A 57,671-nucleotide genomic window follows, 5' to 3' on the forward strand; every position below is an offset into this window, starting at 1 on the left:
CGGCGCAATCGCAGCACGTAGTTCTTCACTGTGTTCCGCGCACCGGATGGCGGCCGCTCATCCCACAAGCAGGCGATCAGCCGTTCGACGGTGACCGGCGCGCCCGCCGTCAGCGCCAGAGCCGCTATCAGGACTCGCTGCTTCGCCGCCGGGATCGGCACCGGCACGCCGTCACGGCGGACCTCCATCGACCCGACCAGGCGGATTTCCCATCCAGCCACCACAACAGATTTCCCCCGCCACTGGATCGGAACGGACCATTCGACCCTGCCACATCGCGCGCGTGACCGTCCAGTGCCCGAGGAGCGACCGGACGTTCGAACTCCGGCTATCCTGTGGTCGGAATGGACGTGGAGCGCGTCCGATTCTCCTGGCTGTGCCGGCAACGGCGAACCGTTCGCCGAGGTCGGCGCCGGGTTCGACGTCTCCGCCACAATCTGCTGTCGCTACCTCAACGAGACCGTGGAATTCCGGGCCGCACGCGCCCCGGAACTACGCGCGGCACTACGCAGGGCGAAACCCGACCGCCTACGTGATCATCGACGGCAACCTGATCCCGATCGACCGGGTCGCTGCCGACCGGCCGTGCGGTTCTGGCAAGCACAAAATGCATGGCATGAACCCGGCAGATCGTCGCCAGATTCCCGCTGATCTGCGTGACGCCGGGCTCACGCACGGCTGCGCGGTCCCGGCGAACGCGCCAACGCCCGGCTCGTCAAAGTCATCCACGTCCTGCAGAACTACGAGATCACCGCAGGATGAAAAGGTTTGCTGCCGCAATCATGCGTACCTTTGTGCCCACCGGCCATCACGTGACACAGTCCGGTGTGGACAGCGTTTCGTGGAGTAGTCAGCGTGACGCAACCGGGTGTTCGGCGTGCTCCGACGGTGTCGGTGATGGTTGCTGCCGTTCGTCGGTCGTCGGTGGGTGGTGCTGTCCGGAAGCCGTACGGTCGGCGCGGCAAAGTCGGCTTCCGCTCGAACGATCGACGCCCGCCGGGCATCCGTAAGCAACTGTGACCGCGACAAACGATCCGGCACGGTCACCCGGTGCGAACAGGCCCGCGTACGCCCGTTCGCACCTGACATGCGTCGGGCGATTCAACCAAGAAGATCTTAGGAAATCGGGCATCGATGCGAAGACCTTCGAGCAGAGATGCGCAGACTGGGTTGATCTTCCGCCCGGCCTGGATGGAAGGTGTGCTGGTAACGAATGTCGATGGTGACGAAACCAAAGGGGTTCTTCATGAAGAAACTTGTGACAGTTGGGCTTCTGGGGTTCGGGGTGCTGGTGGTCCCCGCGTTGGCCGCCGAGGCCCCGAGCCAGTGGTACAACGGTGAGGTCCTGTCTGCCGCGGTCTCGAATTCAGCCGCCAGTACTCCAGATCAGTGGTACGACAGCGAGTAGCTGTCATTTTGACCTTGATCGTCAGAGTGCTGTCTGCGCAAGCAGGTCGGTTGCCAGAGCCGCCATCCCGAACAGGCAGGTCCAGAGCCTGTCCGCCGGCTTGACGAGCCGCCGGTGATTTCGGCTGACCGGCACAGGTACCCCGGTGAGCGGCGTGCCGCGCAGGATCCGATCCGACCGGCTGCTGACGACGGCATCGTCCTGCCGTTGCCGATGGTGCACCTACCGGAGACCGCAGGCCGGCGATCGACTCGAAGACGTTTTCGCGCGCGATGACGAAGCGGGGCCTGGCTGGATCGGCCTGGAGAGTCCTTTGGGCAAGGTTGATCGTCCTTGTGACGGATCGTTTTTGGCAGGGGGTACTCGACGCTAGGCTTTTCGGGGTCGACGCGAATCGCGTCTCTGCCGGGTGGCCAGGAGGATCTGTGCTTCAAAGCGTCAGACGCGGGTTTCGGACCGCTGCCGCCTTGGCTTGGTGCGCGACATGACGACCGACTTGCCGGTGACTCCATGCGTTCCCGTGATTCGCACCGACTTTTCCGACCCGGAAGCCTGGGAGCGGTTGAAGGCCGCGATCGCCTGGGTGACGCCGGACGAGTTCGAAGCCAACGTGTCCTTCGTCGACGACGAGGCCTTCACCGGCCTGACGGCGCCTGATCTGCTGGAGCGGCTGCCGGACCGGGATCAGCACGCGCTGCTGTTGATCGTCGACGAGACGACGATGCGTTCTCCGGAACGCCCGATCCTGATCGTGGAACTCGACGCGGATCCCGACCTGGACAGCGACCGGCCGGACGAGCGCACCACGCGGTCGTTCCGGGCGGTCCCGCACACCGTCCAGAACATCGAGAACAACCTCTCGATCGCCAATATGGATTGGGAGGACTTCGCGGATGACGTCGACGACGACGGAGTGCTCCGGGTGCACACACTGTACGGCCGGGCCGAGGATCTGGCTTGACCGGCGTCATGCGAAAGACTGGTCTTGTCGCACTGGTGTGTCTCCTCGCGGCGTTCGGGGCCGGGGCCTGTCTGCCGATCGACGACCGGGACGGGGCGGATGCCGTTCGTGTCCACTTGCGACACCCTGACCAGTGATGACCACAGGGCGGGCAGCGCCTTGCCGGAGACGGATACCTGAACCGGTAGCTCACTGCTTGCCCCGGATCTGCCGCAGGGGCCCGCTACTGCGCCGCAGCGATCTCTGGCAAGTGGCCGGCGAAATCGCCACGGCCGATCCGCGGAAGCAGCACAACGACTGGATGACAGGAAAGCTGAGAACTGGCGAGAGCGGATCGCCACCTCGGCTTCGGCCCCCCCAATGGCTTGCGGCTCGCGGTGACCCGGACCGATGATCTCTGGAAAGGCACGTGATGACCACACCCGGATTCCCGGCCGGCACCCTGGACGAGGAGGGAATGCCCCGTTGGCTCGCAGAGATCCAGAACGACAATCTAGTCCACACGATGTGGGTCGTCCGGGGTCTCGAACCGGCCGCGGCGTTGCCCCTCCTCGACACCGACCCCGAGGAGATCCGTCCGTGCGTGCTGCCCGCCACGAAAAACCCTGACGACGAGCGTTCCCTGGCCGCTATCGCGCTCGGTCTGGACCTGCGACAGACGGTCATCGTCGCCGGCCGGGTCGGTGACTGGACTTTCGTCTTCGAAGACTCCGGCTACGGCGTCTACGTCAACGAGCTTCCCGCCGTGGTCGAGTTGTCCCGGGACGGACAGGAAGCCGCCAGCACCACGTTCACCATCAACGGCGACGTGAACCTGGAATACGCCGCCGACGGCCAGCACCTCTTTCTGGAGTCGACGAGCGCCCTCGATCCGGAACGCGCCCCGGACCGGCTCTTGCCGGCCTTTGCCGGGGCCGGCGTCGGATGTAGTCCCTGGAGCGGCGAGGACGACCTCGACGACTACCTCTGCTTGCGCGTTCTCTGCGCGCTCGCGGGTTTGGCGCTCACTCCCGGCGAGCTGCGGCAGCTCCCGCTGCTGGCCGCACCTTACGATCCCGAGCGGTACTGAGCAGGGCCCTGCGTGCCCCCTGGCCGCCCTGCGCCCTGGCGGCCGACAGCTTTCGGTGAGCTGCCCGGTACCAGCCTCCGACGGCCCATCCGGCAACACCATCCGGGGGACAGAGCGGTATCGGCTACTCCGCCACGAGCATGGCCGGGAATGACCGCGGTATCTCGCAGTCCGGCGGGTGAGCGATGGCGAGACGGCGTACGATCCTCACATTCCGGGGGGAGACAGGACGGACCTGGATGGGTTGCCGTTGGAGGAGATCGTGCGGTTCTTGCTCGTGACCGCGAAGACGATGGCGCATTTCGGCCATGGCTGAGGGCGAGTTCGCGGATCCTGGGGACCACGCCGTTCAGCGGTTGGTCGGCCAGCGTTACCGGCTGGGGCGGATGCTCGGACGCGGTTCGATGGGCACGGTGTGGGCCGCGTATGACGAACTGCTGTGCCGGGAGGTGGCGGTCAAGGAGGTTCTGCTGCCGCCCGGGATGCCCGAGGGTGCGGCCGCGGAGCAGCGGGAACGGGCGATGCGGGAGGCCCGCGCGATCGCCCGGCTTTCGCATCCGAACGTGGTGACGGTGCACGATGTGGTCCGGCAGGGCGGCGAACCGTTCGTGGTGATGGAGCTGGTCGCCTCGATCAGCCTCGCGAACCTGATCGTCGACTGCGGAGCCTTGGATGAGCCGCTCGTCGCCGCGGTCGCGGACGGGGTGGCTGCCGCTTTACAGGCCGCCCACCGGCGCGGGATCACCCATCGCGACGTGAAACCGGGCAATGTGCTGCTCGGCGAGGACGGCCTGGTCAAGCTCACCGACTTCGGCCTGGCCCGCAGCGTTTCCGAACTCACCCTGACCCGCGCTGGGTTGATGCTGGGCACGCCGGCCTACATCGCACCGGAACTGGCCCGGGGCCTTCCCACCACTTCGGCGGCTGACCTGTGGGAGCTGGGCGCGACCCTGTACGCCGCTGTGCGGGGCCGGCCGCCCTACGACGTCAACAACGACCCGTTGGACACCGTCCATGAAGTCGTGCACGGCGAGGTGCCGGATCCGGAGGGCACCGGGCCGTTGCACACGGTGATCGCCGGGCTGATGGTGAAGGACCCGGCAGCGCGGATGCCGCTGGCCGAGGTGCGCGCGCTGGTGCGCCCGATGCTGCCCGCGCCGGACCGGCAGCTGTGGTCCGCTACCGACGGGACTGCGTCGCGTCTCAGCGAGCCCGCGCACGGCGGGCCGACGAGCGGATCGGAGGCGCCGGTGTTCGATCTCGGGTCGCCGGAGCTGGCGTCGGACCCCGGACCGCTGCCCTTCGCCGCTTCGGCGGCGAAGTCTCGTCGCCGAAGCGGTCGCCGGACACTGTGGGCGGCGACCGCGGCGCTGGGGGCCGGCGCTCTGACCGTGGGCGGGGTCCTCGGGTTCCGGCCGTCCGGTGAAAAGCCCGCGAGCCTCCCCGCCGCCCCGGTGAGCAGCAGCCCGGTCGCGACGGCACCCCCGGTCAGCTTGGTCGACCACGCTGGCACGATGAAGATCACCGGGGTGACGGACGCGGCGTTCACGATCAAGGTGCCCGAGACCTGGACCGAGAACCGCGATCCGGACGCCGGCGCCGAAGGACCCGCACCCGTCGGGATCGTCAACTACGTGTCGCCGGACGCTCGGACCATGATCGAGGTCAGACGAATCTCGGGCTATTTCGATACCCAGTCCAGCACCGCGGACTACGTCCGCGGGCAGCTGCTATTGCCGATCGTGGCCAAGGAAGGCTCCGAAGTGACCACGGTGGTGTCGACGTCGCCCGCGGTCGTGGACGCTTTCTATTTCGATCGCAATCTCAGCAGTGATCCCTATTACTGCACCAAGTTGCACGTGCTGCCGCACGGCCTGGATCTGTGGGTCGTGGCAGTCACCATAAGAGTCTCGCACCGGGCAGAACTAGCGGACTTGTTCGACCAGGTCGCTTACACCTTCGAACCGGGCGACTGAAAACCGCATGGAATTTTCATCCATTGTGGACTCCAGGTGAATTTTCCCTAGAACCACGAAGAAGTAGTATCCCAGCAGTGCGGGACGAAGGTCGGCGACCTGAGTCCGTGAAAACGACTCTGGCGTCCGTGTCCTCGAGATGCCCGGTGCGGAAGCGGTGCTCTTCGTGCGGTCCTTTGTGCCCGCAAGACTGGGCCTCAACCGCAGAGCTGCTTGGCGGTCGCGGCGGGAAGGTCCGCGCAGACGTCCGAGCCAGCGTTCTCCGCGACCCAGGAACTGTTCCGGTGGGTGAACAGGACGGCACCGCCGTCGATGCCGTTGGAGAATCTGGCGACGGCCCAGGGATTTTTGCACTTGATGTCCTGGAGGCCTTTTTCGTCGATCGTGACCGCGTCCGCGATCTGCTTGTTCGCTTTGACCGCCGTGCCCAGGGTGGCGGGAGTGGCCGAGGCGCATACATCTGACTCCCCACCCGTCCTCGCTTGCGCGGAGGCGGAAGCTGGGGTCGCCGGCTCGCCGCTCTGCTGACCACTGCAGGCCGACAGCAGCATCGTCGCCGCGGCCGCGGCGACGATCCAGGTGACCGGGCTAGGTGAAGGCATGGTCCGTCCCTTCGAAGATCTTTCAACAGCGCTTCTCCCGCCGTCTGCGATACCGGTCAAGACGCCTGGCAGTGCTTTTGGTTGCGCGGGAGAGAAAAGCCGGGCCGTCCCGTCATTCGCCCGGCTGGCAGAGAGTTCGAGCTGCTACTTAACGCGATCGGTCGCTTCTTCGATGAGCAGGGCAGCGCCCGTTGGTAATGCACTACGGCCTGCTGGTGCGCGCCGCTGTGGTGGGTGATGTGACCCAAGCTGTCCAGCGTCGCCGCTCGGTCCTGCCGGTCGGCTGAGTCCGGGCGGATCCCGAGGGCGGCCTCGTAGTGGACGCGGGCCAGATCGAGGCAGACGCGCCGTTCAAGAGCAGCCAGCCGATGCTCGACCAGCCCTGGCGCCACCTCGCGGCGCAGGACGCGCTCGACCCGTCGGCCAGTGGTTCTCCGCGCCACAGATCCAGCGTTCCGTCCAGCAACGACGCCGACTGTTCCGGTTCGGCGGACCGGGCAGAAGACACCAGGGCGCGGAACCGGTGTGCGCCCACTACCTCGGAGCGGTACCCGCCCGGTGAGTTGAGCAGCACCTCCGCGCCGGATTCAGCTCTGAGAACCAGACCCAGCCGGGGCATGCAGTTCTGAACCGCGTTCCGCGCCCCGGACAACTGTCGACCGCTCCATGGGCAGTCGATCAACTGCTCGGCGGTCAAGACCTCCCCGGGCGTGGGCGCCAGCACCGCGACCAGAACCCGCTGTTCGGCGCGGAGACGACCACCAAGACCTCGTCACGACGGAGATTCAGTGGCTCGAACACACAGGTTCCCAAGCCAAGAATACCAACGTGGAATGCCTAACCGACAAGGTGGAACGGACGCTTTGGGCTGTTCCGCACCGCTCGCGCGACTGTCCAGTGACCACGAAGTGACCAGCATGTCAGTGCAGAAGCGCAGACTGGCGGCTGCCTACCGTCGTGGTCGGCTTCCCTCGTCCAGGCCGGACCCGGCCGTGACGATGACGGCCCCAGATGTGATGGAGGATGCGATTGCACGACGGCCGGCCGGGACGGACACCGGGCCGTTGGTAGCCGTGGCCGGCCTTGTACCCCAGGGTGATGGCGGATTTGAAGGTCTGAGCGGGACTGGCTGCGGCTGTCCGGCGCATGCCCGGATGACGCAGGTCAGCGGTGGCCGGCCAGTCCGCTCGCGCGGCCGACCAGCCGGTTTCGACGTATGCGGCTCGGCTATGGAAAAAGGGGCAGCCTCTCTGCCCAAATCCGCTGTGGCTGCCGGCTTTCCGGAACGGCTGACGCCGTTCGACGTTTTTTCCGGCCGGGCTCTATAATCATTTGTACCATACTTTAGTTTTTACAAAGGAAGAACCGTGAACAATATTCGAGTCTCGGTGTGTTCTCTGGACTTTCTCGCTGTGGCTGGAGTCGCGCGTTTTCTCGACTCGTGTGCGGGAGTGAGCGCGGTCGAGGCGCACCCTCGTGGCGAAGCCGATGTCGTGGTGGCGGTGTTCGAGCAGCTCTCGGCCGACGCGGTCGCGCTGCTACGCGAGGTGTCCGCCGAGACGGACAAGCCGATCGTGCTGGTCGTCGACCGGTTAGCGGAGAACGAACTCCCGATCGTGGTGGAGTGCCACGTGGTAGCAGTGCTTCCGCGTGCCGCGGTGGGTGATGATCGGCTCTTCGACAGTGTTCGGGTCGCGGCGGCGGGAGAGGCAAACCTTCCCTCGGATCTATTGGGCTCGCTTGTGGCAGGGACCGAGCGGTTGTACCGCGAACTGCTGGTACCCGCACGGCTACCCGGAGGCGAGCTCTCGAAACGGGAGGTCGACGTACTGCGCCTGATGGCCGACGGTCTCGACACCCGTGAGATAGCGGCCAAACTGTCCTATTCGGATCGTACGGTGAAGAACATCATCTATGCCATCGTCACCCGGTTGCAGTTGCGGAACCGGTCACACGCGGTGGCCTATGCGATTCGGAACAGTCTCATCTGAAACCTGGAGGCTCCACTCAACCTCGTCGGTTCACGAGCGTCTTTCGAAGGGAGAGTGTTCGGGAACACCGATTCCTGCTGCAGGGATCCGAGGGGGAGGGATTGCTGGTGACACCGATCCGAGTCCTGATTCAGGCGCATGACCCGATCAAGGCGGTCGGCGTCGCCGCGATGCTGCGATCGACTGGGCAGATCGAGATCGTCACCAAGCGTGAGCAGGAGAGTGCGGACGTGCTTCTCGTCATCGACGAACATGCGCGGATCGCCCGGTTGGCCCAGGTCAGGCAGTGGCGGGAGAGCGGCGTGACTGGCTCCATGTCACGGTGCGTGCTCGTCACTGACCGGTTTGACAAGGAAGACCTCCTGTTTGCAGTGCAGTGCGGGGTCATGAGCATCCTGCCCGGCAAGAACTGCACGGGGGGGCGGCTTGCGTTGGCCGTCATCGGCACGGTTCGCGGGCATTCGTTGCTGCCGCGCGGTTTGCAGCTGGAACTGGTGCGGCAGATCGACATTCTTCGCCGCGACGTCCTTGAGCCGAACAGCCTGACCCTGTCCAGGCTCGATCTGCGAGAACTGAACATAATCCGCCTGCTGGCGGACGGATTTAGCTCCGCGGAGATCGCTTCGAAACTGTCCTGGTCAGAGGGACAGGTCAAGAAAGTATTGACGGAAGCGATGCGAAGACTGGGGCTCGCCACCCGCCCGCACGCGGTGGCCTACGCGTTGCGTTCTGGCGCTCTGGCCTGACCTGTCGCACCCGGCTCCGGTCTTAGTCGTTCGGGCAACCCCCTGTCAACGGAAGGCTCCCGCTGCCCTCCTTGCGGCCGGTTCCCCGCTTCGGGGATCTACGGTCGTCAGAGAACGGCCAGAACACGCGATCCGAAGGGAGGGCCTGATGCGCTTGCAGGAATGGCTGCGCTGGATCGCGCAGACCATGACGGACGGCGCGGCGAGTTTTCCTGGGGACGTCGTCGTGCTCCACGCGGGCGAAGCTGACAACGACGAGGCACGCTTGCTCGCCGACGCGCCGGATATCGATTCTGAGCACAAAGTGGCGGATGTGCTGCCTGGGTGCTCGTTCGAGGTGCGGGAGCCGTTCGTGGTCGCCTTGCCCGACGGGAAGCGGCCCATTCGCCTGGTGCCGGGACGGCAGAACGATGAGAGCGGTCCCGCTGCCTCGCCGTGGCTTTTGGGGCGGATCAGCCGTGCGGTACCAGTCCATCGGGGTGGGTGCGTCCGGCTGCGACGGAGGGGTTGTTCGTGGATTCCGCACCGCAGACCTGTTGAAGCTGGTTACGGCAGTAGTAGCGCGCGGCGAACAGGTTCCCGCTCCCACCTTGGAGACGCGCGCGTCGGTGGGTATCGTCACGGCGGGTACGAGCACGGTGACCGGATTCGTCGGCCGCCGAGATGCGGCCTCGTTCGCTGGGCGTTGGCGAAAGTATTGCCCGCGAGCGATTCTGGCTCGCCCTCGTCTGCCCTGTTAGTCGGCCACTCCGGCGATTGTGCCGAGCAGTCTTGCGGCGCCGGGGTTGGAGCGAGGTTGCGGCGGGTGTCCGAGGCTCTGCCGCCAAACCGCCGCTGGCGGCAGTGATCGGTGTGGAGCTTTGTGCTTCAACGAAGTTCCAGCCGGATTGGCACGGACGCCAGAGGCGGTCGCGCTGTTGCCGATCAGAGAACTCTGATCGTGGACCTTCGCCCGGGGCTTCGCGTAACGGCCATGGAAGCTCGGTCGTCGCGCAACGGCCGGGAACCTACCCGAGATAGCTCTGGGCGTCTACCGGTGACGGCTCGGCATCACCGACAGACGCGTCGGTAGAGCTGGGCCGCTCTTGTGTTCCGGTGTCACTCGGCCCTCGGGCGAATCGGTAGAGAAGACGATGCGGCTGCCGGTCGTGTCCGGGAGCCCGAAGCGTGCGGAATCGGAGGCCGCGTTGCCGGCCCTATCTCAGACGATTGCAAGAGCGCTCATGCCGACGGCTGGGATCCGACGGCCTGAGCTGCTCGATCAGCGCCACTGCTACCGCTATGATGCTGAGACGCGCCTCGCGGTTCTGGCCGATACTGCGGCAGCCCGGAAGCGAATGCGGCGACCTGCCGCCGCTCGCTGCGAAAGGGAAAACCGGACGGGCTCTTCGCGCAAAACCCTGGCGTAGGTCGCGGCCCTGCGTTTAGCTGGAATTATGTTCGAAACGCTGAAGGCGGGATCCGATGGATGACATCTCAGAAACCGGCAGCTTCCTCGACGTCGGCGACATCCTGGCCCGGATCGCTGCCGAGCAGGACGAGATTCTCGCCGCGGAAGAGCTTGCCGCTGCCCAACTCGACTGTGCGGAGAGGGCCTGACGGTGATTGTCAATCGTCTGTGACCTACCGGCGAAACCCGGACCCTTGTTCCGACCCGGACGACGAAACCGTGCACGACGACCACCGCCCACACCGGGATCCCCTGTTGGCTGCCGGAAAACTCCGAAAAAGCAACCGCGGCCCATCGGGCGGAAGAAACGTATCCGGGACCACCGGTCACGCGCGGAGAAAGGCCAACCCGAAATGCCGAACTCGGTCTTCCCCAGAGGAAACCGATCGGCGGTACCGGTGAGTCAGCCACTCTGCCGCGCCCTGACCGGCCTGCGTGCCGGGTTCGGGGATCGCCTTGGCCAGTAGTTCGGGCACTCCACCCGCGCGGAAAGTCCTCGGTCCGGGTTCAGCACGGGCTTCGCTGTCCCTGCCGCCGAATGATAGAGGTGTGGACGTCGTACTCACTGCTCTCGCCTCGGGGCGGCCGCTGGTGCCGATCACCGGTCCGGCCGGGATCGGACGCACCACGGCGCTGACCATGCTGGGCGAAGTGCTGGCGCGGCATGGGGCTTGGGTGACGGTGATCCGCTTCACCCGCACCGGCGACGTCGTCCCGGTCCGGCTGTCCCGCGCCCGTCCGGGTTTTCCGCCGATCGGCCCGGTCGCGGGGGCGCACCGGGATCCGGAGATCGCGCGGCGGGCGGCTGCAGCGGTGGCGGCCGTGATGCTGCGCGGGGAGCGTGAGGCCCTCTTGCTGGTCGACGATGCGCAGTGGATCGACGAAGACTCCCGTGCCGTGCTCGGCGCGCTGGTGCGGCGACTGGCTGGGACTGGTTCGGCCTGTGTCTGCGCGATCCGTACCCCGTTTCCGGCCCACCTTTTGGCCTGGCTGCGGGATCTGCGCGGAGCCGCGCTGGTGGCCCCGGCTCGGTTGCGGCCGATGACCGCGATCGAGGTGGCCCGGACCCTCGCAGCGGTGACCCGGGCCCGGCCGCACGACGAGCTGGTGGCCCGGGTCCGTGAGCTGTCCCGGGGGATTCCGGCCGCGGTCCACGACGCGATCGAGGCGCTGCGGCACAATGGGGCGGTGCGATCGGCTGGTGGCCGGGCCTACCTCGAAACGGTGGTTCGGCCGCTGGAGTTTTCACCGGGCAAACAGTCTCTGCGGTGCGTCCGCGGCCTGCGCCCCGAGGCCTCCAGGGCCGCAACGGCGGTGAGTGTGTTCGCGCCGCTGGGCGTGGTAGTCCCGCGTCTGGTCGCCGAAGTGCTGGAGACGAGTGAACCCGAGGCCGGAGCGCTACTGGCCGATCTGTGCCGCGAGGGTGTGTTGCACCGCGGCCGACATGGGCACTCGTGGCGGATACCCGTGCCGGCCCTGGCCGGCGCGCTCACCGCCGCGATGGGTCCCTTTGAACGCAAGCAACTGTCCGCCAGGGCGGTCACCGCGGTCTGGGCGGACGAGGCGTCCTGCGCGGATCCGGATCGCCTGGCCGATCTGGTGGCCGAAGCCGGAGGGCTGATCGATCCGGTACGCGCCTTCGACACCTTGCTGGAGCGGGCGACCGAAGTCGGCGTCCGGCAGTCATGGCGGGCTGCGCGGTGGCTCGCCACGGCGATCGACCTGGCGCAGACGCCGGCCCGGCGGGCGGCCTCCCTGCTCGCGTACACCGAGATCTGCCATGCGCGCGGGTTCCACGATCGCAGTCTCCGCGGTGCTCAGCTCTTGCTGACCGGCTTCGCCGACCAGCTGACACCGGACGTGGCTCAGGAACTCCAGGTGATCGCGGTGCGGTCGCTCAGGAACACCGGAGATGAGGAGTTCCTGCGTAAGATCGCGGAATCCTGCCGCGGCTGGCAGGAGGACCCCAGACAGCGACCGGTGACCAGAGCGCTCGCGCTGGGCATGCTGGACCGATGGGGTGAGGTGCGGGCCGTGCTCGGCGGAAGTGGGCCGCGCTGGCGCGCCGGAAGCGCCACGACCGTGTTGCACGGATCGCTGCTGGAGGCCCAGGCTGCCCTGTGGACCGGTCATAGTGCCCTTTTCGAGGGGTTGCCCGAACGAGACTTCTCCGCTCCGGCGAACGTTCTGTCACGAGTCGTGTGCCGGCGCGGCGCGGAGCTGGCGATCTCGCGGGCGGCGGCCCTGCTCGTCCTCGGCGACGCCGCCGCAGCGGCGGAACTGCTGGCCGTCGAGGATCCCGGCGAGGTGCCGTTGGGCCACCGCGCGGCTCTCGCGGCGTTGCGGGGTGAGGCGGGCCTGGCCGTCGAGTTGGCCGGCCGGGCTGCGACGAGCGGAGCTCGCGGTGGAGACGACATCGGGTACTCCGCGATGCAGCAGGCGATTATCTCGATGATGGTGGCACAAGGCAAACTGACCGCAGCGCGAGAAGCCCTGACGTCCGCGAGACAGGCGCGTCCCCGGCTGGGCTATCTGCTCGACCTCGCTGAGGCACGGATCTGCCACGCCCTGGGCGAAGGAGCGGCGGCACGGGTGAAACTCGCCGAGTGTGCACAGACCGCGGCCGAGCGTGGCCTGGCCGTCGGCACGGACCTGTGCCTGGCCGAAATCACCGACCTGGCTTTGCAGGCTGGTGATTTCGACGAGGCGAAACGGTGTCTCATCGCGATCGAAGGCCTCGCCCGCACAATGCCGACCAGTCGCGTCCGGTTGCACGCCGCGCTGATCAGGTCTCTTGTGAACGCCGATCGCCCAGGTGCGGCGAAATGTCTCGAGCTGGCCCGGGAGCGCGGGCAGCCTTTCGAAATCGCCATGACGACCGAAAAGCTGGTGCGGCACGGGGTCGCCAAGCCGATGCTGCTGATCGCGGCTTACGAGCACCTCGGCGAGTTCGACGCTCGGCTCTACCGTTCGTGGCTGCGCAATCTCATGCGGGAGCACTCCGTCGTCGTGCCCGGACGCGCACGCACCGCTGTCGAAAGTGAGCACCTGCTGGCCGTGCTCGTCGCCGACGGACTGACCAACAAGCAACTTGCGATGGCGCTGCGCGTCAGTGAGAAGAGCGTGGAAAACCGGCTCAGCCGATTGTTCGCGCGCACCGGCTACCGTTCCCGGATCGAGTTGTCGGCCGCGATGCAGGACGGTGCCGCGTTGGCCGGGTATGGAGCAGTGAAGAAATGAAGGGGGCACCGGTGCCCGCGGCGCACGAGGCAACCAGACGACAGCGACCTCGCGGCAGGAGAACGGGAAGTCGGGGAGGGACAGCAGGATGGGGCGAGGACACCCAGGACTCGTAGGCAGACGCGCCGAGCTAGCGGCACTTCGCGCAGCGGCGAAGAGCCGAAGCCTGACTGTGCTGCACGGAGCGCCAGGCAGCGGCAAGGGCGCCGTGCTCGGGCGGGTGGGAGCCGAGCTGACCGAGCGCGGGATTCTTGTCCTCGAAATCTCGGGGGCGGCGCCGCGCCCGGAGTGGGATCGGTTCGGTGTCCGGATCTTCCTCGACGCGATCCGGGCACGGTTCGAAGATCTGGGTGGCCGGGCGCGACTGACCGAAGCGATCGACACGGTAGGCCGGCTGTGTGTTCCCGCCAGTTACGCATCAGCCTGGGAGCGTTCGCGGCTGGTCACCGCGTTGGTCGCGGTGTTCCGCATGCTTGCGCCGGTCGCCGTGATCGTGGACGACGCCGACGGGGTTGCCGAGCCCGCCATCGGTCTCGGCGCGGCCCACCTCGCCGGCTGCCTGGTGTTCGCCGCCTGCGCCGACGAGGCCAGTCTTGGCGTGGTGGCCGAGACAACGATCGAACTCGCCGCCCTCCCTGTCGAGGACGCCGACGGCGTGCTCGGGCAAGCCGTCGGGATGCCGGTTGACGACGCTCTCCGGCGCGCTGTGCGTGAAGAACTCGGCGAGCTGTACGGAAATCCCGGCACCGTCGTGTCGACGGTGGCCGAACTGCGCCGACGCGACCGGCTACAGGTAGTGCACGGACAGGTATGCCTGCGCGAGCCGGAAAAGCCGGTGGCTCTCTCGCCGGGGCATCCGCTGCTCCTCGCGCTGGATGCCTGCGGGGATCTCGGCCGCGATCTGGTGCGGCTGGCCGGGAGTACCGCGTTCGGAGTGGACGAGATTCCAGTGCTGGCCGAGGCCACCCATCGGTCGGCGGCGGAGTACGGACGGGCTGCCGACCGGCTGGTGCGGGCGGGGGTGCTCGGTGCCGATGTCGACGGGCGGCTGAGCATCCGCTGTCCCGCCTTGGGCACTGCCGTGGGGAAACACGGCGCGGCGGCGCTGCACGGTGCCATCGCCACGTATCTTCTCGACGAAGAGGGTGCGCGTCCACAGGTGCTGGTCCGGCATCTCGCGGCAGCAGGCCCAGCGGTGCCGCGCCGGCCCGCGGCGGTCCGGGAACTCCGCGACGAAGCGCCGGACCCGGCCAGCTGGTATGCGGTCTGGTGGCACACCGAGGACGGTGGGGAACGCTCCCGGGCGGCCGTCGAGTTGGTGCGCCGGTTCGTCCGCGGTGCGGACTATTCGCGACTGGCGCGGTTCGTCGAGGAGGTGCCCGCCGGGGAACTGGACCCCGCCGGCCTCGCCGCTGCGGCCGCGCTGGCAGCGCTGCATTCGGGGCGCCCAGTCTCCGCGCCGGTCCGCGCCGCTGTGACCCGCGACGATCGGGTGCCCGCCGCGATCGGATTCTGCGACCGGTGGTTCGCCGGTGCCGATGATGGCTCCCTGGAAGAGGTGGAAACGGCCTTCGCGCCGTTACGCAGTTCGCCGGTCCTTCCGACGATCGCATGCCGGACTCCGGGCCTGGAGAACGCCTTGGCCATGCGCGATCTGGTTCCGGTGCTCGGGTCGGTGCTGGGCGCGGACTTCGGCACCCCGGTCGATGGTCCGCTCGCTGCCTATCACCGGGTGCTCGCCGGATACGCCGGCGGGGACTGGTCAGCGGCGCTCAGTGCGGCACGGGAGTTGGAACTCGATCCGCACGCGGATCCTTTCGCCCGGCACAGCGCCCGCCTGCACGCCGCCGAGATGTGCTCATGGCGTGGCGAGAACCAGCACGCGGTGGCCTGGCTGGACTCCGTGCCCGCGGACTGCGCGTTTCCCGCGCTTCGGACGTGGGCGATCGCCGGGCACCTTTACCAGACCAGTGACAGTGCGGGCGCGCTGCGCGCGGGTGCGGAGGGCGGCAGCGGTCCCGGCACCGCTCGCTTGCTGCGGCGGATGGCGGTGATCGCGATGGAATCGGGCGAATTCACCCGGGCGCAGTGGGTGCTGGCCGAGACCGAGCGGACCTACGCCCGCGAGAGGACCCTCGAAGCTCGTAAAACGGTGTTTTTCGTGCGAGGCCTGGTCGCCGGTGATCGTGGCGCGGCGCGGACTGCCGAGCGTCTTGTCCGCCGCGGCGGAGACCGGTTCGAGGTTTCGCTGGCCTGCCAGCTGGTCGCCACCACCGCCGCGGAACCGGGGCCGTGGCTGGCGGAGGCCTTCGAGATCGCGCAGTCGATCGGCGCGACCCGGCTGACCGCGCGGATCAAGCGATCCCTTCGCGGCAGCGGCGTCGGCCAGGCACAGCGCGAGCGCGACGGGGACCTATCGGAGACCGAAGTGCGGATCATCGAGCTGATCCGCCTCGGCCGGACAAACCGGCAGATCGCGCATGCGGTGCGGATGAGCGAGAAGACCGTGGCGAAACACCTGACGAGGCTGTTCGCCAAGGCCGGGTGCCGGACGCGGCACGGGCTGGCCACCTCCGGTCTCGGTGGGCGGTCGCAATCCCTCGGTGCGTGAGGATCGGGACTATGGAGGAGCTGTGATCAATAACATCATCGCGGTCGCGCAGACCCCCGGACCGGGGTACCGCACGATCGGCGAGGCGCTCGAGCGGGCGCACGACGGGGCGGTGATCGTGGTCGGGCCGGGGCGCTACCCCGAAAACCTCGCGCTGACCAAGCCGGTCACCATCACCGCGGAGGACGGGCCGGGTACGGTGTGGCTCATCGCCGCCACCGGGGTGACCGTGACTCTGCAGACGGACTCGGCGGCGCTGTCCGGGCTCACCCTGGTCGCCACCGACTCGGACAGTCCAGCGGTTCTGGTGCCGGGCGGGCAGCTCAGCGTCACCGAGTGCGTGGTCGAGGCGGCCAGCTGGGCCTCGGTCTTCGTCCGCGACCAGGGCACCCTGCTCATGCGGTCCAGCGAAGTGCGAAACGGCGCCGGCGCCGGGGTCGTGGTCACCTCGCCCGACGGGGGTGTGCTCGACGACTGCACGCTGGCCGGTCTGGGCACCTCCGCGGTCGTGGTGGCCGGACATGGTGGCCTGCTCGTGCGCGCCAGCACGGTGGGACCCGCCGCGGCCAACGGGATCTGCCTCAACGGCCAGGGCCGGCTCACCGTCGAAGACACCGTGGTGACCGGTGCGGGCAAGCCCGCGATCGCGGTGGAGCAGCGGGCCGCGCTGAACGCCGCCCGGATCCGCGTGCTCGACACCGCCGCGATCGGTTTCTACCTCGCCAGCTCGGAGCAGGTGGCGCTGGAGGGGTGTGCGGTCGAGGGCGCGGGTGCGGAAGGGGTGTTCGTCGCCGAGGGGTGCGCGCCGGTGCTGCGTGGTTGCCGGGTGCGCGGGACCAGGGGCCGCGGCCTGCACTTCGCCGGCCGGGCGGCCGGCACCGTGACCGACTGTGAAGTGTCCGATGTGGATGGTATCGGGATCGGTGTGACCGAGCGGAGCCTGCCCGAGTTCGACCAGGTCTCCGTGGCCGGGTGCACCGCGGCCGGGGTCCGGATCGACGACAGCGCCGATCCGTTCTTCCGCAGGCTGCGGGTGCGCGGCTGCGACGGTGCGGCGATCGAGGCTGACCGCGGCGCGCGCGGGAGACTGGAGAACGTCGAGATCGAGGGCGGGGGCGGGGCAGGGCTTTCCGTCGCGGGCTCGGCGCGGCCTTCGGTGAGTGGCCTGAACGCCCGGGATCTCCCCGATGCCGGGGTTCGGGTGGTCGGTGCCGCGCTTTCGCTGTCAGACAGCCAGCTGCTTCGTTCCGGCGCCGAGGGTGTGTACGCGGGTGCTGGCGCCGACCTGTCGATGACACGCTGCCGCGTGCAGGAAAGCAGGCTCGCGGGCTGCACCTTCGCCGCAGGTGCCTCCGGCAGCGTGCTCGACTCCGAGTTCTCCGGCGGCTCCGCCGACGGGATCCTGCTGGAGACCGGCGAATCAGTTTCGGTGAAGGGATGCGCGGTCCGGGACAACCACGGCAGTGGGGTCCGGCAGCTCCGGCCGAGCAGGACGATCGAGGTCCTGGAGCTGATCAGTGGCGGCAACCTCGCGAACGACGCGTACGGCGCCGCGGTCGCCACCGGCGCCACCCCGCCCGCCGAAACCCGGCAACTGCCGCGCCCGGCACTCGGTTCCGATCCCCTCGAAGAACTCCAGGGGCTGGTCGGACTGGCCGGGGTGAAGAGCGAAGTGACGTCACTGGTCAACCTGAACAAGATGGCGAAACGGAGGACCGACGCGGGTCTCTCCGCCCCGCCGATGGCGCGCCACCTCGTCTTCGCCGGCGCGCCCGGGACCGGCAAGACCACCATCGCCCGGCTCTACGGCCAGATCCTCGCGCAGCTCGGGGTGCTGCGCGAGGGCCATCTGATCGAGGTGGCGCGAGCCGATCTGGTCGCCCAGATCATCGGCGGCACCGCGATCAAGACCACCGAGGCGTTCACCACCGCACTCGGCGGGGTGTTCTTCATCGACGAGGCGTACGCGCTCAGTTCCGGCGGGGGCGGAAGCGGTCCCGACTTCGGCAGGGAGGCGATCGACACACTGGTTAAGCTGATGGAGGACCACCGCGACGACGTCGTTGTGATCGCGGCGGGCTACTCCCGGGAGATGACCGATTTCCTCTCTGCCAACCCCGGGATGGAATCCCGGTTCAGCCGCACGATCGAGTTCGCCAACTACACCTCCGATGAGCTGGTGACGATTGTGCGGGCGCAGTGCGGCAAGCACGACTACCGGCTCACCGAGGCCGCCGGTGCGGCGCTGCTGAAGTACTTCGAGGAGATGCCGAAGGACAGCACGTTCGGCAACGGGCGTACCGCGCGGCGGGTGTTCGAGTGGATGACCGACCGGCAGGCCTCCCGGCTGGCCGCGACCACTACCGCCGACGCCGCGGACCTCACCCTGCTGACCGAGGACGACCTGCTGTCTATGCGGTGAGCCGTGCCGACTGGAGAGACGATGCATCAGCACCACCCCGGCCTGTTGGTCGCCGAAGCGCACGAGCGGTACGTGCTCGTCCGGCATCGCGGCGAGGCGCGCCTCGAACCGCCGCGCGGGAGCGTCGCACGGTTGCCCGAGGGCGAACTACTCGTGCTGGCCACCTCGGGCGCGTGCCGGGTGCCTTCGCTGGTGGCCGAGCTGCCCGCGCTGCTGCGCGAGCACCTGGCCGGTATCGACCTGCTGTGGCTTGGGGTGGCCGGCCTCGCCTCCCGCACCGGGACGGCGCAGCGCCTCGCCGGGGAACTCGGCATCGAGATCGCCGCGCCCGACGGCGGGCTCAGTACCGGGCCTGGTGCCGCGCTCTACGCGGGTCACGGTGCGGGAGGGATGGGCTGGCACCGGTTCCGGCCGGACTGGCTGGTGAGCTTTCACGGGGCCCGGTACCCGTTGCCGGAGTGGGAGGAGTGGGTTCCGACGAGCCCGGTCGCCCTCGGCGGCGCGGAGGCCGTGCCGGTGCCGTGCGGTTTGCTGATCCGGTCCGGCTCGGCCGCGCAGGCCCCGGGGGTCGCGCAGGCCTCGGAAATCCCGGTCAACCAGCGCTTCCCGAAGATCGTCGTCACGACCCCCGCGGCGGTCGCGGTCGCCGAGCTGCTCGCCGGGCTCCCGCCGAACCCCGTGATGGTGATCCCTGCGATCCCGGGGGCCGCGGTGCACACCTGGCCGAGCGAACTGGCGCTACGCCTGTCCCGGGACATCGTGTTCAGCGCCGGCCCACAGTCCGGCGGATCGACCGTGGCTCCGGGCGGCCGATTCCGGCCCTTCCCCACCGTGCTTCGGCAGCGCACCGGCGGTGGGGGCCAGCAAATCCTTGCCGTCGCGCCACCGCCGGCCGGGTGGGAGCGGGCGGATCAGCGGTCCTACCGGTACCTCGGCGCCGACGGTGTGCCGGTGGTCGCCGACGTCGTGCCGGCCGGGCTGGTGCTGCGCGCGGAGGACGGTGATCTCGATCCGGCCGCCGCGGCCGCGCCGTTCGACCCGGCCCAGTGGACTCTGACCCTGGGTGCCGCCGGGGTGGCGTTGAGCCTGTCCGTACTCACCGCGGCGGAGCGACTGCTCGCGGAGCTTCCGGACGATGAGCGGACAGCGGTGCGAGTCCGGATGGCGGGTGTGCCCGACGACGACGCCGCGCACGCGCTCGGTCATCATTCGGCCCAGCAGCAAGTCGCGCCGTCGTTCGGCTCGCACGTCCCGCCCCATACTGCCCGGGTGCCGTCCGAATCGGACGGGAGGTCGTCCTCGCCGCCATCCTCACCCGAACCGGTGGATTCCGTGCCCATCCGGACCGGAAAGCGGCGGAAGACGGCTCGTCCGGACATGGTGAACTCCGGGCCCGCCATTGGTCCCGCACCCGCGCCGCCGCCCGCCCCGCCCGGAACCGGCTGGACGAGCCCGGTCGCGCGGCCGTTCCAGTCGTCGCCCAGGAGCGTGCTGACGCCGCTGGCTACCCTCGTTCCGGCCGAACCGCCCGGCCCCGGCGACGCGCGGGTTCCAGATCTTCCGCCGAGGCCGGTAGCCGCGGGGACTCCGGGCGCGCCTCGATTCCCGGCCGGTCCGCCGGCCCCTTCGGATCCGCCGGTGCCGCGGCCGGTGATTCCGGCTCTTACCGCTGATCCGGTTGCACCCGCCGAGACCGGCGACACCGCGCCCCCCGGCGCGGGTCAGCAGGCAGGCAGCCCTCCGGCCTCACTGTCTGGGAAGGACGGTGCGAGGCCGTGGCCGGCTCGTCCGGCGACACCGCCCGCCGCACCGGTCATGACCACTTCAGGCGCGCCGGTTTCGACCGTGACGAGCGGAATGCCGACGTCCACGGCGACCGGTTCACCGAAGTCCCCCCCGTGCGAAGAGGACCGGGCGACGCCGGAAGAGACGACGCAGCCGGTTCGCGCCGAGCCGGAGGTGACGGCCGACGTCGAGCAGACACCGCCCGCTGAGGCGCCGGATCCGGTGCCTTCCCGGCCGCACGAGGAGCGGGGCGTTACCCCGTCCCCGGAGATCCAGCCGGTCGCCGTGCCGGTGCGGGACAGCAGCGCCGGCGAGCAGAACCGGTTCGTCGCCGCCGCGGGGGAGGACTTCGGTATCGCGCTCGCCACGGTGAACGCGGCACTGGCCAACTGGCCGTCGATGCAGGCGGCGGACTTGCCCGCGGGCAAGGCCGACTACGTCGCGGTCTGCCTCTTCCTCGGCCAGGGCGCGGGAGCCGCGGACCTGGTCAACGGAGCGTTGCGCACCGGCGAGGGCGCGGTGCTGGACGGGCACGTCCCGTGCCTGATGTCGGGCTTGCGGCGGCTGCCCACGCACCGGCGGGCGGTGCTGCGGCAGGGCCGGGTGTCCGCGTCGCTCGAGCACCGGGGCGAACCCGGCGCGGTGCTCACCGAACCGGGTTTTCTCGCCGGCAGCATGGATCTCGACGTCCTCGTGCCCGGCGCCGACCTCGACGTGCTGATCTGGCCCGCCTCCGCGCGGCGTACCTCGGAGCTGATGCTGAACCGCCCGGTCGGCGAGGTGGTGTTCACCGCGGGCGCCCGGTTCAAGACGCTGGCCGTGCGATCCGCGCAGGAGCGGCCCGAGGACGATCCGGACGGGCCGAGCGTGCCGAAGCTCGCGGTGCTGTTTCGCGAACTCGCCCCCGGCGAGACGCCGGACTCGGCCGGCCTCGACGACCGCGATCGCGCGGCGCTGGCGAAACTCGACAGCGTGCTGGAGGGGCGGCGCCGGATCGCGCTGCGGCTGGTCGAGGACCCGGGCACGATCGCCCGGCTCACCACCTCGATGGTGCTGGAGCAGGGCGAAACGGCGGGCGCGGGCAAACCCGTCGCGGTGGCCTCGTGAGCGGCCCCGGGCGGGACCGGACCGGGGAGATCGCGAGGAGCGCCGTGCGGAAGATCGCCGGGAAGTCCGTCGTGCTGGTCGCCGTGGGCATGCTCGCCACGCGGCCGCCTGCCTACGCGGCACCGGAGCCGCCCCCGTCCACCGCCGAGTCGTCGCCGGGGCTGTCCGGCGCGCCGGCCCCGGGCGGGGACCAGGACAAGCAGGTGCGGTGCCTGCCACCGCCGAACACCGTCGAGCCCTCGGTGCCGTGGGCCCAGCGCCAGCTGGCGCCGGAGCGGGTCTGGCCGCTGACCACCGGCGCGGGCGTCACCGTGGCCGTCGTCGACACCGGTGTCGACGGTTCGGTGCCGCAGTTGCGGGGCAGGACCGTGCTGCGCGGGATCGACACCACTCAGCCGGGCCGGGGGCCGGCCGACACCGACTGCTACGGGCACGGCACCTTCGTGGCGGGTATCATCGCCGCGGCGCCCGCGAAGGACACCGGTTACGCCGGGGTGGCCCCCGGTGTGCAGATCCTGCCCATCCGCTGCGCGAACACCGACGACCCGAAGAAGGACGACGCGCTCACTCCAGAGAGCATGGCGACCGGGATCCGGGCCGCGGTCGACGGCGGAGCCCGGGTGATCAACATTTCCGCGAGTACCGCCGAGCAGAACCCGCAGCTGGCCGCAGCGATCGACTACGCCGCGAGCCACGACGTCGTGGTCGTCGCCTCCGCCGCCAACAGCGCGAAGAAGGGCGATCCGGTGACCTATCCGGCGGCATACCCGTCGGTGATCGCGGTCGGCGCGGTGGACGAGTCGGGACAGCACGCGGAGTTCTCCCAGACCGGACCGTTCGTGTCCCTGGTGGCGCCCGGGGTCGACGTGCTCGGGCTCGGACCGGGCGGTCCCGGCCAGTGGCAGGGGCAGGGCACGAGCTACTCCGCGCCGTTCGTCACTGGCACCGCCGCGCTCGTGCGCGCCTACCGGCCGGCGCTGAGCGCTGCCCAGGTCAAGCACCGGCTGCTCGCCACGGCCGCGCATCCGGCCGCTCGGCTGCCGGACCCGGCGCTGGGCTGGGGCATGGTGAACCCGTTGTCCGCGGTGACCGCCGTGCTCCCCGAGGAAGGCGGCAACGGCGAGCCCGCCGTCGTCCCGCCCGACGCCCGCGGCGCCGACCGGACGCCGCGGGACCAATGGGGTCCGGTGCTGGCCGTGGCGGGAGTGCTCGGCGCGGGCTGTGCCACGCTGGGTATGCTGGTGGCGACCCGGCTGTACCGGGCCGGGCGCCGCCGCGGCTGGCGGCCTGCCCGCGTACTGGAAGTCGTCGCGCCGGAGGAATGATTTTCCGCCGCGGGAAACGGCCTTCCCACCGGAACGCCCCCGGCGGTACCATCCATAATGGACGAGACCGCCGGGCCGGCGGCCTCAGTCCGGTTGTTCCGGTTTGACGAACCCTTCCACCAGTGGGGTCTGCACGAGGCGGACCGCGCGGCGGCGGTTGACGAACTGGCCCCGGCCGGGCGGCAGTACGCGCGGTTTGAGGCTGCCGAGGAACGAGCCCTCGGATTTCGGACAGGACAACAGGAACGCGGGCGTGCCCAGCTCCCACATCCGCCGGACCGCCTGGTTCGTCATCGACCTGCTCCCGCTGGAGGTGCTGCGGGCGATGATGATGTGCACCCCGATGTCCGCGGCCTGCGGCAGCACCGGGATCAGCGGATCCAGCGGACCGGCGCCCTCGGCCAGCTCGAAGTCGTCGATGATGATGTAGAGCCGTCCGCCGGTCCACCAGTCCCGCAGCGGCAGCCTGCCCGGTGGGATGCCCGGTCCCGGCAGCCGTTCCTTGAGCACCGAGGCCGCGCCCGCGATGGACTTCGCCAGCGCGTCCGCCCCGACCGCGTATTCGAGCTGGTACTCCGCGGGCACGCAGTCGTGCAGTTCGCGGCGGAAGTCGCCGAACATGATCCGGGCCTCGTCCGTGCCGTGGTGGGCGGCCACCGAGCGGGCGATGTGCCGCAGCAGGTTGGTTTTGCCGCTTTCGGCGTCGCCGTAGATCAGCAGGTGCGGGCTGCTGTCGAAGTCGTGCCACAGCGGAGCCAGCTCCACGTCGTCGACACCGAGCGGGACCCGCATCTCCGCGGCCGGCCCGGGCGACTTCGGCCCGGGCAGTTCCCGCACGGTGATCTGGTGCGGCAGCAACCGGACCTTCGGCGCGACCGGTGCGCCGGGCAGCGCCAGTGCCTCGGCGAGTTCAACGGTCGCCTCGGCGAGGTCGTCGGTGACGGGCGAACCGTCGATGCGGGGCAGCGCGGCCAGGAAGTGCTTCCGGTCCGGGGTGATGCCCCGCCCGGGGATCGAGGGTACGGTGGCGGCGAACCGGCTGTTGATCTCCGAGTCCACCGGATCGCCGAGCTTGAGCTCGAACCGGGTGCCGGTCACGTCCCGCAGCCAGGGGCGCATCTCCGACCACCGGTTGGCCGCGATCACCAGGTGGACGCCGAGACTGAGGCCACGCGCGGCGATCTCGGTGAAGTTGTCCTCGATGTCGTCGAAGTCCTGACGGATCGTGTACCAGCCGTCGACCACCAGGAACACGTCGCCGTAGGGATCGAGATCGGTGTAGCGGCCCGCTTGCCGGGCTCGCCGGTAGCTGGCCATCGAGTCGATGTTGTGCTCGGCGAAGAGCGTTTCGCGCCGGGCCATCAGGTTGGTCACCTCGAGCACCGTCCGGGTGACCCGGTCGCGGTCGAGCCGGTTGGCCACGCTGCCGACGTGCGGAAGCTTCGCCAGCGCGGTGAGCGTGCCGCCGAAGTCGAGGCAGTAGAACTGCACCTCGGCGGCAGTGTGGGTCACCGCCAGCGCCGCGATCAGAGTCCGGAGCAGGGTGCTCTTGCCGCTCTGCGGACCGCCGACGACGGCCACGTTCCCCTTGCTGCCGGACAGATCCGCGATCAGCAGCTCACGGCGCTGCTGTGCGGGCAGGTCGACCAGGCCGACCGGGACGGTCAGGCCCGCGGTCTGCAGGCCGCCGACCGGGCGGGGACCCAGGTCCGGATGGTCCACCAGCGGGGGCAGCAGCTGGTCCAGGGTGGCCGGCCGCTTGAGCGGCGGCAGCCACACCTGGTGCGCCCGCGGACCGATGCCCCGCAGCCGCGTGATCAGCACGTCGAGCACCGTGTCGATGCTGTCCTGACCTTCGGCGGGCGCCGGCTCGGGTTCCGGCTCCGGTTCCGGAGCCGTGGGCGGTTCCGCATATCCCAGGCCGAACGGTACGACGTGCTGGCCGGCTGAATCGGGGGTGGTGACGCGGCGCTTGGTCCGGTAAGGCGAGGAGGAGAACGCTCCCTTGAACCGGATCAGGGTTTGCGTGTCCGGGCGCAGGTAGCCGTTGCCCGGGCTGTTCGGCAGCTCGTAGGCGTCCGGAACACCGATGACGCTACGGCTTTCCATCGCGGAGAAAGTGCGCAGGCCGATCCGATACGACAAATGGGTCTCCACCTTGTGGATGCGGCCCTCGTCAAGCCGCTGCGAGGCCAGCAGCAGGTGCACGCCGAGGCTGCGGCCCAGCCGGCCGATCATGGCGAAGGTGTCGATGAACTCCGGCTTGCTGGAGAGCATCTCGGAAAACTCGTCGACCACGATGAACAGCGCGGGCATCGGCTCGAGCGGGATGCCCTGGGCCCGCGCGGCCTCGTAGTCCCGGCGGGAGGCGTAGTTGCCCGCGGCGCGGAGGTATTCCTGACGCCGGTTCAGCTCACCCTCGAGCGCGTCCTGCATGCGGTCGACCAGTTCCAGCTCCTCGGCGAGGTTGGTGATCACCGCCGAGGTGTGCGGAAGCTGATCGAAGCCGAGGAACGCCGCGCCGCCTTTGAAGTCGACCAGGACGAAGTTGAGGTCCTCCGAGGAATGCGTGGTGGCCAGCGCGAGCACCAGCGTGCGCAACAGCTCGCTCTTACCGGACCCGGTGGCGCCCACGCACAGCCCGTGCGGCCCCATCCCGTCCTCGGCGGCCTCCTTGATGTCCAGCTCCAGCGGGGCCCCGTTGGCGGCGATGCCGATCGGCACCCGCAGCCGGCGCTTGGCGGTCATCCGCTCGCGGCGGTAGCGCGTCGGCTCGAAGTGGGCGACGTCGCCGAGGCCGAGCAGGCCGGCGAGCTCGTAGTCGGCGGCGGTCGGCTCCTCGTCATCGGACACCTCGCCGATGCGATGCCTCGCCATCGTGCGGGCCAGCGCGGCGGCGCCGATCCCGCTCAGCGAATCAGGCCTGCACAACGGTTTACCGCGTGGCCGGCCGAGCCGGTCGAACGAGACCGTGCGCACCTCGTCTGCGTCGACGTCGAGAAACAGCACGCCTGGGCGCTGCTGCCAGGGCAGCGCACCGGACACGTCGAGCACCACTGCGTTGCGGTAACCCTCCTCGGCGGCCCGATGGTCGGCGGGGATCGCCGCACCGTCGAGGAGGAGCACGACGAAGGGCTCCGACGCGGTGATCGGGGTGTCCGCCTCGAACCGGGGCCGCCCGGTGAAGGACGGGCCACCGAGCAGGAGTTCGGCCTCGGCGATCGTCTCGGCCACCAGCCGCCGCGCGCCCGCCGCGTCCCGGCTTTCCGGATCCTGGTTGTGCGGCAGCCACTTCAGCCAGCTCCACCGTTCGACCCGGTCGGGGCCGGCGCACAGCGCGACGCGGACCTCGGCGGGACCGTGCGCGGTGGCCAGCTGGCCCAGCATCGCGCGGACCAGGCCGGTCACCGCGGCGTCGTCCCCGCTGAACTGGATCTGCCCGAACCCGCGCAGGTACACCGCGATCGGGGCATCCGGCAGGCTGGAGTAGGCGCGCAGGAACCGGCGCAGCGCGTGCGCGGCGAGCGGTTCGAGGTCCTCGATCGGTTTGGTGTCCGGCGGGAGCAGCCGGACCGCCGAACGCTGGGTGCCGACCCCGATCCGGATCTCGCCGAAGTCGTCCTGCGCGGCGCGGCGTTCCCACAGCCGGTAGCCCAGCGCCATCGACCACAGGGCGCGCGGGTCGGGGTGGATCCACCGCGCCGCGCGCTGCTGGGCGGCCAGCGCGGTGCGGACGCGTTCGCGCAGCTGAGTCAGGTAGCGGATGTAGTCCCGCCGGTGCCCGTGCAGCTTCTGCTTGTGCGTGACCGAGGACCGGACCAGCTGCACGACGAGCATGCCCACCACCGACAGCAGCATCACGCCGCCGCCGATGTAGGTCATCAGGCCGGAACCGGGGCGGACGAACATCATCACCATGGCCAGCGAGCCCAGCCCCATCGGCGCGTACATCAGCACCGAGCTGATCCCGCCGCCGGTGTCCTCCGGGACCGCGGGCGGCGGCTGGATCTCGATCTCGTCGGCGGGCACGGCCGGTTTCGGCCGCCGGGCCCGGCGTGCGAACAGTACCGTGCTCAAAGTCGCTCTCCCTCGTCAGTGGACTTTCCCTTTTCCGCGCCGTCCGGGCCGCGAACGGCGAAACGGCGGCCGCCCGGAGATAGGTTCCGGACTGGTTCACGGTCTGCGATCCCTGGCAGGAAGGGCCTGACACCAGATGGAAGAGCAAACACAGCATCGCACAACAACCTCGACGAGGCTACGGTTCGTTCTCGGGAAACAGGTCATCGAAGTGGCTCTGCCCGCCGAAGCGACGCTGACCGATTTGCTGCCCGCGGTGCTGCCTCAGTTCGGCGCCGAATGGATCGAACAGGGTGCCGACCACGAGGGCTGGGTGGTGCAGCGGGTCGGCGAACAGCCGCTGGACGAGGACCGGACGCTCGCCGAGTTGCACCTGTTCGACGGCGAAACGGTCTACCTGCGGCCCCGGGCCGATCAGCTGGCTCCGATCGACTTCGACGACCTGGTCGCCGGGGTCGGCGAGCAAGTACGCGGACATCAGGGCACCTGGGAACCGCGGCACAGCCGCTGGCTGTTCCGCATCGGCGCCGGCTGCGCGTTTCTGCTCGGGCTGGCGGTGCTGCCCGGCCCGGGCCCGGTGGGCGGGCAGGCCGCGGTCGCGCTGATGTTGGCGGTGCTGCTGCTGCCGGCCGCCGGATTGATCGCCCGCGGGGCCGCTGACACCTGCGCCGCGACCATCGTGGCCGGTGCCGCGGCCGGTTACGGCGGGCTCGGCGGCGGGTTGCTCGTGCACGGGCTGGCCCCGCTGGCCTCGGTCGCGGTCCAGGTGACCACCGGACTCTCCGTCGCGCTGGTGCTGCTCGGCGCCGGGGCGTTCCTCGTCGCCGATTCGGCGCTGCTGTTCGCCGGCGCGATCATGTTCGCGCTGGAGCTGGTCCTGACCGGGGCCATCGCCTCGGCGGCGGAGATCAGCCTGCCGCAAGCGGCGGGCATCGGCCTCGCGGCCGGGTTGATCATCGGAGTTTTCCTGCCGGCGACGGCGTTCCGGCTGTCCGGCCTGGCCCTGCCGATGCTGCCCGCCGACAAGGACGAGCTGAGCGAGGACATCGATCCGGTGCCCGCCAAGCTGATCGTGGAGCGGGGCGCGGTGACCGTGGGCTACTCGACGGCGCTGCACACCGGGCTTGGCACCGCGTTCACGCTGCTGCTGCCGCTGCTGCTTTCCGGTGGCAGCTACTGGGAAACGGTGCTGGCCCTGGTGATCGCGTTGCTGCTGTTCCTGCGCGTCCGGCATCCGGCGGGGGTGGCGCAGCGGTGGGCGACGCTCACCCCCGCCGTCGTCGCCGCGCTGACGACCGTGGTGCACTTGGCCGGCGAGCAGCCCGGCGCGACGCGGTTGCTCACGATCGCCGCACCGGTGTTCCTCGTCGGAGTGCTGCTGATGCTGGCGAGCAGGACGCTGCCGGGCAGGCGGTTGCGGCCGTACTGGGGTCGCGCGGTGGAGATCTTCGAGTCGGTCACCGCGATCGCCGTCGTGCCGGTTCTGCTGCAGGTCCTGGGCGGGTACGCCTGGATGCGCGGATTGGCGGGCTGAAATGCAGTCGCGGCGGGATCAGGTACAGGCCTACTTCTTCGTGGTGGGCAGACTCGTGTCCGCGGTCGTGCACGGCCGGCCCGACGTGCTGCAGCCGCCGAACAAACGGCTCAACACCGGAATCTTCTTCGGGATCGTGGTCGGCGCGATCGTGCTGGGCATCTTCGGGATCTACGGGGTGTTCGTCCCCGGCGGCAACACTTCCTGGCGCCAGCCGGGCACGATCGTGATGAACGAGACGACCGGTGCGCGTTATGTCTACCTCGACGATCAGCTGCGGCCGGTGCTCAACTACTCCTCGGCCCGGCTGGCGGCCGGGAAGGCGGGCAACGGCCAGGTCGTCCCGGTGGCCCAGAAGTCCCTGGCCGGCACCCCGGTCGGGCAGCCGATCGGCATCGCCGGAGCACCGGACGCGCTGCCCACCACGCTCGACGGCGGGCCGTGGACGGTGTGCGCGCAGCCGCCCGGGCCCGGCGCGCAGGAACAGGCCCCGACCGTCACCCTCGTGTTCGGGCACCCGCTGGAGGAAACCCTCGACGATCGGCAGGGATTGCTGGCGCGGAGTCCGGACGGGACCACTTCCCTGATCTGGCGGGGAGAACGACACCGGATCCCGAGCCGGACCGAGGCCGAGGCGCTGGGCTACGGCGGGATCGCACCGGTCGCGGTCACCCCGGCGTGGGTGAACGCCCTGCCCGCCGGGCCGGACCTCACGGCCGCGGTGCCCGAGCAGACCGGATCGCCGGGGCCGGCGATCGACGGGCACCCCAGCGTGGTCGGGCAGGTCTACCAGGTGCGCAACCCGGCGATCGGCAGCACGCAGCTCTACCTCGTGCGCGCGGACGGAGTCGCGGCGCTCACCCCGACCGGTGCGGCGCTGCTGCTGGCCTCGCCCTCGATCCGGGCCGCTTACCCGGACTCACCGGTCGCGCCGATCCCGGCCGGACCGGGGGCGCTGTCCGGGGTCCCCGTTTCCGCGGGCGGGTCCGATCCGGCCGGCGGACTGCCCCCGGAGCCGCCGCGGATCGTGTCCCCGCCCCCGGACGCCATGGCCTGCGCGAGCCTTTCCTCGCTGGGTGCGGGCGGCCAGCAGATCAGCACCGGCCTGCTGTCCGCCTCGGTCAGTGCGGCGAAGGGAATTCCGCTGGGCGCGCACGCGGCAGGCGCGACGGCGGACCGGGTGGTGATCCCGGCCGGCGGCGGGCTGCTGGTCGCCGGGCAGCAGACCCCGGACTCGCCGCCCGGCGCGGTCTACCTCGTCACCGAGACGGGCACGAAGTACCCACTGGCCAACGCCGACGTCGCTGCCGCGCTCGGCTATTCGGCGCAGGCCGCGGTGCGAATGCCGGCGGAACTGTTGTCCCTGCTGCCTTCGGGGCCGTTGCTCAGCGTGGAAGCGGCGCTGCGCGTGCAGTCCTGACTGGATGGTTCACGGGGGGAGTTGCGCCCGTTCGCCGTTCCTGGCCTGAAAGCGCCTTGCCCGGTGCCGGCGAGACCTAACGTGGGAAGGGCCGACGTGTACCGCGAATCCCAAGGAGGACAGATGCCCAAGGGCACCCAGATCGATCCGGCTCAGGTCAACCAGCAGGCGAGCATGCACGAGCAGAAGCGGGACGACATCGTCTCCCAGCTCAAGAACGTCCGCGTGACCGTGGACGACGTCATGCAGCACAGCAAAAGCGGCATGACGCAGGCGCTCGCGGAGCAGGGCGAGAAGTGGATCGACGCCGTGGAGAAGTCCGTGCTCGCGCACATGTCCGCGATGGCGGACAACATCCGGGCCGCCGCGAGCGACCAGGGCGAGGCCAATATGGAAAACGTCAAGCAGATCAACAACATCCCGGTCGCCACCAAGAGCTTCCTCGGCATGTGAGCCGGCCCGGCTCAGTTCACCGACCGGTCATTGAAAGGAAGATTTTATGTCCGACGGCACAATCAAGTATGACTACGAGAAGCTTGACGCGGCCTTCCAGGAACTGACGAAGATTTCCAACTTCATCGAAACGACGCTCGACGAGCAGCGGTCGAACGTACAGAAGATCATGGCCGACTGGCACGGTAGCACCGCCGAGGCCTACAACTCGCTCTGTTCGGATCTGGACGGTGACATGAAGAGCAACCTGGAAACGCTGGGCATGCTGAAGAACGCCGCTCACGAAGGTTCGCAGCGTATGCAGGAAGCCGACGCCAAGGGCGGAAAACAGGTCCCCCGGTGATTCCGGTGTGGTGTGCGGGATCCGCGGCTCCGGCGCACCACACCTCTGCGGTTTCGTCTTGCCAGTGATTGTGGAGTGAAGACATGAGCAGCACGAAGCTCGACACCGACACCGTCAGGTCGGCGGCCGCCGCCCTCGGCCGGATCATGGACGACCTGTCCGCGTTCGACGCGTTGCGCGCGGACTGGCCGAAACTGGGGAACTTCGACCTCGCCGCCCAGCTCGACGCGATCGTCGACGACCGGCGCAGCGGCGTGCTGGCGCACGCGGACCAGCTGAAGACCGCGCTGGAGGAGATGGGCAGAGCGCTGATGGAGATCGCGACCGAAGTCCAGTCCATCGACGACGGGGCGGCCGCGAAGGTCACCGCGGTGGTCGCGGACCTGCGCACGCGGGTGCACGACGACCTGGCCGCGCTGAACCAGGCGTGAAGGGGACCTCATGGGTGACACGGAATTCGACAAAGGACTGCGGGACAAGGCCAAGGAGTTCGACGCCCTGCTCGACGGGCGGATGACGACCTTCGACAAGCTGATCCACCAGTGGCCGAACGCGGGCGCCTTCAACCTGGCGGCGTGGGTCGAGCGCATTGTCGACGATCGCCGCAACGCCATCGTCGCACACGTCGCACATCTGAAGACCACGTTCGGGGAGATGTCGGACGTGCTCTACAAGATCGCCGAGAACTTCGAGCAGGTCGACGACAAGAACGCCAAGGACGTCAAGAAGATGTTCGACGACCAGAAGGAGGACTCCGAGAAGAAGATCAAGGACTGGAACACGGATCGGGAGAAGGCCGAGGGCAACCACGAAGGCGGCGTGCGCAACGCCGGCGACGGTTACGCCCAAAGCGTGAACAACGCCTTCGACCCGTCCGGCGCCGACGAAAGAGAACTGGGCGGCAGCGGCGACGGGAAGGGCGACGACAAGAGCGATGGCGAGGATCCGCCGACGGCAGACCACCAGGATGATCACCAGGGTGGCGACCAGCAGGACGGCGACCAAGGGAAGACTAAAGAAAAACCACCACCGGCCAAGCCTGCCGGAGCGGGGACGAAAGATAATTAGTGATCGTTCGTACTGCTGATGGATAGAGGTAATCCATAATTCCGGCAAGGATAGAGAAAAATGTCTGATGCTCAAGGATGGTCCATTGGCCAGTACGATGAACCGCCGCCGAAATTCGACTACCAGAAGTACACAACGCTCGACGAGCTGCTCGCGTTCACCGCGGGGCTGCTCGACAGCAAGACCCACGACATGGCGTGGTTCGACTTCGAGGCCGACGTCCGGGCTGCTATGAAGACGCTCGACGACCTGAACAACGACTTCGCCAAGAAGAAAGACGACATCGCCGGGCGGATGAAGGGTGAGGCTGCGACCGCCTTCACCGGTTGGGCGAACGATCTGCTCGCGAAGAGCCGTGAGCTGCACGACCGGGTGAACGCGAAAAGCTTCTACGACGCCTTCGCGAACATCGGGCACACTATGGCGTGGTTCTACAACAACTGGTGGGATACGGTCGGCAAAGAAGAGGAAAAATTCGTCGCAGGGTCGAAAAAGGTCAAGGAAGCCGCCCAGGCTGCGGCGCAACTCGCGGCGGACGGCAAAGACCTGGACGAGATCATCGACAAGACGAAAAACGCTCTCGAAGAACTCAAAGACGATCAAAAAAAGCAGCTGGTCGACGCTTTGCAATACTGTTTCGCCAACCTCAGCGAGCAGTACATACAGAGCGGCCGAGCGCTGTCCACCTTGTCCCCCGCCGGAGGTTACGACTACGAAAAATCCGATGGCGAGGGCGGCAAGGGAGATGGCAAAGGCGACGACAAAGGTAAGGGGGACGGCGAAGGAAAAGGCAAGGGAGGCAAAAGCGACGACGACCACGACTACAAGGGTGACAACAAATACGAGGACTCCAGTGGAGGGGCAGCCGATCAGCAAGAAAAGGACGGAGTACACGATTCGGGCCAGCAGGTCAAGAACGCGGCGGCCATTCCTGGTGCCGAGGGTGGTTCGGCTGGCGGGGGCCAAGCGCTGAAGGACCAGATGAAAAAGGCCGCGGGCGACGCGATCGACGGCGTGAAGAGTCCGGGCGACAGTCCGGAAACGAGTGCCGCGCTGGACAAGGCGAAGCAAGCCGCGCAGGATGCGATCGACGGCGCGGGCGGCGGTGCCGGCGATGGCAGTGGGAGCGCGACGGGCGGCGGAACGGGCGGTGCCGGCGATGGCAGTGGGAGCGCGACAGGCAGCGGGACCGGCGGTGCCGCGGGCGGTGCTCAGGGCCTGGACGACCAGACGAAGAAGGCCGCGGGCGACGCGATCGACGGCGTGAAGAGTCCGGGCGACAGTCCGGAAACGAGTGCCGCGCTGGACAAGGCGAAGCAGGCCGCGCAGAACGCGATCGGTGACATCGGCTCCGGCGCTGGCGCTGGCAGCGGTGACAGCGGGGGCGGAACGGGCGGTGCCCCGATCCCGACCGAGGGCGGACCGGGCAACGCCAAGAGCGGCTCCGGGAACAAGTCGCTCGAGGACGCCAAAAAGGCCGCCAAGGACGCGATCGAAGGGGTCAAGGGAAACTACCAGGACGACCCGAAGTCGCAGGAGGCCCTCGACCAGGCGGAGAACGCCGTCGGCAAGGCCATCGGCGACCTCGATCCGGAAAACGCCAAGGAACTCGGCGACGCCAAGGACAATGCCCTCAAAGCGATCGACGACGTCAAGGATTACCAGCAGGATCCCGCCGTCAAGGACGCGCTGGAGAAGGCCAAGCAGGCCGTGGGCGACGCCGTCAACGAGGTCAAGCCGGGCGAAGAGGGTCTCAAGCACGCGCACGAAGCGGCGGACAAGGCGATCGACGACGCGATGAAGGATGCCGATCCGAAAACCAGGGCGGCACTGGACGAGGCGAAGAAGGCGGTCGACAAATCGTTCGACAACGCCCAGGCCGAGCACGACTCGGGACCCGGCGATGTCAAGCACAAGTCACTGGCCGCGATCGACAAGATCGAGGGCGAGCACAAGGACAGTCCCGCCGTGCACGACGCGCTGGAGAAGGCGAAGGAAGCGGTCGGCAAGGCGGTGGACCCGGGCGATGGCAGGAGTCCTTCCCCGGGCGACGCGCGGCCGGCGGCCGACCAGGCCCTCGACGATCTGATCAAGGACACCGCCGATCCGGACGCCAAGCATGCGCTGGAAGAGGCCAAGAAAGCAATCGGCGACGTCCTGCCCGACGCCTCGCAGACGTCCGCCTCGCACGACCAGCACCTGCTCGACGACTCGAAGAGCGCGGCGAACAAGGCGTTCGACGACGTGCTCAAGGACGCCGATCCGGGAGCCAGGAAGGCGCTGGAGGACGCACGGGACGCGGTCGGCAAGTCCATCGATGGCATCGGCACTTCCGATGCCGGGGGCGAGGACACGTCGAAGCCGGGCAGCCAGCTGAACGACTTCCTCTCCGGCAGCGGCAGCACCGGGGGCGGTGGTGGCGGTCCCAGTAAGGATTTCTCGACCAGTTCTGAGGGGCCGGGGGGCGGGCAGCGGGCTCAGTTCGACACCGACGTCGCCGGGGAGCGCGGCTACACCCAGCCGGGCAGTACCGCGGCGAAGGCCCCGGCCGCCTTCACCGCGGCCTCGGGCGGCCAGGCGCTCGGCGCCCAGCAGGCAATGCCGATGGGCGGCGGGATGCCGATGGGCGGGATGGGGGGTATGGGCGGCATGAGTGGCGCCGGCGGTCAGAACCACCAGCGCGAACCGCAGATCTGGTTGCAGGCCGACAAGAACGCCTGGACCGACGATCCCGACGGCGAGGACGAGCCGGTGCTGGGCCGGAAGAAGTAGGTCATGACCGACCCAGCTGCCGGCAATCCGGCACCGCTCCCGGACGACCCGATGGTGCGGCTACTGAACTTCGACCAGCTCGCGCAGCTGGTGAACGAGGTCAGTCCGGACGTCTTCCACCAGCGCGCCGATGCCTTCGAGCGGGCGGCGGCCCGGCTGCGGGACGCGGTCGGGCAGCTGCGTCGTCAGCTGAACATCGTGCGCGACGCGTGGACCGGCGACGGAGCGGACGATTTCGACGCACTCGCCAGGGAAGTGACCGGCCGGGTCACCGGGACCGTGCAGACCATGAGCATCCCCGGTTACGGCGCGGTGCTTCGTGCCGCGGGGGACGCGCTCGCCGCCCACCAGCGGCGGATGCGGGATCTGCAGGGCCGCAAGACCGAGGACGAGGGCAAGCCGTCCGCCCCGGGTGCGCCGGCGCCCGAGCAGACCGCGGTCGTGCATCACGACTCCGCCCAGCAAATCCTGCTCGACCTGCGGACCGCCTACTGGGACATCGGCAACCAGCTGCCCGTGTTGTCCGAGCAAGACACCCGGATCGACGGTACCGGCAGTGGGCAGGGCGCCGGGACCAGCGACGGGTCGGCGTACTACGACCGGCCGCTGATCACGAACGCTTCGCTGCTCGCGGCCGGCGGCGATCTCTCCGATCGTGGCTACGGCGACGGAGGATATCAGGCCCACCGGAACTCACCCGGGCCGAAGCAGTACGAGAGTGCCGCCCCGTCGTCGGCTCGGCCGTGGCGGGCCGGGGATCCGGCGCAGGAGCCGGGGCAACCGCTGTATCCCTTGGTGTCGCAAGCGGAGCAGCCCGGGCACATCGCCTTCGGCTCGTCGCCCGCTTCGGCGCGCAGCGGCGCCCCGCTGGACGAGGGCGAATACGGATTCGCACCTTCGGTACTGGGCAGACCGTCGCGGGAAGAACACTTTCTTTCCGAAGCGGACCATCGTCCGGGCGAGAAGCGGCGGAAGCGTGAAGAGAAGACGGAAACGGTGCGTGGCGGGCCGATCGGCGCGAGCCCGGCGGAGGAGACCACCGCCAATGGGGCCGAATCGCCGGAGGGCAAAACGCCCGCCGTCGTGCGAACGGCGATCGACTCGCCGGCGGCACCAGCCGGTGCCGTGCCGGGCGCGGAGCACAAATTCGCCACCTCGGCCGGGGAGCCGGTGCCGACCGCTGCGACCTCGTCCCGGTCGCTCGCCCAGACGACCGGTCAGACTCCGTTGCCGGACAACGCCGTTCAGTTCAGCGATGCGGGCGGCGAACAGCCGCCGTCCGGCACCCATGCGGCGTCTTTCGGCGCGGGTGGTGGCGGTGCCGCCTCCGGGGCGTTCAAGCCGGAGGACCGCGGCATGTTCACCCCGGGCAGCGGGGGCACGGGTGCTTTCCAGGGCCTCGACCCATCCGGCGCCGCGGCGGCGCACGTGCCGAAGCCAGGGCCCAGTCCCGCCGACCCGGTCAACGGCCAGTCCGGCGGTATGCCGATGCCGATGATGGGCGGCATGGGGATGGGCATGGCCGGAGCGGGTGGCCACGGCGGCCAGCAGAACAGCCGAATGGCGGCGATGCCGGTCGAGTCCAGGCCGGACGCCTGGCCGCTGGGCAGCGGTTCGCCCGGCACGCTGGGCCGTCGCGAACAGGAACACCGTGAGACAGCCGAGCCGATCGTGCCCGAGCTGCCGGCGGCCCACGCCGACAAGCTCGCCGAACTCGACCGGCTCCTGGGAAGAGGGAACTGACCATGGCCGAAGAGAACTCCATCGATCCCGCGCACCTCGTTGACGATGCGTGGGCGCTGCTGGACAAGGAGAGCAGGAAACTCGCCGAGCTCGGCAAGCACTGGGACGAGGCGAGTACGACGGTACGGGCGAAAGACCATTCGCTGGAGATGAGCTTCGACGGGCGCGGAGAGCTGGTCAAGCTGGTCTTCAACACCGCCAAGTACCGTGAACTGCCGCCGGCGCAACTGGCCGACGTGATCGTCGAGACCCTGCGGCGTGGCCGGGAACAGGCCCAGCAGCAGATCACGGAGCTGATGGGTGCCCCGCAGATCCCCGGCCTGGACCTCGACGGCCTCGCCACCGGGAAGGTCCGTCCGGACGAAATGATCAAGGACCTGATGGGGCCGATGTTCGAGACGCTCGCCGGCTTCACCGCGGATCTCGAAAAGCCGCGACCGGAGAGCCGCAAGCCGGAGGAGCGCCGAAATGGCTGACGATTTCTACCTGGACGAGGGTGCCTACGACGGGATCATGGACGATCTCAAGACCGTCGGCACCGCCTACGGTGACGGCTTCCGGAAGCTGACCGCCGTTCTCGACCAGTACGATGGCGCCTGGGGTGGCGACGATATCGGCAAGGCGTTCGCGGAGAAGTACATCGAGGAAGGCCACGTCAACGATCACGTCAACAATTATGGCCAAGGCGAGGAAGGCCTGGTAGAAAGCGCGAAGAACGGTAAAGAATCGGCGAAGACGCTTGCCGAACTCGACTACGAAAATGCCAAAGATTTAGACTCGAAGACAACGGCGGAAAAGGAATAACCGCCCGGAGTGGCAATGCCGTGGCTGTGCGGCCATGGAAAGGAGGTGAAAGAAAATGGTGCACAACTACGGCGGCGCCGGTGCCCGCGGCGGCGCCGGCGGATCGACTCAGCTGCCGGAATCGCTGCAGAAGTTCTTCAAGGTCACCTGCGGGATGACCTGGCCGGAGGGCAACGAGCACGGTCTCCGGGAGATGGCCAAGGCCTGGAACGCGTTCGGTGATGATCTGGGCCAACGCGCGGAAGAGATCGAGGCGCTGCTGCCTCGGTTTCCCGACGCGATGCGCGGCGTGACCGCCGATCTCACCAAAGACTGGCTCACGACGAGGATCGGCGAACTCCACGAGGCGGCTGAACAGGCGCGGCAGTTCTGCTCGGCCTGCGGAGACACCGCGGCGGACATCCAAAAGGGAAAGATCATGCTGATCGCGATGGCCCTGATGTTCTTGGCCACGATCGTCGCGCTCGCCGCATCGCTGTTCGGTGCCCCGCTGATTCCTTCGTTCGTCGGCACAGCAAGAGTGATTCTTACGGAGATCCTGAAGGCGGTGCTGCGGCAGATCGCGAAGATGGCTTTGTCCGCGGGCAAGTACGCACTGGGTGGTGCGGCGTTCATGGAGATCATGGACTTCGGAATCCAGGCCGGGCAGGTGATCGACAACCGGATCAACGGACCGGGTGCCGGGCGTGACAAGTTCGACACCGACTCGCTGAAGAACTCCGCGATCGGCGGCGCGATCGGCGGTGCCGGTTTCGGGGTGGGCGCCGGCATCGGTAAAGGTATTTTCGGCGGTGCGAAGGGGGGAATCGGCGGCGCGGGCAAGGGCATCGGTGGCGGAAAGGGCATCGTCGGCGGTGGTGGAAAGGGTGCCGGCGGTGCGGGGAAGGGGCTCGGGGAGCACGCTCCGGTCGCCGGGAAGAGCGAAGTAGGAGGCAAGGGGCCGGCCGGTGAGAAGGGATCCGGCGGTGGGAAGGATTCGGGCGGAGAAAAAGGATCCGGAAAGGAAGAGGGGTCAGGCCCGGAAAGAGGGTCTGGCGGCGAGAAGAAGCCGACCGGCGAACAAGGTTCCGGTGGAAAGGGGCCGGGCAGTGAGAAGGGGGCCGGCGAAAACGGTGGTTCGGGCGAGAAAGGGCCGGGTAAGGAGAACGATTCCGGTGAGAAGGGCCCCGGCCGGGCTGAAGGCGGTTCCGAGGCGTCGGGTACCGGGACCGCTGTTCCTTCGGGGGTCGGCCAGCTGCTGTACGCCGCCATGCAGGTCGGTCTGGTCGCGGCGACCAACCCGTTGGTGAATCTGGCGACCGGCGGGCAGGACGAGTGGTGGGCGGGCATCCTCGGCGGCGCGTCGCCGTTCCACCACAGCAGCGGAAAGCCGGCGAAATTCGATGCGAAGGCCGCGGAGGTCGGTAAAGGTGTCGCCGGGAAACTCGGGTTGAACTTCGGCCCACTGACGATCAAGACCGATGGCGGTCCGCACTCGGGGACCGCACCGTCAGCGGGCGATCGCGATTCCTCCGGCGGGAACACTGGCGACAAGGCGGCCGGCGAAGACCGCGGTGCCACCGACGGCGTACCTGATGCCCGGGATTCCAGCGACAGCGGGGAATCTGAGGGAAAACACCACGACGAGGGAGCCTACAGCTCCAGCAACCGATCCGAATCAGCCGCGGAGTCCTTTCACGTCACAGACCCCGGCTCGACGCCCGGCCAGGAGATCGCCACCGACCATTCTCCCCTGGGCATGCTGTACAGCGAGCCATCCATCACCGGCACCGGTTCCGAAGGACACCTCGGCGAGGGCCCGGTTTCGCACGGGGACTCGGGCGAGACCGCAGGTGCCGTCAAGCACTCCTCGGACGGGCCCACGCAGAGCGGACACCAGGATGTTTCGGCGCCTCGGGTGGAGTCGGGTGGCGTGGTGGGGGTGGCTGGGGATCACGGTGCGGTGGGGCAGAGCGGACACCAGGATGTTTCGGCGCCTCGGGTGGAGTCGGGTGGCGTGGTGGGGGTGGCTGGGGATCACGGTGCGGTGGGGCAGAGCGGACACCAGGATGTTTCGGCGCCTCGGGTGGAGTCGGGTGGCGTGGTGGGGGTGGCTGGGGATCACGGTGCGGTGGGGCAGAGCGGACACCAGGATGTTTCGGCGCCTCGGGCGGAGTCCGGTGGCCCGCCGAGTATGGCTGAGCACTACAGCGCGCCGCCGCGGCAGTCTCCGGTACCGGGTGAACCGGTCGTGGCCGGCGGGGCCGGAAACCAGGCGGCACCGCACGTCGCCCTGCCGGGACATCCGGGCGGCGTGCAGTCGAGTACACCCGGCCCGGACCCGAGCGGGGCGGCCGAACCCACCCCGGTCCGGCGCGAGTCGTCGCCAAGCGGTCCGCAGCCGAGCGTCCAGCCTCCGGCCCAGCCGAGCGCGCCACAGCCGAAGACCAGTTCGGGCGGACCCTCGCAGATCGAGCCCGCGGCCGCGCCGCCGAGCACGTCCTCCGGGGGCCCGTCGCGGAGCGAGTCCCAGCCCGCCCCGCAGCAGTCGGCCGCGTCCCGGCCGGAGCCGGGGCCGTCGCATGTGGACGGTCCCGGACCGCAGCGCGGCAACCCGGTGCCTTCCCGGCCCGACGGCTCACCGCCGAGGGAGGGCCGGCCCAAGCTTTCGATCGATCTGGACGACGTCAACCGGAGGCTGGACGAGCTGGTCAGCCCCCTCGAAGCGAGCCCCGGCTCGGCGCTGCCCTTCCCGCCGAGCCCGATCAGCCCGGCGAGCCCGCATCCGGACCCGGACGCGTTCGGTGGGTCGCGTACCGACACACCCGGTGCCCAGTACGGGGACCGAAGCGGTCATGACCGATCCGGGCCGGCCCAGCCCGTCCCGCCGGATCGGGCTCCGGCACCTGGTCGGGCGGCGCAGCCGGATCCGGCCCCGCAAGCCGACCGGGCTCCGGACCGGACCCGACCCCCGGATCACTCCGCACCGTCCGACCGTGCCCCGCAGCAGCAGAAACAACCGCATGAGCGCCCGGTGGTGCAGTCCGGGGAGAGGGCGGCTGCGGACCGGAGCGCCTCCGACAACCGGGCGAGCAAGTCCGGCCGGACGGTGCCGCGGCCGGAGGACGTGGCGGCCGCGGCGCAAGCGCTCATCTACCTCGATCCCGAACCCCGTCCTTCCGTCCGGCACACCGGCGACGACGGCTCCGCGCACTCCGGCGGCCCAGGTCGCGAAGGCCGTGGCGATGAGGCGTTCGTCAACCGGCTCGATGACTCCGGTACCGGCCGAGTGTGGCAGAAACACCGGGGGCTGGCCGAACCGTCCCGGTTCAGCACCGAGAAGTTCGAGTCCTCCGGCCGGTCCGGTGCCGGTGACGGCAGCGGAGAGATCACCCAGATCCGGTTCGACGTGCGGCATTTCGAGATGCGGGACCCGGCGGGCCGGAACAAGTGGGTCATGGAACTCACGGTGCCGATCGATCTCGTGTCGCCGGGCGGCAAGCTCGGCCCGGGTGTGCGGAAGGAACTCGCCGCACAGCTGCAACGGGACCTCGACGAGCGCTTCAACCACCGGCACGAGTGGGAGCAGGAGGGGCCGTTCCGGGGCAGCCAGGTCCACTTCACGGTCGAGGCGGGCACCCCGAACGGCATGCCGGCCGGCTGGCATCAGGACCCGGCGGCGAACGTGCCGGTAGAGGTGCGCGGTCCCGGCGACGGAAATCCGTCCGGGCCGGCCGCCGCGCCGAGGACGAACCAGCTGCGGTGGAACACCGGGGACGGCGTCCGCCGGCTGTCCGAGCAGTACTTCCGCTTCCTGGGCAGCACCGATCCGCGGCAGCCGCACTTCGGCACGGTCTCGGAGCTGCTCGGCGGCGGCGATCCGGTGCGCTCCCGCGCGTTCGGCGACCAGACCCCGCCTGCTCGGCGCGGTCCGGCCGGGGCTGCGCCCGGCGGCCTGTCCGGCGACCTCTACGCGGACGGTCCGGGCCGAACCCCGGCCGACGACCCGCGAGACCCGCCCCGCGGCGGCCCGGACGGTCCCGGCAGTCGGCCGCCGATCGATCCGGACTCCGCCGGCGAGGGCCGCGACCGGCGGTCCGGATCGGAGGGCGATCACGGAAACGGGCATACGGATTCGCCCGCGGAGCATGCCTCCCGGCACGGTCTGGATCCAGGCCCGCACGACGCCGAGGGGCCGCCGAGCCACTTTGTCCCCCAGCGGATCGACCACCCGGAGGCGGCCGAGGGGCGCAAGGGCGCCAAGGAGGTCGGCCTCCCGTTCGCCCGCGACCGGTTCGGCCCGCTCCAGCCCATCGAGCCCACCGCGTTCGACGGGGGCGGCTACCACACCGGCGGGACGCGGGAGTCCTCCGCACCGGCGCCCGGCTCCTCCGGCCGGGAGGACAGCGGTGCGGGCCCGGGCGTCTCGCACGACCACCAGGCGCGGCCGGAACGCGACACCGGCTTCGCGGATGAGCCCCACCGCCAGGCACTGCCTGCGTTCGACGTGCTGAAGCGCGAAGTCGACCTCCGTCCGGGCGAAGTCGAGCCGATCGCGATGGACGCCGGTGACCAGGGATTCTTGTTCGCCCTGCCCAGCAAGACCAATGACGAGGCGATCGCGCGGGCGTGGGCCAATCGGATCGCGAGCCGTCCGCTGACGGAGTACAACCGGTTGCATCCCGGCGCCGGGTCCGCCGGGCACGGCGGGGTCCGCTCGACCAAGCACGTCGTCCCCTGGCTGGACGGCGACGCGAAGCAGCCGCCGATCTTCGTGTTCCAGCACGCCGAGCCGAAGCTGTTCCGAAGCCGGAACGACGCGCGTTCCACGCGCCGGTTCGGCGGCCGGACCCTGCTCGGGGTCATGCTCGGCGATGCCGGCTTCCGGGAAGTGCTCCGGAAGCACCCGGACGCGCCGATCGTGCTGCTCGCCTGTGAATCCGGCAAGCACGACGAGCCCGGTTTCGGCGGACACGATTTCCGGCAGGCCCTGCGCGAGAGCGGCGACAACCGGGCGGTCTACGCGCCGACGGAACCGATTACCCTCGTCCCCGTCTTCGCGGCGGTCAACGTGGACCAGGGCGGCCGGTTCGTGGAGGTCGGGGCCGCGCCGGCGGCGGAGTTCTCCGGCCCGGAGACCGCGAACCAGCACCGGACCGGCCAGCCGGGCGACGACGGCGGGCACCCCGGCGAGGGCAGCGTCGAGGGCACCGGCGGCGCGGTCCGGACGGACGGCAAGACGGACACGCCGCCGGAGCACCAGCCGGTCCCGTCCGGCGGCGTGTCCGTCCCTCGAGGCGGTGGATGGCCGCTCATCTCACGGATCAACCGGCCGGAGCCTGGCGAGAGCGGCTCGGGGCGCAGCACGAACTGCACTTCGGTCATCGCCAACGTGTTCAACACGCTCAAGAGCGGAGACCTCCACCGGGCGGACCCCAGCGGCCCGGTCGAGAGCTCGCACGTCGCGAAGGCCGCGGGGTCGAGTTTCCGTCCGGTCAAGGACCTTGCGCGGATCAGGGAAATCATGTCCGACGCGCCGGCTGGGGCGCACGGTTTCGTCTTCGTCCAGCGCGCGAAGGACGGACCCGGCAATACCGGCTACGACGGGCACTTCTTCGGCGTCGACAAGGATCTCGACGGGGCAGTGCGGTTCGTCGACGGGCAGAAGGAGCCGGGAGAACAGATCAAGCCGGCCGGGGACAGGACGGTCGAAGAGTGGGTCGCGGGCGCCGCCAAGATCAGCTTCCTGCCAGTGCCCCGCGGCGTGACCCGGATCGAGCCGCAACACACCCCGGTCGCCGACGGGCACCACGAAGGCACCGGCACCGGCCACACCTCCTCGAAGGAAGCGCGCGACGAACTGCTGGGCCGGAACCCGGACGAGCACGGGGAGCTCAGCTACCGCGACACCTGGGTTCCCCGGAAGCTGTTCTCCGCCGCCCAGCAGAGCCGGATGGACCGCCAGCACGTGGAAGCGCTGAAGCCGGGAGGTTCCCTCGAAAACGCCACGTTCGAGAACGCCATCCTCAAGACCGTCGAGGATCTCGGCGCGCCCGCGATGCACGACCGGATCCGGAACGCGCTGAGCGACCGGGCCGGGAAGCCCGGTTCCCGGGAACAGATCGCGAACCGGGCTGGGGTTCGCGCCCACGTGCTGCTGGAGGACGGCACCTGGAAGTCCTACGGACCGCTGGGCGGCGTGCCGGCGCATCTGGTCCGGGTCAAGGACGGGCACTTCGGCCCGAAGCGCTTCTTCGGCACGACGGAGACGGTGCACCTCGGGCGTGCCGGGGTGCGGTATCCGGTTTCGGCGAAGTATTTCGAGAACACCGCGGCGAACGCCGATCCGAATGTGCGCGAGTACCACGTGGAGCACCGCGGCGAGTACGAGGTGCAGACGATCAAGGGCGAGCATTTCGTCCGGATCTACACCGCGGTCTACGATCCGGCGGCCCCGGGATCGAAGCACAAGGACGTGCAGCAGAAGCCGGACGGGGAAATCGACGTCCGGCCCGGGAAGGATCGCGACGCGATCTATCTCAGCGGCGGGCGCCCGCTGCGTGCCGTGCAGTGGGTCGCCAAGTACCAGCACGACCAGACGGCGAAGGGCGAGAGCGGATTCCGGCCACTGCTGCGTTCGTACCTGGTGCCGGAGCGGGTGTTTCGGGAGTTCAGCCAGAGCGCGCGGCCGGAGGCGGTGCCGCGTGATCCGAACCGGCCCTACAACGTCGACCAGCGCGGTGATGTCAACCAGTTCGGCATGCGCGGCGCAGCGCTGGACCACATCCGCGAGCACGCGGTTCGCGGTTCGCTGGTCACTTATGTGCCGAAGGGCGATCCGGGGCACAAACTCAGCGAGTTCTCCGGGCGAACGGAGGAGCTGTCCGATCTCTACCACCGGCTGGGCATCCCTGCGGACTTCACGTCCGATGCGCTGGGCAAGGACAACGATCCGTGGTTCTCCTGGACCCGGAACGAAACCGGGGCGTTGACCCAGGAATTCGAGAAAGACCCGGGCAAGCTCAAGCGCAAGGCCGACCGGTTGACCAAGGTGCACGACGCGTGGGTCGAATACCTGGCGGGCGATCCGGCGGCCGACCGGCCCGAGATCAACGAGTTCGTCAATACCTACGGCCCGGCCGCGGCGAACTTCGGCCGGATCGCCGAAACGGTGGACCGGTCGGTCGGCCAAGCGCTGCACGACGCGATCACCGCCAGGGAAAGCGACGGGGCCACTCCCGTGCATCCGTTGCGGGTCAACCCCGGCGAGGTGAAGACCGCTGTGGTCGGGTCGCTCAAGAACATGCGCAACGCCATCGGAGACGCCGGTCCGCGGCTGCTGGGGCTGCCCCGGCCCGACCCGGCCGGCCGGCCCGGAGCACACCGCACGCGAGACCTGCTCGAAACGCTGCGTGACGACGAAGAGCGCCAGAAGATCGCCGTCCGTTTCGCGACCAAGATGACCAGGCGGATCCTGTCGGACAACCGGTTCACCCCCTTGGCGCGAGGAAGCTTCGCCGATCTGGTGCGCGGTCCGGTGCACCGCCGCCTCGCCGAGCACCTGGACGCCGGGTTCGAGGAACTGGCCACCGACCGGGGCCGGTTCGACGAAGTCGGGAAATCCGCACACCGGGACGACGTGGGGTGGCTGTCCGGTGATCGAATGAACCGGTTCCTCGACGAGGTGCTCGAAGGTCTGCAAAAGGACGGCGGGCTACGACAGGACGCCCGGGACGCCCAGTTGCGCCTCGATCGGGACAGCCTGCTGACGGTCGCGCGCAGGCAGGGCCTCGACGCGGTGCGCCAGCAGACCGTCGGGGTGGTCGCGAGACGGAAACTCGTCGGACTGGACCCACGGGAGCAGCGCGCGCTGTTTCGCGCCGGGATCGTCGATCGGGTGGGGCCCGCGGTGCGGAACGCCTTCCCGGCGAAGGGCCCGTTCAAGCTGGTCAACAGCGCGGACCTGGCCGCGCTCAAGGAAGCCGTCGCCGACCGGTCCGCCGGCCTGGTCCGGTCCGGGGTGGACCGGGCCGAACTGCCGGAGACGGAGCCGGCGGCGGTGCGGGAGTTCATGGCGAAGGTGCCGGATTTCGCCAGCCAGGCGCGGATCGGGCACCAGATCGCGGCGCAGCACGACCGGACCAAGGTCGACTTCGACGCGGACAGTGTGCACAGCGACCTGCCGGTTCCCGAGCCCGCCCATCCCGCTGCGCACCGGCAGGGCCAGGCCCAGAGCTACTCCGGGCGGAACCTCCCGCCCGCGGAGCTGGCGCGGCAGCAGGAGGCGGGCCGGCGGATCGAAGCGGCGGCCGAGGCCGAGCTGGCGCGGCCGATACTGCGTCACGAGGCGGCGGCGAACATCGTGCAGGCGCTCATCGAAGCGCTCCCGGAGCTGAAGGACAAGTTCGACGAGGTCGTCAAAGACGATCGGTTCCGCCGGTACCGGCCCGACGGCGCGTCGGGGCCGCCCACGTTCTACGACCATGCGCAAATGGTGGCGGGCCAGTACCTGAAACTGATCAGGGACGATCCGGGCCGCGCTCGGTTCGTGCCCACGCACGCGGTGCTCAAGGCCATCCTGTTCCACGACATCGACAAGGTGAACTCGAAGAACCAGTACGGCACCGCCAAGGTCCGGCACGACCGGGAGCCGGAGCACATCGGCGCGGTCGAGTACCTCAACCGCTACCCGGGGCTGTGGAACAATGCCCACGAATTCAAGGTCGCCCGCGCCATGGTCGACTCGGATCCGTTCGGGGCGTACCTGCGGTCGAAGCCGGGCAGCGACGGCGCCGATCCGAAGAACACCTACCACTGGATCAAGGAGGTGGCGCAGAGGTGGGGCACGGCGGAAGGCCGCGAGTCCTCCGCCGAGGACGTACGCAAGTTCTACTACGAGCTCGAGCAGTACTACCAGTCCGACTTCTCCTCCTACAGCGACCAGTCGAGCTACCTGGATCGCGATGGCAACCACCGGCACGGGAACAACGAACTGGACGGCGTGCTCGACCGGGACGGTCCCGGCACCCCCTTCCGCGTGGAAGAGACGGGCTACGGACGGCGTTTCCAGTGGTCGGGAGACCGTTCGGGGAGCAAGCGGGCCGACGCCCGGACCAGGATCGGTGAGCTGACCGAGCTGTTCGACGAGGCGGTCGCCGCGGAGGACGCCCGGGTGAGCGGGACCGGCGGCGCGCTGCGGCGGCCCGGGCTCGCGACCATCCCGGAGGAAACCGAGGCCATCGAATTGGCCCAGCTGCCGCGCGCCGGGAGTGACGACGCGAACGGGGCGCACGGCGAGCATCGCCACGACGCGGACCAGCACAACGACCAGCACGATGAGCAAGCCGTCGGCCACGACCGGAACGGGGCTGGACCACACCCGGCGAATCCGTATGAGGAGCGAGTCGCGCACGCGCGCGAACTCGTCGAAGAGGTGAACACGGCGCGCGAAACCGCGGTCCGTGCGAACGCCGAGACGCTGAATTCGGCTGAGCGGGCACGCAGCAGCAGGGTACGCGTCGAGCGCTTCACCCATGAAGCGCGCGGTGCCGTTTTCAGCGCCGGCGAGGCGCATGACGCGGCCGTGCGGCGGGTGCGAGAAGCCCGGGCCCAGCACGACGACATGCTTCGCCAGCAGGCCGAGCTGGCCACTGCCGGGCTCCGGATTTCCCACCGCGAGCGGGAAATCGGCCAGCGGATCGACACGGCGGCGCGGGACTTCGCCGCCGCCCGGCGGGCGGGCCCGGAGGCAGCCCGGGCCGCCGAGGACAACCTCCGGGGTCTGCGGCAGCAGGCGGTCGAACTGGACCGGGCAAAACGGGAGAACGTGGTGCGGCGGGCGGCCGCGGACACCGCCGTGGACGTGACGAACCAGCGGATCGCCGCGGCTGTGACCGCCGCCGCCTCGGTTCAAGATTCCGTGCGCGCGGTGACGGCCGCGCTCGACGAGGTGAACAAGGCCGTCGCCGAGACCGACAAGGCGGTCGCCGAGGCCGGTGCCGCGTTCAACCGGACCACCGGTCATCTCGCCGCTGCCGAGTCGGCGAAACGGGCGATGGACGACGCCGTCGAGATCGCGAGGACGCACGCCGCGAACACACGCCGGGCCGATGCCGAGTTCTCCCGGCTCACTGCCGCCGCCGAGGCGGGGCGGGAACGAGTCGCCGAACACGACGGGCCCGCCTGGCGAAGCGATGCCCTCCGTCAGCGGATCGCCGAGGTCGAGGATCGGATTCGCGCGCTGCCGGACGGGATGGCGAACCCGCGCCTGGCCGATCGGCACAGGGAACCCGGGGACGAACCGGGCGAACTCGACCGGCGGCACGAGGAACACGCCGCCCGGATCGCCGAGACCCGGGCCGAGGGCGCCCGGCTCGCCCGGCAGGCGGACGAAGCCGAAGCCCGCCGGGACGACGCGCTGAAGCGATTCGATGAACACCTCGAGCAGGTGCGGGCCCGGCGGGACGAGGCGCGGACGGCCGCAGCCGACGCGAGTACTTCGCGAGAGCGGGCGAAAAAGGCCGAAGGCGACGCCAAGGAGGCCGAGAGCGAGGCGAAGAAGGCCGCCGAGAAGGGTTCGCGCGAACGTGCTCTGGCCATGCTGGCGCACAGCCCGATCCCGGCCGAGTTGGAGATCGAGACGCTCGGCAGGCCGGCTCTGGTCCCCGAACCGGGAGCCCCGGCGCGCCGGGATCACCAAGAGCAGGTTCGGACCGGGCTCGCTGCGCTGGGCGAACACGGCCTCGCGGACGCGCTCAACGCCGGGCGCTTCACCTTCGACACCCCGGGTGGCGAGGTCGCCGCCGTGCTCAGCGCCGTGCTGGACCGGCCGGAGGAGCAGGCCCCGGCTCCGCACGAGCAGCCGGAGACCGTCAAGAAGGAAACCGCGACCGAGACCTCGGTCCCGCATTCCTCGGCGACGTCGGCCGGCCTGCCTGTCCGTGTGCCGTTGCTGGTCATCTCCCCGTTCGACCCCATCGGCGCGACCGGAGTGGTCCGGCCCGTCGTTTACGTGGGCGCGACGATGCGGCGGACACAGAAGTTCGACGTCACGACGACGGTGAGCGGCAGCAAGGGTTACGGCAGCGGTGAAACCGAGCGGAAGAACCACGTCCGGACCACCATGGTCGTCAAGGTGGAGGCGCCGGGCCGGGAGCCGGTGCGGTTCTCCTACCCGGTGGGCCTGCGCATTCCGGAGATCGTCCGGACCGAGCCGGCGTCGGTGCGGGCGCCCGAAGGCGCTTCGGCGCTGCGGCCGCGGCCGGTGGACGTGCCGCCGGAATTCGTCCAGCACCTCGGCGCGTCACCGGACGGGCTGGAGGCGTTGCGGAACCTGCTGCTGACCGACAGCCACGAGCCGGTGCGCGTCGACGTGGCCGGCACGGTCAAGCAGCTCACCCCGGCCGGTGACGCCCGGCTCACCTATTTCGGCGCCCTCGGTGCCGACACCACGCGAACCTCGACCAACGCCACCGGTTCGTCGCTCGCCAAAGGCAGCGACGCGACCGCGGGTGGTGGTGTCGCCTTCGGGACCAAGAGCTTCTACGCCGGTCCGGTCCTGGACCTCAGCACCGGACTGACCGACGGAATGATGCCGGGTGCCGAGCACGCCACCGCGCACACCGGTACCGACACCGAGCTGATCTACCGGGTCGATCGGCGGATCCGGATCGAGCCCGCACCGGTGGACCCGCCGCGGCCCGGCGTCCGGGGGCTGAGCAGGCAACTGGTCCGGGAGGCGACGGACCGGTCGCGCGGACGGGCCGGCTCCGCGCCGGAGAGCCGGACGGAGGGCATCGAGGAAACCGTGTCCAGCACGGTCGGCGTGCCGGTGTGGCAGGCCCGGCGGCTCGGTCTGCCCGTGCCGCCGCATCTGGCGGGTGAAACTCCCGTGCGACCCGGGCCCGCACCGGAGGAAGAATGGGGGCGCGGCTATGTCGCCGGAAAGGACGACATCAGCGCGGTTCGCACCGAGCGTTTCTTGCCGCGGCTGAAAGAAGGGCTCGGAGAAGTGGCGGCCGCGGCGATCGACGCGAAGTTCGACACCCAGGACAAGGCCAAGGAAGCCATCTACAACGCCCAGCACGGCGGTGACTTCGTCGAGTGGGAACAGGACGGGAGGAAACACCGCCTGGTCATCCACGCGGAGGCGCTGGCGCCGGAGTCCACCCACCCGTCCGGCCGGTTGACCGTGAGTGTGGAAGACAAGCACGCCGAGCAGTTCCGCCGTGCGGTCGAGTCCACGCGCGGCGGCCGGGCCGGCGCCGGTGCGGCGTACCGGCCGGAGGACGCGAACGGCCTGCGCTCGCGCCAGGCTCCCTTTTTCGGTGTTGCGGGCACCTGGGAATACGGGTACCCGAGCAAGGCCGGATACACCGGCAAGGACGGCCGGGCCAGCAAGTACGAGGGCGGGATCGAGGAATACGACGCGGGGCTCCGCTTCATCGTGCGGCACGAGCAGCCGCGAGGCCCGAACTGGGCGCAGCGGTTCTTCTTCGGCGGCCGGATGCTGGGCGGACCGGACGCGGAGCACGGGGCCGCCGGTCCGGCCAGGGACGAGGTCGACCAGGCCCGGCGGACGGGCGAGCCGGCCGCCGGGCCCGTCCGGACCTTCCGGACGGACGACGCCTTCACCGCCACCACCTCCTCGGGCAAGCTGTCCTGGTCGGCCCGGCCGCTGCCGGCCAGCACGATGGCTCCCGGCGTCTTCCTCACTCACGAGCCCCCGCAGGCCGGGCGGATGGCTGCCGACCGCGGTCTCGGGACCTTCGCGAACGTCGAACACGTCCACATTCCGCCGCACCTGCTCGACGGCCTGAACATCGCGACCGCCAAACGGGTCGAGCCGCTGCCCGGCGGAGCGCATCAGGAAGGGGCGGTGCGCCGGAAACCACCGATGGGCAGCGGGAACTGGCCGGCCCCAAGGCAGGAGCGGATCACCGACGGGGCGGGCCATGACTACCGGTACAAGCATTCCGTGGCCGGGCGGTTCGACACCGCGACCGGAGAGGCCGTCCAGCACCAGTTCGGGCGTACGGGCGCGCGGGCAATCGCGAGCCAGGCCCTCGACGGCAGGCCCACCGGCACGGGCAAGATGCACGAGTCCGGCCGGCTGCAGGACTTCAACAGCGAGCTGGCAGTGCGGAGCGAATATTCGGGGACGCGGCTGATCAAGGTCAACCACGAGGACCGGACGCTCAAGCACAACGAGTCCGGCGAAAACCTCGCCAGCGGGGGCCGGACGACGAATCTCGGGTTGGACGCCGGGCTGTCCGCGTCGGTCGAACTCCGGCGCGCCGGCCAGGTGGGTCCCCGGTTGCAGGCATTGTTCGGCGGCTTGTGGAAGCGGGGCAGCAGCGAGTCCGGCGAGCTGACCGTCGGCGCCAAGCAGACCTTCGACTACCAGGGCCCGACCGCGTACCTGGTGCAGGACGTGCGGTACCGGCTGGCCGCGGACATGAGCCTGCGCAACCTGTTCAAGACCAGCCACTTCGATCCGCTGCCGGTGACCGTGGACGTGCCGAACGGCCGGGTGGTCGAGGTGCCTGTCGCGGATGCGATCGAGCACTTCCGGGCCCAGGGGCTGGAAGTGCCACCGGAGCTGGCCGCCGCCGCGCCCGCGCCGAAGCCGCTGGTCACCGAGCAGGCGCAGACCCTGCTGCCCGACGGCGCGGGTTATGTCTCCTACAGCGACACCAGGGTCGCCAGGTCGGCACTGGCCGGCGACCCCGGCCTCCGGATCACCGGTCCGCTCGACGAACTGGGTGTGCGGTCGAAGACGTGGCGGGCGGAGATCGTCCGCCAGGTCGAGGCTCATCTGTCCACTCCGGACGGACATGAGTGGCTGCGCGACGTGCTGCCCGGCGAGCAGGGCCAGGGTGGGGTGCTCTCGGTGGCCAAGCCCGGTGCCGGTAGGCAAGACGTCGTCCGCGTCCACGTCACCGGACGTCCGGTCGGGCCGTCGCGCGTGCTGCCCGGTCCGGAGAAGCTGAGCGTCGCGCCCTACGTCACCTCCGCGGTCCAGAAGAAGCGCAGTACCCAGTACGGCGGCGGTGCCGAGTTCTCAGCCGGGTTCGTCGGCGACGAGCAGTCCTCCGGTGCCACCGGAGCACTCGGCACGCGGGTCCTCGGCGGCAGCTGGAACCGGAAGACCGAGCACGTCACGCCGGAGAGCGAAAGCACGAAACGAACCACCCAGGCCCAGTTCAAGAACCCCGGCATGACCCGGCACGGGTACGAGTTCGAGCTGCGATTTTCCCGGCACCAGGCCCCGATGCCGATGCTGGACGCCACGACGCTCGGGATGGTGAACCGGCTCGCGAGCGGCATGTTCGGCGGAGTCGGCCTGCGCGGCTGGGACAAGGTGGCCGTCACCCCGGTGCGGTTGCCCGGCGAGGTCCACCTCATCTCCCCGGGCACCGCCGCGTCACCGCCGCTGGCCCGGCCGACGGGGGCACCGGGTTTTTCGGTCGAGCCGCGCCCGCTGGCCGGCGAACCATTGTTCGGGCCGACGGATGGGATCCGCGTCGAAAAGCTCGGCTCCGACGTGGCCGCGGACGCGCGCACCACGATGTACGCGCTCATGTCGGACAAGCCGTTGCCGCGCGGCGGACAGCTCACCCGTCAGATGCTCGCCGAAGCGGCCGGGACGGTTTCGGAGTACACACGCCCGGGCAGCATCGCGGAACACTCCCTGCACAACTTCGTCAAGGGCTCCTCGATGCACAACGCGTCGACCGACATCTTCACCGGCGGCTCCTATCAGCTGTCGAAGATTCTGGGGCGCAAGCACACCTGGTACGACTCGCGGTTCGACGCCGAAATCGGCGGAAGGCTTCGGCCGGACACGTTCCGGTTGATCGGCCCGCTACCTGGGGAGGACCCGGTCAGCCTGAGCCGTGAAGTCGAACAGGCAGTTCCGGACGGCGCCACGACCACCACTGCCACCAGCACCGGCCCGGCCGCGGCCGGCTGGGGCGGAAACTCGCTCGCCACCGCTACGCCGCAGGCGAGCGAGGCGATCGGGCAGGACCGGATCGCCGCGACGGCGGGCAAGACCAGTCTGACCACCGGGGTGAGCTACTCTGGCCGGTCCTACCTGTTCAGCGCCGGCGCCGACCTGAAGTTCACGGTGCGCAAGTACGGGTCCAACCGGACCCGGGACGTGGTCGCTGCGGCGAGCGACTGGATACGGGGCCGGGCGCACCAGCCGGAAGCCCCGGTGCGGATGCGCACGGCTGACGACGCCCTCCAGGTGCGGCTGGCGGAGAACACTGCGCTGGAGCGCGGCGTGCTCACGATCGCCGACGTATGGCAGCACCAGGGTCTGCGGCCGGACGACGGGCTGACCGTCACGCGTACGCCGGACGGCGCGGTGTTGCACCGGAGCGACCGGCCCGCGCCGCTGGCACCGGAGCCGATGGCGGGCGATCGTCACCTGCGGGTGGCCGACGGCGTCACCGCGCGGGAGCTGGAACACTTCCTGATCGGCCTCCGGGAGGATCTGCGACCGGCGAGCCACAGCTGGGATGCCGAACCAGCGGAGACCGACCCGCCGGAAACGGGACGCCAGGGTTCGGACATCCTCGACGATCTGGTCCAGAGCCCCGGGAACGTGCTTTTGCCACCGCGGGCACCCGCGGTGGGCCGCAGGCAGGATTCCGGGGTTCCGGCACTGGCCGGCGCGCTGGACAACGGCCCCGGCGCCCCGGTGCCCGAGGCGAGGCAAGATCTCCGCCGGGGCTCGGACAGTGCTGTCGAAAACCTGTACTCCGGCTACCGGTTCGAGGAAGCTCACCGGCCCGCACCACTGCGCGACGAATACGCGTTCTGGACCGACGACGAGCCGTCGCCGGATTCGGTGTCGCCGGGGCACGGAAGGCCTGAGGCGCCGGCCGGTGATTCACAGCGCCGGATTTCGGACGCGTCGTCGGAGGATCTGTACTCGGATGACCGGCTGGCGCCGCCGGACGAACGTCAAGCCGTCCAGCCTGGCGATTCCAGTGATCCACCGTCTGCTCGAGATGAGATGAGGCCGGAGGGCGCGAAGGCCGAAGGGCCGGATCGTCGAGCCCGGCAGGACTGGGAGCAGACCTGGCTGGCCGCCGACCGAACCTACGGCCTGGGGGAGCGTCAAAGCAGCGGACCTCCGGCGCCTCCGGAAGGCGGCCGGACCGGAGCGTTCGGGCTTTCCCCGAAGCCCGGCGAAAGCCCTCGTATCGCCGGCGCCGAACGGGTCAGTCGCGTGGCCGGGCCGCGGTCCGGGCCGGACGACAGCGGCTTCACCGGTGGGTCTCCCCACCGGCTCGCGCTGAGCAGCTTCCCGGACAAGGCCGCCGCGGCGGCCGATTTCCGGCGGCGCCACCCGCTGGCCGCCAGGGTCAACAAGCGCGACTTCGACAACCGCGTCCCGGGCCGCCGGATGAACTGTGTCGCCGCGATCATCCAGCACGCGAAGACCCGGGACACCGGGGAACCGCACGAGGCGGGTCCGAGCGCGCCCGTACGCACCGAGGACTTCGAACGGTCCATGGCAAGGAAGCTCACCGACGTCCGCGACTTCGACACGGTCGACCGGCTGATGACGCACCCGGACCTGCCGCGCGGCGCGCAGGCGGCGATCGTCAGCGGGGCCGGCGCTGGGACGGGCCACGGCATGCTGATCGCCTCCGGTACCGAGCGCGAGGTCGAGTATCACGACTCCCAGAAGGGCACCTACGGGGACGACCGGCAGCGCCCGGAGTACGTCGGAATGTCGTTGCTGCTCGAAGACGAATGGCGGGAGCCGGTGTACAACCCGCTCCCGGAGCCGGAACGCGGGGATCCCGTGCGGGTCGCGGGTGCCCGACCGTCGAGGGAGCAACCGTTCGAGCTCGCGTCGCAGGGCGTGCTCGCGCACGAAGCACTGGGCGACCGGCAACAGCGGGAGCTGGACAAGCACGGTGCGGTCGCGCTACTGACCGAGGGTGAACCCGGGTCCGTCCCGAACCTCGTCGACGCGCTGAAACTGGGCCTCGACCCGCGGATTCCCGGCGAGTACGAGCGGATCACCGCCGCGCTGGACAAGATCTCGCGGCAGCAGAAGACGGCCGGCCTGTTCGCCGGGCAGGGACGGGCAGGGGCCGGACCGGCTCAGGTGGCCCGCCGGGCCGGTCTCCGGGTGCATGTGCTCGGCGCCGACGGCACGTGGCGGTCCCACGGGCCGGTCGGCGGCCGGCCCGTGCACGTGCTGACCGCCGAGGTCGACGGCCGGCCGCGCTACCTCGGCGTGAAACAAGTGCGCCACCTCGGCCTCCCGGACGTCAGCTACCCCGGCTCGACCAAGGTCGTGCGGGACCGGGTGACCGGCGTGGTGCACCGCGGCGAGTTCGAGGTCGAGCCGATCGCGGGCAGGCACTACGTGCGGATCTACACCGCCGTCTACGGCGCGGCCGAGCCCGGCTCGGGGTTCAAGGACGTGCACCAGTCCGCGGACGGCGAGGTGTCGGTGCACACCGGCGGCGCGGAAGGGCTCTGGGCGGGCGCTGGGCGTCCGATGCGCGCGCTCAAATGGCTGGAAAAATACCGGCACCAGCAGATCCGGCAGGGCGAGCAGCACCGTGCCCCGTTGCTGCGGTCCTACCTGGTACCGCTGGCGGAGTACACGGAGATCACCAAACGGGCCCTCCCGGAGGACCGGGCGCCGAGGGACCGGACCAGGAATTCCGACCAGAGCGCCGACGTCAACCAGTTCAACCTGCGCGCCGGAGAGCTGGAGAGGCTGAAGGAGCACGTACTCGGCGGCTCCCTGGTCACCTACGTGCGCACCGCGCAGGACGAGCAGGGCGCGCGCGCTTCCGGCCGGTCCGGCCGGGTGGAGCGGGCGTCGGATCTGTACGCGCGCCTCGGCATCAGCACCGACTTCGACTCCACCGCGTTCGGCCGCGACCTCGACCCGTGGTTCGCCTGGTCGAAGGACAGCGACGGCAGGTGGGAAGCCGCCTTCCGCAACGATCCGGTCGAACTGCGGGAGCTGGCGAGCAGGCTGAACCGGATGTATGTCCTGTGGACCGACCCGCGAGCCTTCGACAATCCGGCGAACTCGGCGTACTTCGAGCCGGACGAGTTCATTCCGGACCCGAGCCGGAACACCGGCGGCGACCGGGCGGCCGCCGCCGCGCGGCCCGATCCGGCCCGGCTGCGCGCGGAGACCAACCGGTTCGTCAACACGCAGCTGGCTTTCGGCGACAGGTTCGGCCGGATCGCCGAGGACGTCGCGGACCGGGTCGGAGAGTCCCTGGACGAAAGGCTGGCGCGGCCGCCCCGGATCGACAACCGGGTCGTGTACCTCGAGGTGCGGGACGCCCTGGAGAACGTCGCCCCACACGTCGCCCCACGCGCCGCCGGAATCATGCGTGCCATGAACCGCAAGCCCGGCAGCAGGCTGGACGGCTCGCCCGCGGTCGTCCTGGCCGACCTGAAGCGGTGGATCACGCACGGATCCAAGCACCATCCGGGGAAGAAGGGCTTCCACGAGAACGTGATCGGCCCGCTGGCGCGGGAGCTGACCGAACAGGTCTTCACCGACAGCCGGTTCGCCGCGCTGGACGCGCCTGCCTTCCGGAAGGAGGTCGCCGGTGTCGTGCACGAGGAATTCTTTTCGGCACTGGAAGACGGCTTCGCGGCGCTGGTCACGGATCCGGCCGCGGCCGCCGGCCTGGAGCAGGAGAACAACCGCGGCCGCAACCGCGGCTGGCTCAACGGTCCCCGGCTCACCCGGTTCCTCGCCGGCGTCGCGGAAGACGTGCGGGACAGCGAGGAGGTGCGGACCGCCGTGCGGACCGCCGAACTCGCGGCCGACCCCTGGAAGGTGCGCGAACTCGTCGAGGACCAGGTCGCCGAGCGGGTGCGCGCGGAGGTGTTCGACGGCGTCCTGTCCCAGGACCTGATCGACCGCACACCAGGGCAACTGCGGCAGCTGATCCGGAACCATCTCGACCCGCTCGGCCGGCGGACCCGGGACGCGCTCGCGAGTGCGTCCGGCCCGCTGAGGCTCGTCGACCGCGGGCTCCGGGAGGAACTGGCCGGGCGCGTCGGCGACCAGGCCGCCAAGCTGGTCGGCGACGGCGTGAACGCAGCAGTGCTGCGGAAGGTGACCCGTGAGGAAGCCGGCACCCTGATGACGGAACAGGTGCCGGAGATGGCGACGGTGGCCGAGATCGGTGCGGCGATGGCCGCCGACGAACGGCGGAACAGGCTCGACTTCGACCACCGCACCGCACCCGGGGAACCGTTCCCCAACGACTTCGGCGACCAGTTGGTGCGCTACCGCAGGGGCTACACGCAGAAGAGCGACCCGGACGCGTTCGCGTGGCAGCGGCAGTCCGGCGACGGCCTCCGTGGCATGGTCGAGGACGCGCTGTCCTCCCCGGAGCCGCCGGGGCCGCACGTCGTGAAGGATCTCCTGGACACGCTGCTTCACGATTTTCCGGAACTGGCGAAGAAGTACGCGGAACCCGTCAAGCTCGCGCACTCCGATCCCTACCGCGTCCACTTCCTGAAGGTGGCGGGTCAGCTGCTGAAGCTGGTGCACGGGGAGAACGAAGCCGATCGGTTCGTCTCCCGGGAGGCAATGGTCAAGCTGGTTCTCCTGCACGACATCGACAAGGCCAACTCGAAACTGCTGTACGGCGACTCTCCGGCCCGCCACGATCGGGAGGGCGAGCACCGGGGTGCGGTGCGCTACCTGAATCGGTACGAGGGGATCTTCTCCACCAGGCGTGATTTCCTGATCGCCCGCAGGATGGTCCACTCGGATCCGATCGGGAGTTACCTTCGCGGGGGGAATCACCGGCTCACCGCCGAAGGGGCCTACCGGTTCATCGCGAATCTCGCCCGTGAGGCCGGCGGTCCGGACGGCGGGCAGGCCACCGCGAAGGACGTGCGGAAGTTCTTCCGGGAGTTCCTGCAGTACTACCAGGCCGACTTCTCGTCCTACAGCAACCAGTCGTCCTATGTGGACCATGACACCGGCGAGGTGCGCACCGGTGCGCGGTCCGGCCTGCCCGAGGTCCTGCGGCGGGAGACCCCGGACGGGCGCTTCCTGACCGAGGATTCGGCCGAGGGAAGGCTGTTCCGCTGGAACGCGAGCTATGGTGACCTGATCACCAGGCTGGAGCGGCTGTTCGACGACGCCGTCACGCTGGAGGGAATGGTCCACGAAGCCGTCACCACCGACATCTCTGCCGTCCTTGGCGACGGCGTGGCCGAACCGGGGGACAGCCGTACCTCCCGGCCCGAGGCAGCCGGGGGAACCCCCGATCGGCCCGGCACCACCGCGGCGGCGGAGCCGATGCGGGACGCGGACGGCATCGCGATCGGGGCCGTCTTCCGCCCGCCCTCGTGGCGGGTCCCCGCCGGCTTCGGGCGAGGGCCGAGAGTAGTGCAGATCCTCTCCGGGGTGTCTTCCGGGCAGTTCTCCGACGAATTCCTGACCGGGATGCGGCGAGCCGGATTCACCGGCGAGGGATATTTCGGTGCTGGGCCGGGGCTCCCGCCGCCGGTCAGCGTCCCGCCCGCCGGTCAGGAGCAGCACGCCGATCGCGAATCCCGCGGCGGGGCGGCGGCGCCGAGCGAGTGGTACACCGAAGACGAGACGAACGAGCTACCGCGGAGGACCAGGCGATGATCGACGAACCGGGCGGGCCGGCGGCGCGCTGGCTGGACCGAACCTACGGTGGCCTGGTCACCGTCGCCGATCAGCCATTTCTGGAGGACGAGCGCTCCTGGCTGGTCGGCTGCGCCTACG

General features: G+C 69.7%; 28 protein-coding genes and 1 pseudogene (2 of these 29 only partly in view). 24 read left to right on the forward strand and 5 right to left on the reverse strand.

Annotated elements, in window-relative coordinates:
- Nucleotides 1-221, reverse strand: the 5' portion of a protein-coding gene (locus NYF13_RS14180; protein WP_315656855.1) for a BTAD domain-containing putative transcriptional regulator. Its footprint begins 2,635 nt before the window's first position; only the first 221 of its 2,856 coding nucleotides appear in the window; its start codon is at nt 219-221; its stop codon lies beyond the left edge, outside the window.
- A 166-nt stretch (nt 222-387) separates the two neighbouring features.
- Between NYF13_RS14180 and NYF13_RS14185 the strand changes: the two are divergent.
- The 4 genes and pseudogenes from NYF13_RS14185 to NYF13_RS14200 form a co-directional block, all read left to right on the forward strand.
- Nucleotides 388-762: pseudogene (locus NYF13_RS14185) on the forward strand (IS5/IS1182 family transposase); the annotation flags it as partial.
- A gap of 1,130 nt (nt 763-1,892) precedes the next feature.
- Nucleotides 1,893-2,369 (forward strand): DUF6924 domain-containing protein, encoded by a 477-nt coding sequence (locus NYF13_RS14190; protein WP_315656856.1) that lies wholly within the window; start codon nt 1,893-1,895, stop codon nt 2,367-2,369.
- A gap of 412 nt (nt 2,370-2,781) precedes the next feature.
- Nucleotides 2,782-3,438: a DUF6461 domain-containing protein gene (locus tag NYF13_RS14195; protein ID WP_315656857.1), complete on the forward strand. Its 657-nt coding sequence runs from the start codon at nt 2,782-2,784 to the stop codon at nt 3,436-3,438.
- Nucleotides 3,439-3,746: 308 nt separating this feature from the next.
- Complete coding sequence (locus NYF13_RS14200) at nt 3,747-5,414, forward strand: serine/threonine-protein kinase (RefSeq protein ID WP_315656858.1); 1,668 nt, start codon at nt 3,747-3,749, stop codon at nt 5,412-5,414.
- 197 nt (nt 5,415-5,611) lie between these two features.
- On the opposite strand, the gene NYF13_RS14205 is transcribed toward NYF13_RS14200, so the two are convergent.
- Nucleotides 5,612-6,016 (reverse strand): hypothetical protein, encoded by a 405-nt coding sequence (locus NYF13_RS14205; RefSeq protein ID WP_315656860.1) that lies wholly within the window; start codon nt 6,014-6,016, stop codon nt 5,612-5,614.
- A gap of 1,451 nt (nt 6,017-7,467) precedes the next feature.
- Here NYF13_RS14205 and NYF13_RS14210 point away from each other — a divergent pair.
- The 8 genes from NYF13_RS14210 (at nt 7,468) to mycP (ending at nt 22,693) form a co-directional block, all read left to right on the forward strand.
- Nucleotides 7,468-8,007, forward strand: a complete 540-nt coding sequence (locus NYF13_RS14210; protein ID WP_315656862.1) for a LuxR C-terminal-related transcriptional regulator — start codon at nt 7,468-7,470, stop codon at nt 8,005-8,007.
- A gap of 107 nt (nt 8,008-8,114) precedes the next feature.
- Nucleotides 8,115-8,753 (forward strand): LuxR C-terminal-related transcriptional regulator, encoded by a 639-nt coding sequence (locus NYF13_RS14215; protein ID WP_315656863.1) that lies wholly within the window; start codon nt 8,115-8,117, stop codon nt 8,751-8,753.
- A gap of 1,464 nt (nt 8,754-10,217) precedes the next feature.
- Nucleotides 10,218-10,352 carry a hypothetical protein gene (locus NYF13_RS14220; RefSeq protein ID WP_315656865.1) on the forward strand — a complete coding sequence of 45 codons (135 nt, stop codon included), beginning with the start codon at nt 10,218-10,220 and terminating at the stop codon, nt 10,350-10,352.
- A gap of 400 nt (nt 10,353-10,752) precedes the next feature.
- Nucleotides 10,753-13,443, forward strand: coding sequence for a LuxR family transcriptional regulator (locus tag NYF13_RS14225; protein WP_315656867.1), 2,691 nt, complete (start codon nt 10,753-10,755; stop codon nt 13,441-13,443).
- Between the two features lie 88 nt (nt 13,444-13,531).
- Complete coding sequence (locus tag NYF13_RS14230) at nt 13,532-16,054, forward strand: AAA family ATPase (RefSeq protein ID WP_315656869.1); 2,523 nt, start codon at nt 13,532-13,534, stop codon at nt 16,052-16,054.
- A 22-nt stretch (nt 16,055-16,076) separates the two neighbouring features.
- Entirely contained in the window at nt 16,077-18,476 is a 2,400-nt protein-coding gene (locus tag NYF13_RS14235) for a right-handed parallel beta-helix repeat-containing protein (protein WP_315656871.1), read from the forward strand.
- A 21-nt stretch (nt 18,477-18,497) separates the two neighbouring features.
- Nucleotides 18,498-21,368 carry a hypothetical protein gene (locus NYF13_RS14240; protein ID WP_315656872.1) on the forward strand — a complete coding sequence of 957 codons (2,871 nt, stop codon included), beginning with the start codon at nt 18,498-18,500 and terminating at the stop codon, nt 21,366-21,368.
- Nucleotides 21,365-22,693: a type VII secretion-associated serine protease mycosin gene (mycP, locus tag NYF13_RS14245; RefSeq protein ID WP_315656874.1), complete on the forward strand. Its 1,329-nt coding sequence runs from the start codon at nt 21,365-21,367 to the stop codon at nt 22,691-22,693. The genes NYF13_RS14240 and mycP overlap by 4 nt, the downstream gene beginning before the upstream one ends.
- An 84-nt stretch (nt 22,694-22,777) precedes the next feature.
- Here mycP and eccCa read toward each other — a convergent pair whose 3' ends face one another.
- Nucleotides 22,778-26,770 carry a type VII secretion protein EccCa gene (gene eccCa / locus NYF13_RS14250; protein ID WP_315656876.1) on the reverse strand — a complete coding sequence of 1,331 codons (3,993 nt, stop codon included), beginning with the start codon at nt 26,768-26,770 and terminating at the stop codon, nt 22,778-22,780.
- 136 nt (nt 26,771-26,906) lie between these two features.
- Here eccCa and eccD point away from each other — a divergent pair, with 136 nt between their 5' ends.
- The 10 genes from eccD to NYF13_RS14300 all read left to right on the forward strand — a co-directional run bounded on the left by eccD (nt 26,907) and on the right by NYF13_RS14300 (nt 36,907).
- Nucleotides 26,907-28,304 (forward strand): type VII secretion integral membrane protein EccD, encoded by a 1,398-nt coding sequence (gene eccD, locus NYF13_RS14255; RefSeq protein WP_315656877.1) that lies wholly within the window; start codon nt 26,907-26,909, stop codon nt 28,302-28,304.
- Nucleotide 28,305: 1 nt separating this feature from the next.
- Nucleotides 28,306-29,724: a type VII secretion protein EccB gene (gene eccB, locus NYF13_RS14260; RefSeq protein WP_315656878.1), complete on the forward strand. Its 1,419-nt coding sequence runs from the start codon at nt 28,306-28,308 to the stop codon at nt 29,722-29,724.
- A 123-nt stretch (nt 29,725-29,847) separates the two neighbouring features.
- Complete coding sequence (locus NYF13_RS14265; protein WP_315656879.1) at nt 29,848-30,177, forward strand: hypothetical protein; 330 nt, start codon at nt 29,848-29,850, stop codon at nt 30,175-30,177.
- A 46-nt stretch (nt 30,178-30,223) separates the two neighbouring features.
- A complete protein-coding gene (locus tag NYF13_RS14270; protein ID WP_315656881.1) occupies nt 30,224-30,520 on the forward strand; it encodes a WXG100 family type VII secretion target in 297 nt (98 codons plus the stop codon).
- Between the two features lie 83 nt (nt 30,521-30,603).
- On the forward strand, nt 30,604-30,951 hold the full coding sequence (locus NYF13_RS14275; RefSeq protein ID WP_315656883.1) for a hypothetical protein: 348 nt from the start codon (nt 30,604-30,606) through the stop codon (nt 30,949-30,951).
- A 10-nt stretch (nt 30,952-30,961) separates the two neighbouring features.
- A complete protein-coding gene (locus tag NYF13_RS14280; protein ID WP_315656885.1) occupies nt 30,962-31,588 on the forward strand; it encodes a hypothetical protein in 627 nt (208 codons plus the stop codon).
- A gap of 60 nt (nt 31,589-31,648) precedes the next feature.
- A complete protein-coding gene (locus tag NYF13_RS14285) occupies nt 31,649-34,360 on the forward strand; it encodes a hypothetical protein (protein WP_315656887.1) in 2,712 nt (903 codons plus the stop codon).
- A 3-nt stretch (nt 34,361-34,363) separates the two neighbouring features.
- The gene (locus NYF13_RS14290) at nt 34,364-36,103 is read left to right on the forward strand and encodes a WXG100 family type VII secretion target (RefSeq protein ID WP_315656889.1); all 1,740 of its coding nucleotides are present in this window, start codon (nt 34,364-34,366) and stop codon (nt 36,101-36,103) included.
- Nucleotides 36,104-36,105: 2 nt separating this feature from the next.
- Nucleotides 36,106-36,579, forward strand: a complete 474-nt coding sequence (locus tag NYF13_RS14295) for a YbaB/EbfC family nucleoid-associated protein (RefSeq protein ID WP_315656891.1) — start codon at nt 36,106-36,108, stop codon at nt 36,577-36,579.
- Nucleotides 36,572-36,907 carry a hypothetical protein gene (locus NYF13_RS14300; protein ID WP_315656892.1) on the forward strand — a complete coding sequence of 112 codons (336 nt, stop codon included), beginning with the start codon at nt 36,572-36,574 and terminating at the stop codon, nt 36,905-36,907. The genes NYF13_RS14295 and NYF13_RS14300 overlap by 8 nt, the downstream gene beginning before the upstream one ends.
- Before the next feature lie 108 nt (nt 36,908-37,015).
- Here NYF13_RS14300 and NYF13_RS14305 read toward each other — a convergent pair whose 3' ends face one another.
- Nucleotides 37,016-37,678 (reverse strand): hypothetical protein, encoded by a 663-nt coding sequence (locus tag NYF13_RS14305; RefSeq protein WP_315656894.1) that lies wholly within the window; start codon nt 37,676-37,678, stop codon nt 37,016-37,018.
- Nucleotides 37,679-37,919: 241 nt separating this feature from the next.
- Nucleotides 37,920-38,381 (reverse strand): hypothetical protein, encoded by a 462-nt coding sequence (locus NYF13_RS14310; protein WP_315656896.1) that lies wholly within the window; start codon nt 38,379-38,381, stop codon nt 37,920-37,922.
- A gap of 1,539 nt (nt 38,382-39,920) precedes the next feature.
- On the opposite strand from NYF13_RS14310, the gene NYF13_RS14315 reads away from it, so the two are divergent.
- Entirely contained in the window at nt 39,921-57,551 is a 17,631-nt protein-coding gene (locus NYF13_RS14315) for a toxin glutamine deamidase domain-containing protein (protein ID WP_315656898.1), read from the forward strand.
- Nucleotides 57,548-57,671, forward strand: partial view of a YrhB domain-containing protein gene (locus NYF13_RS14320; protein WP_315656900.1) — the beginning only. It continues 1,142 nt past the right edge of the window; 124 of the gene's 1,266 nt are visible here — the first part of the coding sequence; its start codon is at nt 57,548-57,550; its stop codon lies off the right edge, out of view. Before NYF13_RS14315 ends, NYF13_RS14320 begins: the two co-directional genes overlap by 4 nt.

The sequence above is a fragment of the Amycolatopsis sp. PS_44_ISF1 genome (assembly GCF_032335455.1).
GTDB lineage: Bacteria > Actinomycetota > Actinomycetes > Mycobacteriales > Pseudonocardiaceae > Amycolatopsis.

What these genes read in the sequence shown, in the direction of transcription:
- NYF13_RS14190 (WP_315656856.1), top strand. Translation starts at nt 1,893, where the DNA reads ATGACGACCGACTTGCCGGTGACTCCATGCGTTCCCGTGATTCGCACC.
- NYF13_RS14195 (WP_315656857.1), top strand. Translation starts at nt 2,782, where the DNA reads ATGACCACACCCGGATTCCCGGCCGGCACCCTGGACGAGGAGGGAATG.
- NYF13_RS14200 (WP_315656858.1), top strand. Translation starts at nt 3,747, where the DNA reads ATGGCTGAGGGCGAGTTCGCGGATCCTGGGGACCACGCCGTTCAGCGG.
- NYF13_RS14205 (WP_315656860.1), bottom strand. Translation starts at nt 6,016, where the DNA reads ATGCCTTCACCTAGCCCGGTCACCTGGATCGTCGCCGCGGCCGCGGCG.
- NYF13_RS14220 (WP_315656865.1), top strand. Translation starts at nt 10,218, where the DNA reads ATGGATGACATCTCAGAAACCGGCAGCTTCCTCGACGTCGGCGACATC.
- NYF13_RS14230 (WP_315656869.1), top strand. Translation starts at nt 13,532, where the DNA reads ATGGGGCGAGGACACCCAGGACTCGTAGGCAGACGCGCCGAGCTAGCG.
- NYF13_RS14240 (WP_315656872.1), top strand. Translation starts at nt 18,498, where the DNA reads ATGCATCAGCACCACCCCGGCCTGTTGGTCGCCGAAGCGCACGAGCGG.
- eccD (WP_315656877.1), top strand. Translation starts at nt 26,907, where the DNA reads ATGGAAGAGCAAACACAGCATCGCACAACAACCTCGACGAGGCTACGG.
- eccB (WP_315656878.1), top strand. Translation starts at nt 28,306, where the DNA reads ATGCAGTCGCGGCGGGATCAGGTACAGGCCTACTTCTTCGTGGTGGGC.
- NYF13_RS14265 (WP_315656879.1), top strand. Translation starts at nt 29,848, where the DNA reads ATGCCCAAGGGCACCCAGATCGATCCGGCTCAGGTCAACCAGCAGGCG.
- NYF13_RS14270 (WP_315656881.1), top strand. Translation starts at nt 30,224, where the DNA reads ATGTCCGACGGCACAATCAAGTATGACTACGAGAAGCTTGACGCGGCC.
- NYF13_RS14275 (WP_315656883.1), top strand. Translation starts at nt 30,604, where the DNA reads ATGAGCAGCACGAAGCTCGACACCGACACCGTCAGGTCGGCGGCCGCC.
- NYF13_RS14280 (WP_315656885.1), top strand. Translation starts at nt 30,962, where the DNA reads ATGGGTGACACGGAATTCGACAAAGGACTGCGGGACAAGGCCAAGGAG.
- NYF13_RS14285 (WP_315656887.1), top strand. Translation starts at nt 31,649, where the DNA reads ATGTCTGATGCTCAAGGATGGTCCATTGGCCAGTACGATGAACCGCCG.
- NYF13_RS14290 (WP_315656889.1), top strand. Translation starts at nt 34,364, where the DNA reads ATGACCGACCCAGCTGCCGGCAATCCGGCACCGCTCCCGGACGACCCG.
- NYF13_RS14295 (WP_315656891.1), top strand. Translation starts at nt 36,106, where the DNA reads ATGGCCGAAGAGAACTCCATCGATCCCGCGCACCTCGTTGACGATGCG.
- NYF13_RS14300 (WP_315656892.1), top strand. Translation starts at nt 36,572, where the DNA reads ATGGCTGACGATTTCTACCTGGACGAGGGTGCCTACGACGGGATCATG.
- NYF13_RS14305 (WP_315656894.1), bottom strand. Translation starts at nt 37,678, where the DNA reads ATGCCGGCGCCCACCCCGAAACCGGCACCGCCGATCGCGCCGCCGATC.